This window comes from Microbacterium sp. (assembly GCF_031180975.1).
Lineage (GTDB): Bacteria > Actinomycetota > Actinomycetes > Actinomycetales > Microbacteriaceae > Microbacterium.
On record NZ_JAPSLI010000005.1, the window covers coordinates 1 to 57671 of the forward strand.

General features: G+C 68.3%; 48 protein-coding genes and 1 tRNA gene (1 of these 49 running past the window's edge). 37 read left to right on the forward strand and 12 right to left on the reverse strand.

Annotated features, from left to right (window positions below; translation table 11 throughout):
* Window positions 1-186: 186 nt before the first annotated feature.
* Window positions 187-260 (reverse strand) — tRNA-Met (locus RIF65_RS08165).
* Between the two features lie 59 nt (window positions 261-319).
* Between RIF65_RS08165 and RIF65_RS08170 the strand changes: the two genes are divergently transcribed.
* Window positions 320-1126 carry a carbon-nitrogen hydrolase family protein gene (locus RIF65_RS08170; protein ID WP_309065033.1) on the forward strand — a complete coding sequence of 269 codons (807 nt, stop codon included), beginning with the start codon at window positions 320-322 and terminating at the stop codon, window positions 1124-1126.
* Between the two features lie 145 nt (window positions 1127-1271).
* On the opposite strand, the gene RIF65_RS08175 is transcribed toward RIF65_RS08170, so the two are convergent.
* Window positions 1272-2471, reverse strand: a complete 1200-nt coding sequence (locus RIF65_RS08175) for an aminotransferase class I/II-fold pyridoxal phosphate-dependent enzyme (RefSeq protein ID WP_309065034.1) — start codon at window positions 2469-2471, stop codon at window positions 1272-1274.
* Between the two features lie 97 nt (window positions 2472-2568).
* Between RIF65_RS08175 and RIF65_RS08180 the strand changes: the two genes are divergently transcribed.
* The 3 genes from RIF65_RS08180 to RIF65_RS08190 are packed head-to-tail and all read left to right on the forward strand — an operon-like array spanning window position 2569 to window position 6829.
* Entirely contained in the window at window positions 2569-4107 is a 1539-nt protein-coding gene (locus tag RIF65_RS08180) for a S1C family serine protease (RefSeq protein WP_309065035.1), read from the forward strand.
* Window positions 4108-4148: 41 nt separating this feature from the next.
* Window positions 4149-5399 (forward strand): CDP-glycerol glycerophosphotransferase family protein, encoded by a 1251-nt coding sequence (locus tag RIF65_RS08185; protein WP_309065036.1) that lies wholly within the window; start codon window positions 4149-4151, stop codon window positions 5397-5399.
* Window positions 5396-6829 carry a CDP-glycerol glycerophosphotransferase family protein gene (locus tag RIF65_RS08190; RefSeq protein ID WP_309065037.1) on the forward strand — a complete coding sequence of 478 codons (1434 nt, stop codon included), beginning with the start codon at window positions 5396-5398 and terminating at the stop codon, window positions 6827-6829. Before RIF65_RS08185 ends, RIF65_RS08190 begins: the two co-directional genes overlap by 4 nt.
* A gap of 27 nt (window positions 6830-6856) precedes the next feature.
* Here the strand turns inward: RIF65_RS08190 and RIF65_RS08195 are convergent, their stop codons facing one another.
* The gene (locus tag RIF65_RS08195) at window positions 6857-7879 is read right to left on the reverse strand and encodes a glycosyltransferase (protein WP_309065288.1); all 1023 of its coding nucleotides are present in this window, start codon (window positions 7877-7879) and stop codon (window positions 6857-6859) included.
* 120 nt (window positions 7880-7999) lie between these two features.
* On the opposite strand from RIF65_RS08195, the gene RIF65_RS08200 reads away from it, so the two are divergent.
* From RIF65_RS08200 to RIF65_RS08255, 12 genes are all read left to right on the forward strand, one after another.
* Window positions 8000-9235 (forward strand): CDP-glycerol glycerophosphotransferase family protein, encoded by a 1236-nt coding sequence (locus RIF65_RS08200; RefSeq protein WP_309065038.1) that lies wholly within the window; start codon window positions 8000-8002, stop codon window positions 9233-9235.
* Between the two features lie 16 nt (window positions 9236-9251).
* Complete coding sequence (locus RIF65_RS08205) at window positions 9252-10523, forward strand: CDP-glycerol glycerophosphotransferase family protein (RefSeq protein ID WP_309065039.1); 1272 nt, start codon at window positions 9252-9254, stop codon at window positions 10521-10523.
* A complete protein-coding gene (locus RIF65_RS08210) occupies window positions 10524-11309 on the forward strand; it encodes a biotin--[acetyl-CoA-carboxylase] ligase (protein ID WP_309065040.1) in 786 nt (261 codons plus the stop codon).
* 74 nt (window positions 11310-11383) lie between these two features.
* Window positions 11384-11938 (forward strand): PH domain-containing protein, encoded by a 555-nt coding sequence (locus RIF65_RS08215; protein ID WP_375142140.1) that lies wholly within the window; start codon window positions 11384-11386, stop codon window positions 11936-11938.
* A gap of 56 nt (window positions 11939-11994) precedes the next feature.
* Entirely contained in the window at window positions 11995-13143 is a 1149-nt protein-coding gene (locus RIF65_RS08220) for a 5-(carboxyamino)imidazole ribonucleotide synthase (protein ID WP_309065041.1), read from the forward strand.
* Between the two features lie 172 nt (window positions 13144-13315).
* The gene (gene purE / locus RIF65_RS08225; RefSeq protein WP_309065290.1) at window positions 13316-13783 is read left to right on the forward strand and encodes a 5-(carboxyamino)imidazole ribonucleotide mutase; all 468 of its coding nucleotides are present in this window, start codon (window positions 13316-13318) and stop codon (window positions 13781-13783) included.
* Complete coding sequence (locus tag RIF65_RS08230) at window positions 13780-15231, forward strand: LCP family protein (RefSeq protein WP_309065042.1); 1452 nt, start codon at window positions 13780-13782, stop codon at window positions 15229-15231. Before purE ends, RIF65_RS08230 begins: the two co-directional genes overlap by 4 nt.
* Window positions 15232-15301: 70 nt before the next feature.
* Window positions 15302-16375 carry a glycosyltransferase gene (locus RIF65_RS08235; RefSeq protein ID WP_309065043.1) on the forward strand — a complete coding sequence of 358 codons (1074 nt, stop codon included), beginning with the start codon at window positions 15302-15304 and terminating at the stop codon, window positions 16373-16375.
* Window positions 16376-16522: 147 nt separating this feature from the next.
* Window positions 16523-18589, forward strand: a complete 2067-nt coding sequence (locus RIF65_RS08240; protein WP_309065044.1) for a cell wall-binding repeat-containing protein — start codon at window positions 16523-16525, stop codon at window positions 18587-18589.
* A gap of 77 nt (window positions 18590-18666) precedes the next feature.
* Window positions 18667-19605, forward strand: a complete 939-nt coding sequence (locus RIF65_RS08245) for an ABC transporter permease (protein WP_309065045.1) — start codon at window positions 18667-18669, stop codon at window positions 19603-19605.
* Entirely contained in the window at window positions 19602-20339 is a 738-nt protein-coding gene (locus RIF65_RS08250) for an ABC transporter ATP-binding protein (RefSeq protein ID WP_309065046.1), read from the forward strand. Before RIF65_RS08245 ends, RIF65_RS08250 begins: the two co-directional genes overlap by 4 nt.
* A complete protein-coding gene (locus RIF65_RS08255) occupies window positions 20336-22255 on the forward strand; it encodes a DUF6541 family protein (protein ID WP_309065047.1) in 1920 nt (639 codons plus the stop codon). Before RIF65_RS08250 ends, RIF65_RS08255 begins: the two co-directional genes overlap by 4 nt.
* Before the next feature lie 6 nt (window positions 22256-22261).
* Here RIF65_RS08255 and RIF65_RS08260 read toward each other — a convergent pair whose 3' ends face one another.
* Both RIF65_RS08260 and RIF65_RS08265 read right to left on the reverse strand, forming a co-directional pair.
* Window positions 22262-22612 (reverse strand): DUF2304 domain-containing protein, encoded by a 351-nt coding sequence (locus RIF65_RS08260; RefSeq protein WP_309065048.1) that lies wholly within the window; start codon window positions 22610-22612, stop codon window positions 22262-22264.
* Between the two features lie 2 nt (window positions 22613-22614).
* Window positions 22615-23313, reverse strand: coding sequence for a glycosyltransferase family 2 protein (locus RIF65_RS08265; RefSeq protein ID WP_309065049.1), 699 nt, complete (start codon window positions 23311-23313; stop codon window positions 22615-22617).
* A 102-nt stretch (window positions 23314-23415) separates the two neighbouring features.
* On the opposite strand from RIF65_RS08265, the gene RIF65_RS08270 reads away from it, so the two are divergent.
* From RIF65_RS08270 to wecB, 13 genes are all read left to right on the forward strand, one after another.
* The gene (locus tag RIF65_RS08270; RefSeq protein WP_309082521.1) at window positions 23416-24546 is read left to right on the forward strand and encodes a glycosyltransferase; all 1131 of its coding nucleotides are present in this window, start codon (window positions 23416-23418) and stop codon (window positions 24544-24546) included.
* Between the two features lie 47 nt (window positions 24547-24593).
* Window positions 24594-25205: an acyltransferase gene (locus RIF65_RS08275; protein WP_309065050.1), complete on the forward strand. Its 612-nt coding sequence runs from the start codon at window positions 24594-24596 to the stop codon at window positions 25203-25205.
* On the forward strand, window positions 25202-26299 hold the full coding sequence (locus RIF65_RS08280) for a DegT/DnrJ/EryC1/StrS family aminotransferase (RefSeq protein WP_309065051.1): 1098 nt from the start codon (window positions 25202-25204) through the stop codon (window positions 26297-26299). Before RIF65_RS08275 ends, RIF65_RS08280 begins: the two co-directional genes overlap by 4 nt.
* On the forward strand, window positions 26296-27291 hold the full coding sequence (locus tag RIF65_RS08285; RefSeq protein ID WP_309065292.1) for a Gfo/Idh/MocA family oxidoreductase: 996 nt from the start codon (window positions 26296-26298) through the stop codon (window positions 27289-27291). The genes RIF65_RS08280 and RIF65_RS08285 overlap by 4 nt, the downstream gene beginning before the upstream one ends.
* Window positions 27292-27356: 65 nt before the next feature.
* Window positions 27357-28478, forward strand: a complete 1122-nt coding sequence (locus RIF65_RS08290) for a glycosyltransferase (RefSeq protein WP_309065052.1) — start codon at window positions 27357-27359, stop codon at window positions 28476-28478.
* 67 nt (window positions 28479-28545) lie between these two features.
* Window positions 28546-30330: an ABC transporter ATP-binding protein gene (locus RIF65_RS08295; protein WP_309065053.1), complete on the forward strand. Its 1785-nt coding sequence runs from the start codon at window positions 28546-28548 to the stop codon at window positions 30328-30330.
* A complete protein-coding gene (locus RIF65_RS08300) occupies window positions 30327-31415 on the forward strand; it encodes a glycosyltransferase (RefSeq protein WP_309065054.1) in 1089 nt (362 codons plus the stop codon). The genes RIF65_RS08295 and RIF65_RS08300 overlap by 4 nt, the downstream gene beginning before the upstream one ends.
* Window positions 31412-32548 carry a glycosyltransferase gene (locus tag RIF65_RS08305; RefSeq protein ID WP_309065055.1) on the forward strand — a complete coding sequence of 379 codons (1137 nt, stop codon included), beginning with the start codon at window positions 31412-31414 and terminating at the stop codon, window positions 32546-32548. The genes RIF65_RS08300 and RIF65_RS08305 overlap by 4 nt, the downstream gene beginning before the upstream one ends.
* Window positions 32548-33684 carry a glycosyltransferase gene (locus RIF65_RS08310; RefSeq protein ID WP_309065056.1) on the forward strand — a complete coding sequence of 379 codons (1137 nt, stop codon included), beginning with the start codon at window positions 32548-32550 and terminating at the stop codon, window positions 33682-33684. The genes RIF65_RS08305 and RIF65_RS08310 overlap by 1 nt, the downstream gene beginning before the upstream one ends.
* Window positions 33681-34826 carry a glycosyltransferase family 1 protein gene (locus RIF65_RS08315; protein WP_309065057.1) on the forward strand — a complete coding sequence of 382 codons (1146 nt, stop codon included), beginning with the start codon at window positions 33681-33683 and terminating at the stop codon, window positions 34824-34826. Before RIF65_RS08310 ends, RIF65_RS08315 begins: the two co-directional genes overlap by 4 nt.
* Window positions 34827-34837: 11 nt before the next feature.
* Window positions 34838-36046: a glycosyltransferase gene (locus tag RIF65_RS08320; protein ID WP_309065058.1), complete on the forward strand. Its 1209-nt coding sequence runs from the start codon at window positions 34838-34840 to the stop codon at window positions 36044-36046.
* A gap of 59 nt (window positions 36047-36105) precedes the next feature.
* Entirely contained in the window at window positions 36106-38247 is a 2142-nt protein-coding gene (locus tag RIF65_RS08325; protein WP_309065059.1) for a glycosyltransferase, read from the forward strand.
* A 37-nt stretch (window positions 38248-38284) separates the two neighbouring features.
* The gene (gene wecB / locus RIF65_RS08330; RefSeq protein WP_309065060.1) at window positions 38285-39352 is read left to right on the forward strand and encodes a non-hydrolyzing UDP-N-acetylglucosamine 2-epimerase; all 1068 of its coding nucleotides are present in this window, start codon (window positions 38285-38287) and stop codon (window positions 39350-39352) included.
* A gap of 24 nt (window positions 39353-39376) precedes the next feature.
* Here wecB and RIF65_RS08335 read toward each other — a convergent pair whose 3' ends face one another.
* Window positions 39377-41338, reverse strand: a complete 1962-nt coding sequence (locus tag RIF65_RS08335; protein WP_309065061.1) for a cell wall-binding repeat-containing protein — start codon at window positions 41336-41338, stop codon at window positions 39377-39379.
* Window positions 41339-41466: 128 nt separating this feature from the next.
* Here RIF65_RS08335 and RIF65_RS08340 point away from each other — a divergent pair, with 128 nt between their 5' ends.
* Genes RIF65_RS08340 through RIF65_RS08355 form a run of 4 tightly spaced genes read left to right on the forward strand, consistent with a single transcriptional unit; the run spans window position 41467 to window position 45647 of the window.
* On the forward strand, window positions 41467-42762 hold the full coding sequence (locus RIF65_RS08340; RefSeq protein ID WP_309065062.1) for a nucleotide sugar dehydrogenase: 1296 nt from the start codon (window positions 41467-41469) through the stop codon (window positions 42760-42762).
* 14 nt (window positions 42763-42776) lie between these two features.
* Window positions 42777-43796, forward strand: coding sequence for a glycosyltransferase family 2 protein (locus RIF65_RS08345; protein ID WP_309065063.1), 1020 nt, complete (start codon window positions 42777-42779; stop codon window positions 43794-43796).
* Window positions 43789-44208 carry a GtrA family protein gene (locus RIF65_RS08350; RefSeq protein WP_309065064.1) on the forward strand — a complete coding sequence of 140 codons (420 nt, stop codon included), beginning with the start codon at window positions 43789-43791 and terminating at the stop codon, window positions 44206-44208. Before RIF65_RS08345 ends, RIF65_RS08350 begins: the two co-directional genes overlap by 8 nt.
* Window positions 44205-45647: a hypothetical protein gene (locus RIF65_RS08355; protein WP_309065065.1), complete on the forward strand. Its 1443-nt coding sequence runs from the start codon at window positions 44205-44207 to the stop codon at window positions 45645-45647. The genes RIF65_RS08350 and RIF65_RS08355 overlap by 4 nt, the downstream gene beginning before the upstream one ends.
* A gap of 78 nt (window positions 45648-45725) precedes the next feature.
* Here RIF65_RS08355 and RIF65_RS08360 read toward each other — a convergent pair whose 3' ends face one another.
* Complete coding sequence (locus tag RIF65_RS08360; RefSeq protein WP_309065066.1) at window positions 45726-47168, reverse strand: cell wall-binding repeat-containing protein; 1443 nt, start codon at window positions 47166-47168, stop codon at window positions 45726-45728.
* A 99-nt stretch (window positions 47169-47267) separates the two neighbouring features.
* A complete protein-coding gene (locus RIF65_RS08365; protein WP_309065067.1) occupies window positions 47268-49292 on the reverse strand; it encodes a cell wall-binding repeat-containing protein in 2025 nt (674 codons plus the stop codon).
* 147 nt (window positions 49293-49439) lie between these two features.
* On the opposite strand from RIF65_RS08365, the gene glf reads away from it, so the two are divergent.
* The 3 genes from glf to RIF65_RS08380 are packed head-to-tail and all read left to right on the forward strand — an operon-like array spanning window position 49440 to window position 52125.
* Window positions 49440-50588 (forward strand): UDP-galactopyranose mutase, encoded by a 1149-nt coding sequence (gene glf / locus RIF65_RS08370; protein WP_309065068.1) that lies wholly within the window; start codon window positions 49440-49442, stop codon window positions 50586-50588.
* Between the two features lie 8 nt (window positions 50589-50596).
* Window positions 50597-51388: an ABC transporter permease gene (locus RIF65_RS08375; RefSeq protein ID WP_309065069.1), complete on the forward strand. Its 792-nt coding sequence runs from the start codon at window positions 50597-50599 to the stop codon at window positions 51386-51388.
* The gene (locus RIF65_RS08380) at window positions 51388-52125 is read left to right on the forward strand and encodes an ABC transporter ATP-binding protein (RefSeq protein ID WP_309065070.1); all 738 of its coding nucleotides are present in this window, start codon (window positions 51388-51390) and stop codon (window positions 52123-52125) included. The genes RIF65_RS08375 and RIF65_RS08380 overlap by 1 nt, the downstream gene beginning before the upstream one ends.
* 17 nt (window positions 52126-52142) lie before the next feature.
* Here RIF65_RS08380 and RIF65_RS08385 read toward each other — a convergent pair whose 3' ends face one another.
* The 3 genes from RIF65_RS08385 to RIF65_RS08395 are packed head-to-tail and all read right to left on the reverse strand — an operon-like array spanning window position 52143 to window position 55617.
* On the reverse strand, window positions 52143-52751 hold the full coding sequence (locus RIF65_RS08385) for a hypothetical protein (protein WP_309065071.1): 609 nt from the start codon (window positions 52749-52751) through the stop codon (window positions 52143-52145).
* Window positions 52748-53710 (reverse strand): glycosyltransferase, encoded by a 963-nt coding sequence (locus tag RIF65_RS08390; protein WP_309065072.1) that lies wholly within the window; start codon window positions 53708-53710, stop codon window positions 52748-52750. Before RIF65_RS08390 ends, RIF65_RS08385 begins: the two co-directional genes overlap by 4 nt.
* The gene (locus RIF65_RS08395; RefSeq protein WP_309065073.1) at window positions 53707-55617 is read right to left on the reverse strand and encodes a glycosyltransferase; all 1911 of its coding nucleotides are present in this window, start codon (window positions 55615-55617) and stop codon (window positions 53707-53709) included. The genes RIF65_RS08390 and RIF65_RS08395 overlap by 4 nt, the downstream gene beginning before the upstream one ends.
* A 74-nt stretch (window positions 55618-55691) precedes the next feature.
* Here RIF65_RS08395 and galE point away from each other — a divergent pair, with 74 nt between their 5' ends.
* Entirely contained in the window at window positions 55692-56684 is a 993-nt protein-coding gene (galE, locus tag RIF65_RS08400) for a UDP-glucose 4-epimerase GalE (protein WP_309065074.1), read from the forward strand.
* Between the two features lie 3 nt (window positions 56685-56687).
* Here the strand turns inward: galE and RIF65_RS08405 are convergent, their stop codons facing one another.
* Window positions 56688-57671, reverse strand: partial view of an O-antigen ligase family protein gene (locus tag RIF65_RS08405; protein ID WP_309065075.1) — the 3' portion only. 321 nt of this gene lie beyond the right edge of the window; only the last 984 of its 1305 coding nucleotides appear in the window; its start codon lies off the right edge, out of view — the gene reads right to left on this strand; it ends in the stop codon at window positions 56688-56690.

The following is a 57671-nucleotide window of genomic DNA, read 5'->3' on the forward strand; positions in this document are numbered from 1 at the left end:
AAGAGCGCGTCGGGCCCGCACTCTACGACACCGGACTCGACGCCGGCGAGGGCCTCTGGCTCAGAACCGGGTGGGCAGGACGATCATGACACGCCCGACCCGTCCACACTTTCTTGCCGATAACCCCCGGCCGGGCGCGGAAACGAATCAGGCCCGATCCTTGCGGACCGGGCCTGATTCTCTTTGTTGCGGGGACAGGATTTGAACCTGCGACCTCCGGGTTATGAGCCCGGCGAGCTACCGAACTGCTCCACCCCGCGGCACGTCTAATAGCCTAACACGGCTCCTGCACAACGTCGAATCGGGGCAGGATGGAGCCATGACCTCCTCGTCTCCGCTCGTCGCCGTCTGCCAGTTCGCGCCCGGCTCCTCCCGCGAGGACAACCGGCGGCGGGTGGCGACGCTGGTGACGGATGCCGCACGGCGCGGCGCCGTCGTGGTGGTGCTGCCCGAGTACTCCAGCTACTTCGTCGACCCGATGGACGCCACCCTCGCCGAGAACGCCGAGACGCTGGACGGCGAGTTCGTGCAGGCGTTGAGCGCCGTCGCGGCGCGCAACGGGGTGACCGTCGTCGCCGGACTGGTGGAGAGCGCGGCGGACGGGCGCGTCTGCAACACGCTCGTCGCCGTGTCGGCGCAGGGCGTGCGCGCCGTGTACCGCAAGCAGCACCTGTACGACGCGTTCGGGCAGCGCGAATCCGACTGGATCGCCCCCGGCGAGCTCGGCCAGGCGTCCGTGTTCGAGACGGCCGGCATCCGGTTCGGCCTGATGACCTGCTACGACCTGCGCTTCCCCGAGGTGGCGCGCACACTCATCGACGCCGGCGCCGACGCCCTGGTGATCCCCGCCGAGTGGGTGCGCGGCCCGCTGAAGGAGCACCACTGGACCACGCTTCTCACCGCGCGGGCGATCGAGAACACCGCGTACGTGATCGCCGCTGACCACCCGGCGCCGATCGGCGTGGGGCTGTCGCAGGTGATCGACCCGCAAGGCGTGGTCGTCGCCGGCGTCAGCTCCGGAGAGGGCATTGCCACGGCATCCCTCGACCCGGCGCTGATCGCCCGGGTCCGCGAAGCCAACCCCGCGCTCCGCCTGCGCCGATACACCGTCGTCCCGGCATCCTGACCGGCGGCCCTGGCTGGTCGCGCTGGGCGTGGATGTGGCGCAGGTGGTCGCATCCGGGCGCGGGAAGCGACCATCTGCGACCCATCGAGAGAGGCGTGGCGACCAGGTGCGCCACATCCCGCGCCCCGAGGCGCGGACACGGCGCTCAGCCCAGCGCGGCGAGGCGGCGCGCGGCCTCCTCGAGCACCTCCACCCGCTTGCAGGCGGCGAACCGCACCAGTCCGGCGTAGCGGTCGCGGTTCTCCGCCGCGACGAACGCCGAGATCGGGATCGCGACGACGCCGGCCCTGCCGGGCAGCTCCCGGCAGAAGGATGCCGCATCGGCGCCGCCCAGGGCGGTCGCATCCGCCACGGTGAAGTAGCCGCCCTGCGGCGGGTGCACCGTGAACCCCGCCTGGCGCAGCGCTGCACCGAGCAGCTCATGCTTGGCGCGCAGCGCCGTGGCGGCATCCGCGAAGAACGCATCAGGCAGGCGCAGGCCCACAGCGATCGCCGGCTGGAACGCCGAACCGTTCACGTACGTCAGGAACTGCTTCACGGTGAGCACGGCGGTGATCAGGTCAGCCGGGCCGTGCACCCAGCCGACCTTCCAACCGGTCGTCGAGAACGTCTTGCCGGCCGACGAGATCGTCAGGGTGCGCTCGGCGGCGCCGGGCAGCGTCGCGATCGGCACATGCGGGGCGTCGAACGACAGATGCTCGTACACCTCGTCGGTGACGATCACGGCGTCGTGCCGCTCCGCCAGCCGCACCACCCCGGTGCGCACCTCCGGTCCGAACACGGCACCTGTCGGGTTGTGCGGATCGTTCACCAGGATGATCCGGGTGCGGTCGTTCACGGCAGCCGCGAGCGCGTCGAGGTCGGGCTGGAAGTCCGCCCGCTGCAGCGGGACGGTCCGCAGCCGGGCGCCCGCGAGGGCGACGACCGCGGCGTACGAGTCGTAGTACGGCTCGAAGACCACCACCTCGTCGTCGGGGGAGTCGATGAGTGCCAGCAGCGTCGCGGTCAGGGCCTCGGTCGCTCCGGCCGTCACCAGCACCTCGCGTTCGGGGTCGACCGTCAGCCCGTAGAAGCGCTGCTGGTGCTCGCTGATCGCCAGCAGCAGGTCGGGCACGCCGCGGCCCGGCGGGTACTGGTTCGCGCCGTTCGCGATCGCCGCGCGGGCGGCCTCGAGCACCTCCGCTGGGCCGTCCTCGTCGGGGAAGCCCTGGCCGAGGTTGATCGCCCCCGTCCTGACCGCCGCGGCCGACATCTCTGCGAAGATGGTCGGCGCCACCTCACCATCGGCGGAGAGCAGGCCTGCACCCGCAGCCGTGCGCCGCCACGCACCCGGTACGACATCCATGCAGAACAGGCTAAGACCATAGCGGCCTCGCAACTTCGCCATACGAAACGCACAGACTCACCCGGCACGCTGATAGGGCGTTGTGAAGGAGCAGATGATGAACGAGAACAGCACCCCCGGCGAGGTCCCCTCCTCCGACAGGCCGCACCCGGATGCCGCTCAGCCGGCGTCCCCGCAGGAGGGCCAGGTGCCCGGCGGGCACGCCCTTCCCGGCGCGTTCGGCTCGCACACGCCGGCCTGGCCGGCGCCCGGCCAGCCCGGGCCGCCGCGCCCTGACGCGGCACGGCCGCAGCACGCGCCGCAGCCAGGCCAGGAGCACGCCGGAGCCGCGTTCGGCGCGTACGGCACCGTGCCTCAGCCACCGCACCGCCCCACCGAACCGACGGTTCCCCTCGACCCGGCGCTGCTAGCGGCTCCGACCGCCACCGAGGCCGAGCCGCGCAAGACCGGACGCCCGGTGAAGGTGGCGGCACTGCTGCTCGCCGCCGCCCTCGTGGGCGGCGTGTCCGGCTTCGGCGGCAGCGCCATAGGCAACGCCGTGTTCGCCGGGCCCGTGGCATCCGACGGCTCCGGCCCCCAGACCGTGACCGTCAACAACCCCGGCTCCGTGAACGAGACGACCGCGATCGCCACCGAGGTGCTCCCGTCGGTCGTCACGCTCGAGGTCGCCGGCGCCGAGGAGTCCGGCAGCGGATCCGGAGTCATCCTGAGCGAAGACGGCTACGTGCTCACCAACACCCACGTGGTCACGCTCGGGGGCGCAGCCTCCGACCCGGCGATCCGGGTCACCACGTCGGACGGCCGCATCTACCAGGCGACGATCGTCGGCACCGACCCGGTGTACGACCTGGCTGTCATCAAGCTGCGCGGCGCCGAGGACCTCACGCCCATCGAGTTCGCCGACTCCTCCAAGCTCAACGTCGGCTCCACCGCGGTCGCCGTCGGCGCCCCGCTCGGGCTGGCGAACTCGGTCACCACCGGCATCGTCAGTGCGCTGAACCGCAGCATCCAGATCGCGTCCTCCGCCGCACCCGACAGCCCGGCCGACCAGCCGGAGGGCGAGGACCCGCAGGAGGGCGGCCCGTTCCAGTTCGACATCCCCGGCATGGGCAGCCAGCAGGCGCGGCAGTCGATCTCGATCTCGGTCATCCAGACCGACGCCGCCATCAACCCGGGCAACTCCGGTGGGGCGCTGGTCGACAGCGAGGGGAAGCTGATCGGCATCAACGTGGCCATCGCGACCGCCGGCGGCACGTCGTCCGGGGAGTCCGGCTCCATCGGCCTCGGTTTCGCGATCCCGTCGAACATCGCCAAGCGCATCGCCGACGAGCTCATCGAGGACGGCACCGCCACGCACGGTCTGCTGGGCGCTTCGGTGCGTGACGCGGGCGCGGTGGAGGACGCCGAGGTCGCCGGTGCGTACATCGCCGAGGTGACGGCCGGCGGCGCCGCCGCCGACGCCAGCCTGCGGCAGGGCGACATCATCACCGAGTTCGAGGGCCTGCCGATCACCGGCGCCAGCGACCTCACCGCCCAGGTGCGCGCACTCGCGGCGGGCAGCGACGCGAAGGTCACCTACGTGCGCGACGGCAAGGAGTACGAGGTCGAGGTCACTCTCGGAGAGTTGAAGCTCTGACCCGATCCGGACAGGACGCCACCCCGCGATAGGCTCGCGGGGTGGCGTCCTTCTCCTTCGGCACCGGCAACGCGGCGAAGCTTCTCCGGCTGCCGGTCTACGCCGTCGGACGCCTCGGCACCCGGCTGGTGCCCCGCGGCGACACCTGGGTGTTCGGTTCCGCAGCCGGCGTCGGTGATGGCGCGTTGGCACTCTGGCGGCACGTCACCAGCCAGGGGCATCGCGCGCTCTGGCTGGCCGGATCAGCCCGTGAGGAGGCGGATGCCGCCGCGCTCGGCATCCGCACCGTGCGCAGGGGCGGGGTGCGCGGCTGGTGGGCGACCGCCCGAGCCGGCGTCGTCGTCGTGACGCACGGCTTCGGCGACGTGAACCGCTACGCGGTCGGCGGCGCGTTCGTCGTGCAGTTGTGGCACGGCATCCCGTTGAAGCGGATCGGCCTCGATTCGCCGGCGACCGTGCAGGTGCCGGACGTCCCCGGCGCTGCGGTGCTGCGCCGGCTGGTCGCCGTGCTGTACCGCCGTGCCGCGCAGGCGATCCGGGTCCTGCCCGCGGCGTCGCACCGGTCCCGCGGTCGGCTGGAGTCCGCGTTCGGCCTGTCGGGCGACCGGGTGGTGGTCACCGGAGAGCCGCGAGTCGACGTGCTGTCCGCCGGCACCGCCGCGCTGCGCCGCGAGACGGCATCCGTTCTGCTGCTGCGCACCGGACCGCTGCTGCCCGGCCAGCGCGCGCTGCTGTACGCGCCGACCTGGCGTGACGGCGGAGCCGACCCGGCCGTCCCGACCGCCGAGGAGTGGGTGCGGATCGTGCAGCTGCTCGAGAGGCACGACGCGGTGCTGTTCATCCGCTCGCATCCGCTGGGCGAGGGAGCGTACGCGCCGCCGTGGTCGAGTGGGCGGGTGCGGATGCTGGGAGCCGGCGTGCTGTCCGACGTGACCCCCGCTCTGCCCCGCATCGACGTGCTCATCACCGACTACTCGTCGATGGCGTACGACGTGGGGCTGCTCGGCATGCCCGTGGTCTACCTCGCGCCCGACGTCGACGACTACGCACGGGTGCGCGGCTTCTACGGCACGTACCGGGAGGTCGCCGGCGACGACTTCGCCCGCGACTGGACGGCCGCGCTCGCGCAGCTGGATGCCGTGCTGGGCGATCCGGCCGAGCACGCCGCCCGCTCCGAGCGGTCCGCCGCGCTCAGCGCACACATGCACGCGTACCGCGACGGCGAGAACACCCGGCGCGTGTACCAGGCGATCCGCGCGCGGGGGATTCCCGCGCCGAAGGGAGCACGATGACCACTGCCCGCGTGGATGAGCTGACGGAGACGCTCGTGATCGCCGGGAGCGGGGCGCGTCCGGCATCCGCTGTGCTCGAGGGCCGGCGGGCGCGAGTCGCAGCGCGCGTGACGGGCGGTGGGAAGACGTGGAAGGCGACGTTCCCGTTGCGCGTGTCACGGTGGGGCGGCGCCGCGCTGCCGCTGCCCGCCGGCACGTACGAGCTGCGGGTGGACGGCGCGGAGATCGACCCGCTCCACCTGGACCCCGTGCTGCTGCCCATCCTGCGGATCGCGGCGAGCGGGACGTCGGTGCTGGTGTCGCCGCCGATCGACCCGCTGTACGAGACGGCTGAAGGGCAGTCCACCCTCGAGGAGCGGTACGTGTCGCAGATCGGGGGCGGCGAGAACGCGGTGTTCTTCGAGAGCTTCTACGGCCAGAACGCCGGCTGCAACCCGCGGGCGATCGACCGGGTGCTCGCCGAGCGTGCCCCCGGCGTGACGCGGTACTGGAGCGTGGCCGACCTCTCCGTCGAGGTGCCGCAGGGTGCCATCGCCGTGGTGGAGGGGTCGCCGGAATGGTGGCGGGCCCGCGCCGACGCCCGCCTGCTCGTCGTCAATGACTGGCTGCGACGCCGGTTCGTGCGCAAGCCGGGTCAGCGCGTGCTGCAGACCTGGCACGGCACCCCGCTGAAGCGGCTCGCCCTGCACCGCCCTGGGTTCGACCCGCGCCGCATGGCGGCGGTGATCAAGGAATCCCGCCGGTGGGACGTGCTGCTCGCCCAGAACGTGTACGCAGAGCGCGTGCTGCGCAAGGCGTACGCGTTCTTCGGCAAACCGATCTGGGTCGAGGGCTACCCGCGCAACGACCTGCTCGTCTCCGGCGACGCGGTCGCCGTCCGCGCCGCGCTCGGCATCGGCGCCGACGAGCGCGTGCTGCTCTACGCGCCCACCTGGCGCGACGACCGCGCCGAGATGGTGGACTTCGTCGACCCGCAGGAGCTGGCCGCGCGGACCGGGTCGGTCGTGCTCGTGCGCGGACACTCCCGCACCCTGAAGCCCGGCCGGGACTCCGCCGGCGCGCGGGTCATCGACGTCACCGGCTACCCGGAGACGGCCCGGCTGCTGCTCATCGCCGACGCCCTCATCACCGACTACTCGTCGATCATGTTCGACTTCAGCGTCACGGGCCGGCCGATGTTCTTCCTGGTGCCCGACCTCGAGCATTTCCGCGGCAAGCTGCGCGGCTTCTATTTCGACCTCGCGCAGCGCGCCCCCGGACCGCTGGTGCGCAGCCAGGAGGAGCTGGTGCAGGCGCTCGCCGCGGCGGACACCGGCAGGTACGCCGAGCGGTACGACGCCTGGCGTGCGCAGTTCAACCGCCGAGACGACGGTCACGCTGCGGAGCGGGTCGTGGCGCGCATCCTCGACCAGGGGTGGCTGACTGCCTGAGCCGGGCGCGCGTTGCGTCGACGACCGTTACGGCAGAGGTGTGTTCCGGTCGCCGAGTCGCGAGGCGTCCACGGTGTCCCGCGCGCCGCGGAACACGCCGGCGAGGAAACCCACCCCCCAGGCGATGTGCATGGTGGGCAGCACCGCCATGGTCCACAGGCGTTCCCTCAGCCCACGCCGGCCGGGCGCGAGCGACACGGCGACCACGAGCAGGGCGTACGCGATCAGCGGCAGGTAGATCAGCGAGGCGACCACGGCGGCCAATCCGCGCAGCACGCCGGTCAGCTGGAGGATGCCGATGAGCGCGGCGAGTCCGAGCAGGATCACCAGCGCCGGGGGAGCGAAGTACCGCAGCCCGTTGCGGCGGCCGTAGCGGCGGACCAGCTCGCCGCGCCAGGCGCCGGTGGCCCGGAACTGTCGGGCCAGCCGCCACCAGCTCTCCCGCGGCCAGTAGGTCACCGACAGCTCGGGGTCGAACCACACCAGGTGCCCGGCCTGCCGGATCCGCAGGTTCAGCTCCCAGTCCTCGCCGCGGCGGATGCTCTCGTCGAAGTAGCCGACCTGCTCGAGCACGTCGCGGCGCATAACGCCCAGGTAGGCGGACTCGGCCTCGCCCTCGCGACTGCCGCCGTGATACGCGCCGCCGCCCAGGCCGACGGGGGAGTTGTACAGGCGTGCGACCGCGCGCTGGAACGGGGTGCGCCCGTCGGCGCGCATCACCCCGCCGACGTTGGCGGCGCCGGTGCGCCGCAGGGTCTGCAGCGCCCGCAGCGCGTAGCCGGGGGCGAGCTCGGAGTGCGCGTCGACGCGGATGACCGTGGGGAACCGGCTGGCCCTGATCGCGGCGTTCAGACCGACCGGGATGTGCGCGGCCGGGTTGTCCACGAGCCGGATCCGGTCGTCCTCCGCGGCGAGGCGCTGCGCGAGGGCGGTGGTGCCGTCGGTGGACGGGCCGAGGGCGAGGACCAGCTCGGTGGGCCCGTCGACCTGCTGCTCGAGCACGGAGCGGACCGCGTGCTCGAGGTAGGCCCGCTCGTTCAGCACCGGCATCACGAAGGACACGCCCTCCGCCGGCCTCGTGTCGTTGTCGTGCACGTGTCGATCATGTCATGCGGCCCCTGCGAGCTCCGTGCGACGGAGGCTTCCAGGTTGGCTGGTTACGGTGGCCGGATGGACCTGACGACCGATGCGAAGAAGGCGTACCGGCTGCTGCGCAGGGCCTTCACCGCCCGCACCGCCCATCAGCGCGTCACGGCTCTGCTGGCCCAGCAGCCCCCGCACCCCGCGGCGCACTACCGGATCGCGGTGTACTTCGCCGACACCGCCGTGAACGTGTACCAGATGCGGCAGTGGTATCGGCCGCTGCAGCAGCTCGCGGAGCGATGGCCGGTGGTGGTGATCTCGCGCTCGCCCGTGGGAGCGGCGGCGCTCCTCGAGGACGGTGCTCTGCCGGTCGCCTTCACTCCGCAGATCGAGGATCTCGAGCGGTTCATCGCCGAGCAGGACATCCGGATCGTGCTGTACGTGAACCAGAACACCCGCAACTTCCAGATGCTCCGCTACGGCCGGCGGTGGCACGTGTTCATCAGCCACGGCGAGTCCGACAAGATCTACATGGCCAGCAACCAGTACAAGGCGTACGACTACGCCCTCATCGCCGGGCAGGCCGCGGCGGATCGCCTGCGTGAGGCGCTCTGGGACTACGACGTGGATGCCAGAACGCTGCGGATCGGCCGGCCGCAGGCCGACCACTTCTCCGGCACCCCGCCCTACACCGCCGACGATCGCACCGTGGTGCTGTACGCGCCGACGTGGGAGGGCGACCGGCCGTCGATGAGCTACGGCTCGGTGGTCAGTCACGGGGTGACGCTCGTCGGGCGGCTGGTCGCCACCGGCCGTCACCGGGTGATCTATCGGCCGCACCCACGCACCGGTGTCATGGAGCACCGCTACGCCGCCGCGAGCCGGCGGATCGTGGCGATGCTGAAGGCCGCGAACCAGGCCGACCCGTCCGCCCAGCACGTGTTCGACGAGGGGCCGGAGGTCGGCTGGCAGCTGGCAGCCGCGGATGTCGCGGTCCTCGACGTGTCGGCGATGGTGTACGACCGACTGGCCACCGGCAAGCCGCTCATGGTCACCCGCCCGGTCAGTGCGGAGGCCGAGATCGATCGCAACGGCTACCTGTCGGCGTGCGAGTGGCTGACCGCGGAAGGCGCGCACGACATCGTCTCGGAGATCGATCGGGTGCGAGTGGACGAGGAGGCCGTGACGCGGCTGCGGACCTGGTCGGAGAGGTACTTCGGCGACACCTCGCCCGGTGCGGCGACGGCGCGCTTCCACGCCGCGATCGAGCGGCTGATGCAGCTGTGGGACGCGCAATACGCCCGCGAAACCAGCCCGACGTGAACGATATCCTGGTCTGATGGGTGTCGTTTCCGATGGGAAGAAGGCCGTCCGGCTGCTGCACCGCGCGCTGAAGTCGCGCGCCTCGGTGCAGCGGGTGAGGCGCCGGCTCGCCGAACGCGGTCCGCACCCGCACGAGCATTTCCAGATCGCCGTGTACTTCGCCGACGGCGCCGTGAACATGTACCAGATGCGGCAGTGGTACCGGCCGCTCGCGCGACTCGCCGAGCGGTGGCCTGTCGTGGTGCTGTCCCGCAGCGCGAGCGGAGCCGAGAAGCTGCTCGAGGAGGGCGCGCTGCCGGTCGCGTTCGTCCCCACCGTCCGCAACCTGGAGAAGTTCATCGCGAAGCAGGACATCCGCATCGTGCTGTACGTGAACCAGAACACCCGCAACTTCCAGATGTTCCGCTACGGCCGGTGCTGGCACGTGTTCATCAACCACGGCGAGTCCGACAAGATGTACATGACCACCAACCAGTACAAGGCGTACGACTACGCGCTGATCGCCGGGCAGGCCGCGCGTGAACGTCTGAGCCGCACGCTGTGGGACTACGACCTCGATCGCCGCGCCATCGAGATCGGCCGTCCGCAGGCCGATCACTACTCCGGCACGCTCCCGTACACGCCGAACGAGCGCATCGTCGTGCTGTACGCGCCCACTTGGGAGGGCGACCGTCCCTCGGCGCACTACGGCTCGATCGCCAGCCACGGTCAGACGCTGGTCTCGGCGCTGCTCGCCACCGGTCGCCACCGCGTGATCTACCGTCCGCACCCGCGCAGCGGCGTGGTCGACCCGGGCTACGGCGACGCCCACCGCCGGATCCTCGCGGCGATCGCCGCGGCGAACGCCGCCGACCCGAGCGCGCAGCACGTGTACGACGACGGTCCTGAACTCGGCTGGCAGCTCGCCGCCGCCGATGTCGCGATCGTCGACATCTCGGCCATGGTCTACGACCGGCTCGCGGCAGGTAAACCGCTGCTCATCACCCGCCCCGCCGATGAGCGGGCCTCGATCGACACGAACGGCTACCTCTCGGCGTGCGAATGGCTCACCGTGCAGGGCGCGCACGACATCGTCGCCGAGGTCGAGCGCGTCCGGGCCGACGAGCAGGCCGTCGCGCGCCTGAGGACGTGGGTGCAGCACTACTTCGGCGACACGACGCCCGGCGTCGCGACCGAGAAGTTCCACGCGGCGATCGAGCGACTCATGCGCACCTGGGACGAGTGGAACGCGCGGGAGCTTGAGGCGCTGGCCGCCCGCGGGTCGAACAGCGACGAGAACGCCGCCTGAATGGAGTTCACAGCCGCGGCATCCGTCGCCTCCCGCCTCGAGCGGGCGAGCAGCAGCCCCTCGACCAACGCGGAGCTGCGCGAGCGCGCCGCGGATGCCGTCGGCTGGCCGCACCTGTCGGTGCTGCTCACCGACGACCAGACGGCCGGTCGCGGCCGGCTGGACCGGCAGTGGGTGACCCCCGCCGGGTCGGCCCTGGCGGTCTCGGTGCTGCTGCGCGACCTGCCGGAGTCAGCGGACGCGCGGGGCTGGATCCCGCTGGCCGCGGGGGTGGCGATGGCCGACGCGATCGCGACGCAGCTGCCCGGCCGCCGGGTCGGGGTGAAATGGCCGAACGACGTGCTCGTGGAGGGGCGCAAGATCTGCGGCATCCTCGCGGAGGCGGCGGGTGACGCCGTGATCGTCGGTTCCGGTGTGAACACCGCCATGACCGCCGAGCAGCTGCCGGTCGAGACGGCCACGTCGTTCGCCGTGCACGGCGTGCAGGCCGACCTCGACCGTCTGCTGGCGGACTACCTCGGCCGGCTCGACGCCCTGATCGCGGGTCTGCGCCGGCACGGGGGAGCGATGGCGTCCGGGTTGCACCGCGACGCCACCGCCCGTTGCGTCACCCTCGGCGAGGAGGTCGTGGTCTGGCTGCCGGGCGGAGAGCGGATGCCGGGCACCGCGACGCGACTGGAGGCCGACGGCCGGCTCGTGGTCGCGCGCGGCGACGGCGGGGTGCGCACGGTCGCCGCGGGCGACGTCGTCCACGTGCGTCCGGCGGGCTCGGCGCAGTCGGTCTGAGGGCGCCGCGGCCACGGCATCCGCGCCCCGGCGCGCCTGACCGGCGTGTCGGAGGTGCTGGGCACAATAGGGGTGTGACCCAGCCCGTGACGCTCGGAGGACGGCCGATGATGCCGCCGCCGGGCGCGCCCGTCGAAGAGCTGCTCGTCGCGCGGTTCCGCGGGCACGCGCGCCGGCTGCTGTGGTCGGCGCTGGTGCTGATCGCGGTGTGCGGTGCCGTCGCGTACTTCTACGGCAACCTGCCCGCCCCGTACGAGGACTGGATGCTGCTGTGCGCGGCGGCCGTGGTCGTGCTCGGGCTGGTCGTGGTGCCGTTCCTGGTGTGGTTCTCGCGCACCTACACGATCACCACCCGTCGGGTGATCGTGCGCGACGGACTGGGCTCGCGCAACCGGCGTGAACTGTCGCACACCCGGGGCTATTCGATCTCGGTGCGCCGTGGCCTGATCCAGCGCATGTGGGGTGCCGGAACCATCACGCTGAGCAACGGGGTGGACGCCCCGCTGCGGCTCATCAACGTGCCGAATGTGAACCTGGTGCACGAGACGCTCGCCGACCAGATCGAGGTCAACCAGATCCTGGCGCATCGCGACGCGCACTCCACCGGCGAGCCGCTCACCAGCCGCTGAGCGGCCGCGGGCCGCCGTGACGGGCGGCACAGCGGCGACCGGCGTCATACGGAAGAATGGACCCGACGAAAGGGGCCCGGATGACCGTGCGCATCGGCGTGATCGGCGGAGGACAGCTGGCGAGGATGATGATCGCCCCCGCAGTGGAGCTCGGATTGGACCTGCGGGTCCTCGCCGAGGACGAGGGCATGGCCGCGCAGCTCGCCGCCACCGCGGTCGGCGATTACCGCGACCTGGACACCGTGCGGGCGTTCGCCGCCGATGTGGACGTGATCACGTTCGACCACGAGCATGTCCCGCAGGACGTGCTGCGCGCGCTCGTCGCCGACGGCGTGCAGGTGCACCCCGGACCCGACGCACTGCAGTACGCACAGGACAAGCTCGTCATGCGTGCGCGCCTCGCCGAGCTGGGCGTCCCGCAGCCGGAGTGGGCGGCGGTGTGCGACGCGGCCGAGCTCCAGGCGTTCATCGACGAGAACGGCGGCGCCGCCGTGGTGAAGACCCCGCGCGGCGGGTACGACGGCAAGGGGGTGCGCGTGGTGCGTGCCGGTTCGGAGGCCGAGGACTGGTTCTCGACGCTCAGCGACGGCGATGCGCTGCTGGCCGAGGAGCTGGTGTCGTTCACGCGCGAGCTCGCACAGCAGGTGGCACGCCGCCCGAGCGGCGACATCGTCGCCTACCCGCTGGTGGAGACCGTGCAGCGCGACGGCGTGTGCGCCGAGGTGATCGCACCCGCCCCCGGGACGACCGACCGGCACGTGCTGGTCGCTGAGCGGATCGGCCGACAGATCGCCGAGGGCCTGGGCGTCACCGGGATGCTGGCCGTGGAGCTGTTCGAGACCGACGACGAGCGCATCCTCGTCAACGAGCTCGCCATGCGCCCGCACAACAGCGGCCACTGGAGCCAGGAGGGTGCGGTCACCGGGCAGTTCGAGCAGCACCTGCGCGCCGTGGCCGACCTGCCGCTCGGCAGCACGCGGCCCAGGGCCCCGTGGTCGGTGATGGTGAACATTCTCGGGGGGCCCACCGAGGGGGCGCTCGAGGACCGCTTCACGCAGGCGCTGGCCGAGCACCCGGAGGCGAAGGTGCACACCTACGGCAAGGCACCGCGCCCCGGGCGCAAGGTGGGGCACGTGAACGTCACCGGCGACGACCTGGACGACGTCGTGTACACCGCCCGCGCGGCGGCGGACGAGTTCCTCTGAGTCGCGTATGGCGCTTGGGTCGCTGAGCCTGTCGAAGGGCCCGTATGGTTCTTGGGTCCCTGAGGTTGTCGAAGGGCCCGTGCCGTTGCGTGGATCTCCCAGGCGCGCCGCGTAGCCTGTCATGGTGACTGAGCCACTGCACTCTTCGAGCGCGCCCCTGGTCGGCGTCGTGATGGGTTCCGACTCCGACTGGCGAGTGATGAGCGACGCCTCCCAGGCGCTCACCGACTTCGGCATCCCGCACGAGGTCGAGGTGGTCTCCGCGCACCGCACCCCCGACAAGCTCATGAGCTACGGCCGCGAGGCGCGCGCCCGCGGCATCCGCGCCATCATCGCCGGCGCAGGGGGAGCGGCGCACCTCCCCGGCATGCTGGCGTCGGTCACCGCCCTCCCCGTGATCGGGGTGCCGGTCCCGCTGGCGTACCTGGACGGCATGGACTCGTTGCTGTCCATCGTGCAGATGCCCGCCGGCATCCCCGTCGCCACCGTGTCGATCGGCGGTGCGCGCAACGCCGGCATCCTCGCCGCCCGCATCCTCGGCGCCTCCGATGCAGCCCTCGCCGACCGCATCGAGGAGTACGCCCGGTCTCTCCAGGCGCAGGTGGAGGAGAAGAACGAGCGGCTGAAGGGCGCGCTGTGACCCTTGCGGCTCCGCGCATCCCCGAGCGGGGTGCCCGTCCGCTGATCGAGACCCGTCCGCTGCGCAACCCGGACACGGCCGATCCCGCCTTCATGGGGCGACGCGCCTGGTGGCTGGTGGTGCTGAACGTGCTCGTACCCGGGTCCGCGCAGGTGCTGGCCGGCAATCGCCGGCTGGGGCGGTTCGGGCTGGGAGCGACGCTCGCCGGCTGGGCGCTCGTGCTGCTCGGCGCCGGGATCGCGCTCACCGCCCCGCGGGCGATGGTGTGGCTGACCACCGGCTCACTGTCGTGGTTCGTGCTCACGATCGTGCAGGTGCTGCTGATCGGGTACGCCGTGCTGTGGGTCGTGCTCACGATCGACGCGGTCCGACTGGCGCGGCTCGTCAAGGTGCCGAACCCGACGCGGTGGGCCGCGCCCATCGCCGCCCTCGTCGCGCTCGCGCTGGCCGCGAGCGGCGCGGTGTACGGATCGACGGTGGTGGCATCCGGTCGCGGCGCGCTCGGCTCGATCTTCGGCAGCTCCGGTCCGAGCCTTCCCCCCAGCGACGGGTACTACAACATCCTCCTGCTCGGCGCCGACAGTGGCGACGGGCGGGACTCCATGCGGTTCGACAGCATCTCGGTGGTGTCGGTGAACGCCGAAACCGGGGCGGTGACGATCACCGGCATCCCGCGCGAACTGCCCAACGCGCCGTTCAGCGAGGGCAGTCCGATGCGAGAGGAGTACCCGGACGGCTTCGAGGGGCACGACTCGCGCACCTGCGGCTGGAACGGCTGGATGAACCACATCCGCAACGCCGCCGAAGTGTGCCGGGAGGACGGCGGAAAGGGGCTGTATCCGGACGCGGCAGCGCACGGTTCGGCACCCGGGATCGAGGCGACCAAGGACGCGGCGGAGGGTGTGCTCGGGATCGAGATCCCGTACTACGTGTTCCTGGACATGAACGGCTTCGCACAGCTGGTCGACGCGCTCGGCGGCGTGCAGATCGAGGTGACCAAGCGACTGCCCAAGGGTGGTGGCCCGTCATATCCGGGGGAGCCCGCCAAGGACTGGGCGACCGGCTGGATCGAGCCGGGGGAGCAGCGCATGGATGGCGACACCGCGCAGTGGTACGCGCGGTCGCGCTACACCACCAACGACTGGGATCGCATGAAGCGGCAGCGCGAGCTGCAGGTGGCGATCCTTGAGCAGTTCACGCCCCAGAACGTGCTCACCCGCTTCAACCAGATCGCGCACGCCGGCACCGCCCTCGTCGAGACGGACCTGCCGCAGGACAAGCTGCCGGAGTTCTTCGACCTGATGACGAAGGCGAAGAAGCAGCCCGTCAACCGCATCGAGTTGACGCCGGAGTTCGGAGTGGACGAGCACGAGCCCGATTACGACGCCGTCCACGAGATGGTGCAGCAGACGTTGCATCCGCCGAGCCCCGAGCCGACCGAGGGCTGAGCGCGCGTCGGGCGCGAGCCGCGCGGTCGCGCCTCCGGGCGGTCGCGGTCGTCGCGGTTAGGCTTGCCTCATGAGTGTGCAGCTGCGGATCGTGCTCGATCAGGTCGCGCAGGTGGCCGATCGTGATCAGGCGAGCGCGGCGCTCTCGATGGCCGCCGGACTGGTCGCGACCGCCCCTCGCGGGTGCGCGGTCGCCGCGCTCGTTCCCGCCGGGGCCGAGTTCGCACTGCCCGGCGTGCAGGAGGTGCGCCAGCTGCCGCTGCAGCGCAGGGAGCTGGCCGCGTCGTGGCAGCTCGGCATCGTGCCCGGCGTCGGCGGGGGACTCATCCACGCGCCCACCCTGATGGCCCCCCTCGTGCGGCACGATCGCGTGCACGACAACGACCAGACCACGGTCACGCTGTGGGACCTCACGGCGTGGGAGGCGCCGGAACTGCTGCCGAAGCCGAGCGTCGTCTGGCAGAAGGGCATGCTGAAGCGGGCCGTGAAGCACGCGGATGCCGTGGTCGTGCCCGCGCACGCGATGGCGGCACGCCTGGCCGAGGTCGCCCCTCTCGGCGACCGGATCAGGGTCATCGCCGGTGCCCCGTTCGACGGCTTCGGCGCGGGGCAGGATGCCGCCGAGCGGCGTGCCGCCCTCCAGCTCCCGGCACGGTACGTGGTCGTCGCCGGGTGCGGCGGATCCTTCGAGGCCGGATTCCGGGCGGCGGCCAAGGTCGACGTCGATGTGGTCGTGCTGGACGCGGCGGACGGCGCGGAGCCGGCGCTCGCGGAGCTGGCCTCGGCGGCGGGCCTCGCCGAGCACCGTGCGCACATCCGCGGCGCGCTCGAGGATGCCGATCGCGCGGCCGTCCTGCAGGGCGCCGCGGCCCTGGTGGCGACGTCGGAGCTGTCCGCATGGCCATGGCGCACGGTCGAGGCGATGGCGCTCGGCGTGCCGATCGTCGCCGTCGACACCGGCGTTCACCGTGACGTCATCGCTGACGGTGGCGCGCTCGTCCCCGCCGAGGAGCTCGACGAAGCCCTGGAGGACGCGCTCGGAGCGGGGGAGCGCCGCCTGCGGGTGCTCGCGGCCGACCGGGCGAGGGCGTTCTCGTGGATGAGCTCCGCGGAGCGGGTCTGGTCGCTGCACGCCGAACTGTGAGCCGGGGCGCGTCGACGGCGGGCAGCGCTGACCGGCGGGCGCGGGGAGCGCTTCGAACACGCTGAGAAGTTGCCCGACACGCCGTGTCGAACACCCGAAACTCTCGACGCGGTGGCATCATTCCACAACTTCAGTCACACTGGTCACATGTCTTCACGTGGCCCCCGCCCCTCACACGTGCGCATCCTCGCCAGGACGGTGACCACGATTGTCGCCGCCGCCGCGCTCATCGTCGGCCTTGCGACGCCTGTCGCTGCGGCCGCCGCGCTGCCCGCCGCCACCCCCGGCGTCTCCGCCGGGGCGAGCGGTGGACCCGCGGCCACGGGCCTGGCAGGTGGGCCCGCGAAGACCACGCTGGTCGGATTCAAGCCGGGCAGCATCATCAGCGACGCGGTGTTCACCAACAAGACGACCATGACCGAGGCGCAGATCCAGGCGTTCTTCGAGTCGAAGGTGAAGACCTGCCGCACCGGCTACACCTGCCTGAAGGACTTCCGCATCACGTCGGTGAACCGGGTGGCCGACAAGTACTGCTCCGGATACACCGGCGCCGCCAACGAGTCGGCAGCGCGCATCATCTTCCGGGTGTCGCAGGCCTGCAACATCAACCCGCAGGTGCTGATCGTGATGCTGCAGAAGGAGCAGGGCCTGATCACCCACACGTGGCCGAGTCAGTGGCGCTACGATGCGGCCCTGGGGCAGGGATGCCCGGACGACGCGCCCTGCAATCCCGCCTACGTCGGGTTCTTCCACCAGATCTACGGTGCCGCGCGGCAGATGCAGATCTACATGGAGGGCCGCTACTTCACCTGGTACGCGCCTGGGAAGACCTGGAACATCCTGTATCACCCGAACCGTGCCTGCGGCAGCGCGCCGGTGTACGTGGCGAACAAGGCCACCGCGTCGCTCTACTACTACACCCCGTACCAGCCGAACGCCGCAGCGCTGGCCGCCGGCTACGGCACGGGCAACTCGTGCTCGAGCTACGGGAACCGGAACTTCTACAACTACTTCACGGACTGGTTCGGGCCGACCACGGTCTCGCAGTTCTCGGTCAGCAAGGTCGCGATCAGCGGCTACGTCCTTCCGGGCCAGGCCATCACCGCGAATGCTCTGTTCAGTCCGGTGCCGGACAGCGTGAGCTATCAGTGGTTCCGCAACGGGACGCCGATCGCTCAGCAGACCGGGCGCAGCTACAGCATTCTCGCCTCCGACGTCGGCGCAACACTCCATGTGGTCGTCACCGCGCGCAAGAACGGCCACCAGAACTCCAGCGCCCAGTCGACCCCGTACGTCACCCGAAGCGTGACCGTCGGGCGACTGGCAGGAGCGGATCGCGAGCAGACGGCCGTGCAGGTCTCCCGTGAGGCATGGCCCACGGGGACGCGCACCGTGTTCATGGCCACCGGACGGGATTTCGCTGACGCGCTGACCGCCGCGCCGGCGGCATCTCGCGCGGGGGGAGCGCTCCTGCTGACCGACCCCGATCGTCTGTCCGCAGCTGTCCGAGACGAGCTTCGTCGGCTCGCGCCGACGAGGGTGGTCCTGATGGGCGGCACGGGCGTTCTTACGCCGGCCGTCCAGACCCAGATCGCCGCCGCGGTTCCCCAGGCGCGGATCGAGCGCGCCGCCGGGGCGGATCGATACGCAACCTCCCGCGCCGTGGTGGAACAGGGCGGCGCATCGCCCGCGATTCTCGTGGCGACGGGGCGCGACTTCCCCGACGCGCTCAGCGCCGCGGCAGCCGGCAGCGCCAGCCGCACGCCGGTGATCTTGGTCAACGGCGAGGCGGCGACACTGGATGCGGCCACCGTCGCCACGATCAGGAAGACGGGCGCCACCAAGGCCACGATCGTCGGGGGTGACGGGGTGGTGTCCGCGGGTATCTCCGCGCAGCTCGCTTCCCTCGGGTTGTCCGTCGGCCGCCTCGCCGGGACAGATCGATACGCGACCAATATGGAGGTCAACCGGACGTACTACCCGACCTCTGCGCTCAAGGCTCTCATCGCGCCCGGGTCGGACTTCCCTGATGCGTTGTCCGCATCATCGCTGGCCGGCCGGTGGAACGTGCCGCTCCTGCTCTCCGAGCCGGACTGCCTGAAGACCGATGTCACCGACTTCTTCGTCAGCCGCGGCACGAAGACGATCACCCTCGTCGGCGGCCCGGCCGTGCTGTCCGAGGACGGAGCCGCCCAGCTGCGCCGATGCGGTTGACGCTTCGCACCCTTTCAGTCACCGCCCGATAGGATGTTCTGGCGCGACCGATCGCGTCTCTATGAGTGAGTGGGCCTGTGACTGACACCCGAGACCTTTTCGCCACCGTCCCGCGCTCCGCATTCGACGTCCCGGGCAAGAGCCACGGGCTGATCGACGTGGTGCGCTGGCGGTATCTGCTGCATCTGCTCGTCCGAACCGGCGTCACGACGCGCTACCGCAACTCGGTGCTGGGCTGGACGTGGTCCTATGTGCGGCCGGCGGCGCAGTTCCTCGTCTTCTGGATCGTCCTTGGCATCTTCATGGACCTCGACAAGGGCATCCCGAACTACGCGGTCTACCTCTTCTCGGGAATCGTGGTGATCAACCTCTTCTCGGAGGGGTTCAAGAACGCCACCACGTCGATCGTCGGCAACGCAGCGCTGGTGCGGAAGGTGTTCCTGCCCCGCCAGTTGTTCGCGGTCTCGGCGATCTTCGTCGCGTTCGTCCACTTCCTTCCGCAGGTCGCCCTGCTCCTGCTGGTGTGCCTGCTCATGGGTGCCGCCATGCACTTCACGGTGCTGTCGCTGCTGGCGCTGCTCGGCGGGATGCTCATCGTGATGCTGTTCTCACTCGGGCTCGGCCTCTTCTTCGGTGCGGTGAACGTGCGATTCCGGGATGCCGAGAACATCGTCGAGCTGATGCTGCTGCTGGCGACCTGGGCGTCGCCGGTGCTGTACGCCTGGACCATGGTGCAGGATGCCGTCATCGAGCGCCTGCACTGGCCGTCCTGGTTGGTGGAGCTGTACCTTCTGAACCCGATCACGCAGGGCGTCGAGCTGTTCCACTACGCCTTCTGGCGCCCGGCGACCGAGAGCATGATCGCGGTCGACGGGTACACCGGCACCGATCTCATCGGGTTGCCGCCGATGCTCGGCTGGAACACCCTCTGGACGCTGCTGATCTCGATCGCGACGCTGCTCGTGGGTCAGCTGGTGTTCCGCCGCCTCGAAGGAAGGTTCGCGCAAGACCTATGAGTTCCGAGACGGCGATCAGGCCGAGCATCATCATCGACGGCGTGCACAAGAAGTTCACGCTCAACCACGCGTTCTCGCTCAAGGACACGGTCGTCTCGTGGATCCGTGGTCGCAAGCTGACGAGCAGCTTCGAGGCGCTAAAGGGCATCGATCTCGTGATCGGGGAGGGCGAGTCGGTCGCCATCCTCGGCATGAACGGTTCGGGCAAGTCGACGCTCCTCAAGCTGGTCTCCGGGGTGATGGAACCCGATGGCGGGCAGGTGCTGACACGCGGGCGAGTGGCGGGGCTGATCGAGGTCGGTGCGGGCTTCCACCCCGAGCTTTCGGGCCGGGAGAACGTGTTCCTGAATGCGGCGATCCTCGGGATGAAGCGGCCGGAGATCGAAGCGCGATATGACGAGATCGTGGCCTTCAGCGAGATCGAGGAGTTCATCGACCAGGAGGTCAAGCACTACTCGTCCGGCATGTTCATGCGTCTCGCATTCTCCGTCGCGATCCACGTCGAACTCGACGTGCTGCTCGTCGACGAGATCCTGTCCGTGGGTGACGCGCCCTTCCGGGAGAAATGTCGGCTCAAGTTCGAGGAGCTGATCGCGGCAGGGAAGACCCTCGTCGTCGTCAGCCACGACATGGAGATGGTGCGTGAGCTCTGCACCCGAGGTGTGGTGATCAGCAAGGGCGAGGTCGTCTACGACGGCGAGATCGAGGGCGCCATCGCGTTGGTGGACGCGTGATCGAGGACTGGCTTTCGCTTCTCCTCGCCACGAGCGCAGGGCTCGTCCTGACGTTCGGGCCCGGTCTGCTCGCTCTTCGAGCGGTCGGCTATCGCGGCCTTGCGCTCTTGTCTTTCGCTCCGGTTGCGTCCGTCGCGATGATGGCTTTCGTCGCGATCGCACTGGACATCACCGGAGTGGCCTGGTCGCCCGTTTTCGTCTTGGCGGGGCTTGGGCTGCTGGTTCTGGCCGCGTTGGCGATCGGCAAGATGTTCGGCAGACCGGCGGGCATCCCTGCCCCGGCAGTGAACGGTTGGCTGCTCCCCGCCGCCATCGCGGTCGGTGTGGCACTCGGTGCGTGGCGACTCGCCGCCTATATCCAGGATCCGGCGGGAATCTCGCAGACCAACGACGCGGTGTTCCACATGAACGCGGTTCGTTACATTCTGGACAGCGGCGATGCATCATCGTTCCACGTGAGTTCGATGATTGGCGGAACCGGTTTTTACCCGGCGGCGTGGCATGCGGTGGTCTCCATGATCGTCGCATGCACGGGAGCCGGGATCCCCGTCGCGACCAACGCGTTCACGCTCGTCATCGGAGCAGTCATCTGGCCGATCGGCATCGCCTGGCTCACTCGCTGCGTCACAGGCTCGACCCGCGCGGCCGCATTGGGCGCCCTGCTGTCACCCACGTTGCAGTTGTTCCCGCTCCTGTTGTTCCAGTGGGGAGTGCTCTTCCCGAATGCTTTGTCCCTCGCGATGCTCCCCGCGGCAGTGGCGGCCATCGTGTCGCTGTCGCCGACCGAGCACATCGAGCGGTCTGCGAGTAGCTGGGTGAGGGTGGTGCTGGCGGCGTTGGTCGCAACCGGTGCACTGGCGCTGGCGCAGCCCGCGACGCTGCCGGTGTGGGGGCTGCTGATCGTGATCTGGTTGACCGGACGCTTGCTCTGGGACGACCAAAGGTTCCGTACGCGGCGACTCGTCTGGACGTTGGCCGCGTGGGTCGTGGTGGCAGGGGCCTGGTTCGGGCTCTCCCGCGGCACAGGCGGATCCCACTGGCCGCCATTCCGAGGCAAGCTCGAGGTGGTTGCTGACATCCTCTTGAACGGACAGATGCGAATCCCGTTCGCTTGGCTGGTCAGCGGACTCATGATCGTCGGCCTGATCAGTGCTGCCGCCGTTCCCCGGTTGAGATGGTTCGTGGTGGCATGGCTCGGTCTGTCGGCGCTCTACGCGCTCGCAGCCTCGGTCGGGATGCCTCAGGTCCGCGACGGCCTGCTCGGCCCTTGGTATGCGGATCCATACCGCCTCGCGGCATATGCTCCGGTCGCTGTCATCCCGCTCGCGGCGCTCGGTCTGGATCGTATCGTCATGGCGTTGGAGGCGCGCACTCGTGCGAGGCGCACCTTGTCGAATTGGCTCGTCGCGGCCGGGACCTCGATCGTGGTGCTGCTCATCGTCGTCCTTCGACCCGTGCCCATGCCGGCGTTTCTTGAGGGGACGTTCGATAAGGAATCGCGCTATCTCACAACCGGCGAGAGCTACCTGAGCACGCAGGAACGCGCGTTCCTCGAGAACCTGGACGATCATGTCCAGCCGGGTGAACGAGTGCTGACCAATCCCTCGACGGGGTCCGCGTTCGGTTACATGCTCAGCGGCGTTGACGTGTACCCGCGGACCTGGTCACCGCCCCGCACCAGCGAATGGGAGCTCGTGGCTGTCGAGCTGCGCGACGTCTCAGAGCGCCCCGAGGTGTGTCAGGCGCTTTCCACCCTCGGTGAGCCGGAGTACGTGCTCGACTTCGGCGAGGGCGAACGGGCGCCCGGCCGCTACCAGATGCCGGGAATGACGGATTTCGAGGGTCAGTCGGGCTTCGAACTCGTCGCCCGAGACGGTGATGTTTCGTTGTGGCGGATCACAGCGTGCTCGTACTGAACGCCGTCAACGCGCGCGGTCACCCTTTTCTTCCTGTGTCGCCTCCAAGAGGGCGATCTTGCGTGCGAGCAGCGTGAGCTGACGTTGCAGCACGACGTTGCGCCGATACTGCGTGTAGACGAAAGCGAGGAACATCACGATCAGGCCGTAGAGGACGAGGTCGGTTCCGCGGCCGACACCGACGAGCTGCGCCAGCCACGAAAGCCACTGCGGGAACAGCACCGACAGCACCGCGGCGACGACGAAAAGCGCCATGAGCAGGCGGCGAATCGCGAGGTGGCTGTCGGCACCGGTCCGCCTCATCATGAAGACGGCGAGCACCACGATCGCCGTGATGAGCAGAATCTGGATCCACATGGTCACCTCACCACCAGATCGACGAGGATGTTCACCGAATTGAGCACGCTCTGACCTTTGGCCTTCGAATAGTCGGTGTAGAGCAGCTCGACCGGATGCTCCTTCCACGGCAGCCCGGTGCGGCCGAGTTCAAGGACGATCTCCGTCGCGTGGGCCATGCGGTCCTGCTTGAGCTCGATCTGCTCCGCGGCGTCACGGCGGATCACGCGGAGGCCGTTGTGGGCGTCAGTCAGACGCAAGCTCGTCGTGAGGTTCGTGACCCAGACCGCGGTCTTGAGGATCACCTTCTTGATCCAGCCCGGATTCGTGCGATCGTCGAGGAACCGCGATCCGAAGACGACAGCAAGGTCCTCCGCGCGAGCGAGCTCCAGCATGTCCAGCGCGTCCTGGACGCGATGCTGCCCATCGGCGTCGAACGTCACGATGTATTCGCATTCCGGGTGGGTGAGGGCGAACGAGATCCCGGTCTGAAGCGCCGCCCCCTGCCCGAGGTTGACGGGATGCTGGACGAGCTGCGCGCCCGCCCGGGCGGCGATCGCGGCCGACCCATCGCGGGAACCGTCGTCGACACAGACCACGTGCTCGAAGTGCGGGCGAAGGCCGGCGATCACCTCGGCGATGACATCCGCTTCGTTGTACAGCGGGATCACGACCCACGCGCGGCGGTCGGGCGATCGTTGCGCTGGGACGCTCGATGACATGGTTCCATTGTGGCAGGTGTCCACACCAGGGATATGCGAGACAGGGGCGGTATGGCGGACAGACGACGCGTGATCGTGGCTACCAGGCTGTACACGCCGGAGGTGACTGCCGCGAGCTTCCGGATGGATGCTCTCGCGTCGGCGCTGGCAGACGACATGGACGTCACCGTTCTGACAACGCGCCCGCCGGCATCCGCCCGCCCGTTCGCCGAACCCGGAGCCGTTCGAGTGAAACGCATGCCGGTTCTACGCGATCGCTCCGGGGCCATCCGCGGCTATCTCCAGTACCTCTCTTTCGACGTTCCGTTGTTCCTCCGCCTTCTGGCCCACCGCGGCGACGTCATCGTCGCGGAAGCGCCACCGACGACGGGGCTCGTCAGCGCGCTCGCCGGAGCACTGACACGCGCACCTCTCGTCTATTACCCCGGCGACGTGTGGTCGGATGCTGTCGCATCGACCAACGCGCCCCGACTGATCGTTTCCGCGATGCGGAGGGTGGAACGGTTTGTCCTCCGCCGTGCCCGGTGTGCGCTTGCGGTCTCGCCAGAGGTGGGCGAGCGGCTCGGCGCTCTGGGCGGGCATCCCGAGCGGGTCGAAGAAGTGGGAAACGGGATCGACACCTCGCAGTTCCATCCTGGTGTCGCCTCGGTTCGCGTGGAGAAGCCCTATTTCGTCTACACCGGCACCATGTCGGAGTGGCAGCAACCGGATCTCTTCATCCGCGCTCTGGCGCGACTCGAGGAAGAGGACGTGCAGATCCGCTTCTTCGGACAGGGTTCGAGTGAGAAGAAGCTGCGTGAACTGGCAGAGGAGTTGGCGCCGGGGAGGGTGCATTTCGGCGGGCTGATCTCACCGTCGGAATCCGCGTCGTGGATCCGTGGAGCGGTGGGCGCACTGGTGAGCATCGTCCCCGGGATCGGATACGACTTCGCGCGTCCCACGAAGACGTACGCCGCCGCGGCGGTCGGCACGCCCGTTCTGTTCGCCGGGGCTCCCACCGGCGCCGAGGTGGTGCGCGCGGGCGGGCTCGGAGAGGCAACGGAATTCTCGGTCGATGAGGTGACCGCGGCCATGCACCGGCTTCTGGTGGACGCACGGGACGGCACCACCGAACGTGAACGTGCACGCCGTGCCGAATGGGCCCGTCGGGAAGTGTCCCTGCAGACCGTCGGATCGAGGGCCGCCGACCACGTGCGACGGGCCCTTCGAGGTTCCGGAGACGAGCACCCGTAGAATCGATTGCGACGTCGCCTCTTTCCCCGGCGTCGATGAGGAGCACAGTGACCCAGACGCCACACGTGCGGATCGTGGATTCCGCCGATGTCTCGCCCGAAGCATCCATCGGAGCCGGTTCGTCCATCTGGCATCTCGCGCAGGTGCGTGAGGGGGTGCGGATGGGGGAGAACTGCATCGTCGGCCGCGGGGCCTATATCGGCACCGGCGTGGAGATGGGTGACAACTGCAAGGTCCAGAACTACGCATTGGTGTACGAGCCCGCGAAGCTCGCTGACGGCGTGTTCATCGGCCCGGCCGTGGTGCTCACCAATGACACTTACCCGCGCGCCATCAACGCCGACGGGACGTTGAAGAGCGCACACGACTGGGAGCCGGTCGGAGTGACCATCGAGCGCGGCGCCGCCATCGGGGCGCGCGCCACCTGCGTCGCCCCGGTGACGATCGGCGCCTGGGCGACCGTCGCCGCTGGCGCCGTGGTCGTCAAGGACGTGCCTCCGTACGCGCTGGTCGCAGGCGTTCCTGCGCGACGCCTGGGCTGGGTCGGTGAGGCCGGCGTGCCGCTGACCGCCGGCGAGGACGACAACACCTGGGTGTGCCCGGCCACCGGTGCGCGCTACATCGAGACTGACGGAACACTGACCAAGGAGATCGTGTGAGCGAGTTCATTCCCCCGGCGAGGCCGATCATCGGAGATGAGGAGCGCGAGGCTGTGGACCGGGTGCTGCGCAGCGGCATGGTCGCGCAGGGCCCTGAGGTGGCTGCGTTCGAGGAGGAGTTCTCGGCGCATTTCGTGCCCGGGCGTGCGTCCGTGGCGGTGAACTCCGGCACGGCGGGTCTGCATCTGGGTCTGCTGGCTGCGGGTGTGGGTGCGGGGGATGAGGTCATCGTGCCGTCGTTCACGTTCGCCGCGACGGGCAACTCGGTGGCGTTGACGGGTGGGACGCCGGTGTTCGTGGACATCGAGCCGGAGACGTTCACGCTGGATCCGGAGGCGGTGGCCGCGGCGATCACGCCGAAGACGAAGGGCATCCTGCCGGTGCACCTGTACGGTCACCCGGCGCGGATGCGGGAGCTCGAGAAGCTGGCCGCCGATCGAGGTGTTGCACTGTACGAGGACGCCGCCCAGGCGCACGGCGCGTCGCTGGATGGGCGTCCGGTGGGGTCGTTCGGCGAGTTCGCGATGTTCAGCCTGTATCCGACGAAGAACATGACCAGTGGTGAGGGCGGCATGGTCACCACCGCTACGGAGGACATCGCCCGTCGGGTGAAGCTGCTGCGCAACCAGGGCATGGAGCGGCAGTATGAGAACGAGGTGGTCGGGTTCAACGCCCGCATGACCGACATCCACGCCGCGATCGGTCGCGTGCAGTTGACCAAGGTCGACGGGTGGACGAAGACGCGTCAGCAGAACGCGGCGTTCCTCGACCAGAACCTGCAGGGTGTTGTCGTCCCGCCGGTCGCCGAGGGTGCGGTGCACGTGTATCACCAGTACACGATCCGTGTGGTGGATGACCGGAACGGGTTCGTGAAGGCGCTCAAGGAGGAGCACAACGTCGGCTCGGGCGTGTACTACCCGATCCCGAACCACCGCCTGCCGTCGCTGGCCCCGTACGCGCCGGGTCTGGACCTGCCGGAGACGGAGCGCGCCGCCCGCGAGGTGGTGTCCCTTCCGGTGCACCCCTCGCTGACACAGGCGGACCTGGACCGCATCGTCACCGCGGTGAACGCGGTTGCGAAGGCGGGCGCCTGATGGTGCTGCGCGCGGGTCTGCTCGGTGTCGGCATGATGGGCCGGCACCACGCGCGGGTGCTGCGGGAGATCGACGGGGTCGAGCTGGTCGCGATCGCCGACCCGGGCGGGGATCCGCACGGGGTGGCTGGGGATCTGGAGATCCTGCCCGACATCGACGCGCTGATCGGTGTGGGGATCGATGTCGCGGTCGTCGCGGTGCCGACCCGGTTCCACGAGGATGCGGCGCTCAAGCTCGCCGCGGCCGGGGTGCACACCCTGGTGGAGAAGCCGATCGCGCACACCCTGGATGCGGGCCGACGCATGGTCGACGCGTTCGCCGCTGCCGGGCTGGTGGGTGCGGTGGGGCACATCGAACGGTTCAACCCGGCGTTGCAGGAGCTGCGGCGGCGGATCGAGGCGGGCGAGCTCGGTGCGGTGTATCAGGTCGTGACCCGCCGGCAGGGCCCGTTCCCGTCGCGGATCGCGGACGTCGGGGTCGCGAAGGACCTCGCCTCGCACGACGTGGACCTGACGGCGTGGGTGGTGCAGTCCCCGTATGAGCGGGTGTTCGCGCAGACCGCGTTCAAGTCCGGGCGTGAGCATGAGGACATGATCGTGATCACCGGGCGCACCGAGTCCGGGGTGATCGTGAACAACATCGTGAACTGGCTCTCGCCGATGAAGGAGCGCGTGACGGTCGTCACGGGGGAGAAGGGCGCGTTCGTCGCCGACACCGCCACCGGCGACCTGACCTTCTACGCCAACGGCACCATCCCCTTGGAGTGGGAATCGGTGTCCTCGTTCCGTGGCGTGTCCGAGGGGGATGTCACCCGGTACGCGTTCGCGAAACGCGAACCGCTGCGCGTGGAGCACGAAGCCTTCCGCGACGCCGTCCTCGGCCACACCACCGACGTCGTCACCATGGAACAGGGCCAACGCACCCTCGAAGTCGTCGAAGCAGCACTCCAATCCGCACGAAACGGGGAGTCCGTCGTCCTTCCCGCCTCGTGACCGACCGAGGGGGGCACACGGTCAGGGCCCTCATACGGCGCATAGCCGCAGGGCTGCCGGACCCTGTGGCCGAACGAGTCCTTCCCTGGAAACGAGCCGCGTTCAACACTGCGGGCGTAGCCACACCACAGGTCGCGCGCACGCGTCTCTTCATCGGTCCGGTGAACTCCGCAGGCCAGGGATTCGCGTGGGCTCGCGCCGCTGAGACACTAGGTGACGTCGCCGCGACCAGCTTCATGTACCGCGACCGGCGCGATGTTTTCGGCTATCCCGCTGATCAGGTAGTCGACACGGTCTACTTCCGCACCAACTCGCGGTGGCGGGCAGCCCAACGTCGCGCAGTGCGGCGACGGTACTCGCACGTGATCGTGGAGTCGGGCCGCCAATTGTTCGGCGTCGAGGAATCGACGGTCGACCAAGTGCGTGAACTCCGCGCCTACGGGGTCAATGTCGCGTTGCTCTGGCACGGGAGCGATATCCGGGTACCGAGCCGCCATGCGCGCCGCGAGCCTGATTCGCCGTTCGCGCGGGGTTTCGCGGACACTTCTCGGCTTGAAGAGATCGCGCTCCGCAACCAGGAGCTGATGCGGGAGCTGCAGTTACCGACATTCGTGTCGACTCCTGACCTGCTCATCGACGTGCCAGGCGCGACGTGGCTACCGGTAGTCGTCGACGCCGATAGCTGGTCAACGGCGGGCAGCGCTGCACCGATGCAGCGGCCGCGGCCGGTTGTCGTTCACGCGCCGAGCAATGCTGGGCTGAAGGGCAGCGATCGCATCACGACGGTGATGCGGAGACTTCACGATGATGGTCTTGTCGAGTACCGAGAAGCTCGCGGGATCCCGGCCTCAGAGATGAAGGCGTTCTATGGAGACGCAGACATCGTGCTGGACCAGTTCTCACTCGGAATCTACGGTGTGGCCGCCTGTGAGGCGATGGCCGCGGGACGTGTGGTGATAAGCCATGTGGCCGCCGAAGTGCGCGACGCCGTGCACAGACTCACAGGTGACGCTCTGCCGGTGCTGCAAGCTCGTGCCGATGAACTCGAAGCCGTGCTTCGTCGCGTCCTCTCCGAGCCGGCGGCGGCTCGGGCTGCAGCGGACGCTGGACGCTCGTTCGTACGGCAGCACCACAACGGTGCACGATCGGCCGAAGCGCTGCGTCCCTTTCTGAGTGCAGCGTCCTGAGCGAGTCCCACAGCGTCGCATGGGAGACTGACTGTGTGGCAAACGACGTGAAAGCGGAGAAGACTGCATGAAGCTGGTCGGCAGCACCTTCCGCGAGTTGATGACCTGGCTCCCGGCGGACGCGCGCTCCTACCTCGTCAAGTACGTGGCAGTGTCGTGTCTGCTCGCAGCGCTCGATATCGCGGCGATCATGCTCCTTGCGCTCAGCCTCGCGCCCATGATCGCGCGCGCTCCGATCAACCTCCCCGTTGTCGGCGCAATCGGCGCAGACGCGTACGTCTGGCTCATCGGCGCTGTCGCTTTTCTCATCCTGATCAAGTCCGCACTGGCACTCGCGCAGCAGTGGTTTGCGACGCGGCGGTTCGCGAGTTTCGAGCTGGAGATCGGACGACAGCTGTTCGACAGCTACATCAAGGCGCCCTGGACCTACCGACTGGGGAGGAACACTGCACAGATCGTGCGCATCGCCGATGTCGGCATCGCCAACACCATCAGCGGATTCCTTCTCCCGATCGTCCAACTGCCCTCGCTCGTCGTCGGTTTTGTCCTCATCCTCATGGTCCTGGTGATCGCTCAGCCGGTCACGGCGCTGATAACCGTCTTGTATCTCGGCGCCATCATGGCGCTGTTGTATTGGGTGGTCGCGAGTCGTTCTGTCCAGGCGGGACGCGTCTCCCGGGACTACTCATTCAAGGTCGCAGCGTTGATGACCGAGATGATGCAGGCGCTGAAGGAAATCACCCTGCGCAACAAGACCGGAGAGGTCGCCGCCGTCGTTCAGTACAACCGGACGTTCAGCACGCGGGCCAGAGCGAACATGAACTTCCTCGGCTCGCTTCCCTCGTTCGTGCTCAACTCTGCGCTCGTCGGTGGGTTCGTTCTCGTCGGCGGCCTCGGTTACTTCATCGGCGGGATGGAGCAGGCGCTCGCCTCTGTAGCGCTCTTCGCCGTAGCTGGTTTCCGACTCGTTCCTTCCCTCACTGGGTTTCAGTCCATCGTCACCACGACCTCTGCCAACGTGCCGCACGTGCAGGCGGTCATCTTCGACATCAAGTCGTCTCAGCTCTACATCTCTGTGGCCGAGAACCTCGGCAAAGATCCGATCGAAGGCACGCCGCGCGTTCTCGAATTGCAGGGGGTCTCCTTCGGCTACCCCGGGCACGAGGACACTCCTGCCGTGCACGACATCGACCTGCGGATCCCCATGGGGAGTTCCGTTGCACTGGTGGGATCATCCGGCGCCGGGAAGTCGACCCTCGTGGACATCCTCCTCGGACTGCTGGTCCCGCAGCAGGGCACGATCCGCCTGGACGGCCGAGACCTGACCGACGTACTCGCCGCCTGGCGCACCAGGGTCGGGTATGTGCCGCAGGATGTCTCGCTGTTCGACGGCACAGTTGCGCAGAACGTCGCCCTCGCGTGGGATGATCACGAGATCGACTTCGACCGTGTGCGTACCTCGCTCGAGCGGGCACAGCTCTGGGATGTCGTGGAGAAGCGCGACGGTCAGATGCGGGGACGGATCGGCGAGCGGGGTCTGTCGCTCTCCGGCGGTCAGCGCCAACGCCTGGGAATCGCGCGCGCTCTGTACAGCGATCCCCTGGTCTTGGTGCTGGACGAGGCAACCAGTGCGCTCGACACCAAGACAGAATCCAAGGTGACCGAGGCGATCCGCAGCCTCAAGGGGCAGGTCACCATCGTGTCCGTGGCACACCGGCTGTCGACGATCCGCGACAGCGACCTGGTGTGCTTCATGCAGGACGGCACGATCGCCGACCGGGGTACATTCGACGAACTCGTAGCCCGCGTTCCGAACTTCGCGGAGCAGGCGCAGCTCGCGGGGCTGGCGTGACCCGGCCGTTCGCCGAGATCGTCATCGCCTGTCATGACGAGGCGCGACCGCTCGAACGTGCCGTGGCGTCGCTGCTGCAGGACGCGGACATCAGGGATCGAGTTCGTGTCACCGTCGTGGCGCACGGCATCGATCCTGCGCCCCTGGCGGGGCGGCTCGCGAACATCGATGGCGATGTTCGCGTCGTCGGGTTCACGGACGGCATCCGCAGCGCAGCAGGGCCGTTCAATCACGGCCTCGAGCTGGTCGAAGGTGAGTACTGCGGTGTGATGGGCTCCGACGACTTCCTGGAACCTGGTGTGATGAGCCGGTGGATCGCCCATGTCGAACGTGAACGGCCGGACGCGGCGATCGCGCAGATACGTCTGCAGAGCCAGACCGTGATGCCGAACCCACTGGTCAGACTGGGCAGACGCCGGAAGCTCGACGCGGCGAAGGACAGACTCTTCTATCGCACGGCCCCGCTCGGTCTGCTCCGCACCGCGAGACTGAGGGAACTCGGCCTGCGCATGGTCGAAGGCGTGCGCGTCGGTGAGGACTTCGATTTCGGCATTCGCCTCTGGGCGCACGCCGGGCGCGTAGATTTTCTCGCTGGCATGGGCAGCTACGTGATCGGCGAGGATGCCGGCGAGCGCACCACCGGGGCCATGCTTACCATGGCCGAGCGGTTTGCCCCGATCGACCGCCTGTTCGACGACGGCGTGTTCTCGAGTCTCAACGCCGCGCATCGGCAGGCGCTGGTCGTGAAACTGATTCGCGTCAGCATCGTCGGAACCGCTCAGGCAGTCGCTGAGCAGGCGCCGTCCGACGACGACGTGCGGACCATCGCCGACCTTCTGCGTCGGTTGCTGGCGGAGGCGCCGCGCGCTCTTCGACCGTTCAATCGCCAGGACCGCCGCGTGCTCGACGGTCTGCTCGACGAACCGACATCGCGACGCATGGTCGCCGACGTACGCCGCTCACGGCAGTCCGGGCGGCTCGAACGCTGGCTGACACCGGACCTTGTGCACAGCTTTGCGCGTGAGTCCACGCTGAGACGCTACATGCTGTACTTCTGCCGCCGAGACCGAGGGAGTAACGCGTGACCGCCCGCCCGACGATGCTCATCCTGTCGTATTCGCCCATCGTCGGCGATGCGCGAGTTCTGAAGCAGGTGACGCGGTTCGTGAGGGACTTCGACGTCACGACACTCGGATACGGTGAGCGGCCCGAGGGCGTAGTAGAGCACATCTCCATGCCGCGTGAGATCCGCTATAACGATCTGGACGGCGGCCTGATTACGCGCAAGCGCTACCGCAAGGTGTACTGGAAGCTGTCTGCCGTGCGCTGGTCACGAGAGGCGCTGAAGCGACGCAAGTTCGACGTGATCATCGCGAACGATGTCGAGGCGGTCCCCGTGGCCGTGAAACTACGGCCTCGTCGGGGTGTGCTCGCAGACCTTCACGAGTACAGTCCGCGGCTCCATGACGACAACCCGGCATGGTTTGAGCGGATCACGCCCTGGTTCGAATGGGTGGTCCAGCGGTACGTGACCCGCGCTCAGGCTTGGACGACGGTCAGTCGTGGCATCGTCGACGAGTACGAGCGCAATTTCGGCTTTCGTGCCGAACTGGTGACGAACGCGGCGCCGTTCCACGATCTGCAGCCGAAGCCGACCGCGCGAACCATCCGGTTCGTTCACAGTGGCGCCTGCCTGCGCAATCGCCAGCTGGACGAGATGGTGACCGCCATCCAGTCCGCAGACGCGGACGTGACCCTTGATCTGTACCTGACCGCAAACGATCCGGGTTATCTGGAGGAACTGCGCCAACAGGCCGCGGCCGGCGGACGGGTCGTCGTCCATGATCCGGTCCCCTATGCAGCTCTGATCCCGCTGCTGAACGACTACGACATGGGCATTCATCTCCTGCCGCCCGTCAACTTCAACAACAAGTGGGCGCTTCCCAATAAGCTCTTCGACTTCCTGCAAGCACGGCTGGGCGTGCTCATCGGACCATCACCCGAGATGGCTTCCTACGTCACGGAGTACGGAACAGGTTCCGTCGCCGACGATTTCACAGCGGACGCCGCGCGTCGGGCCATCGAAGCGCTGACCTCCGAGATCGTCGACGGATTCAAGCGCAACGCCCACAAGTACGCGCAGGAGCTTGCCGGTGAGCGTCAGGTCGAGAAGTGGGAGCGCATTGTTCAGCGCATGATGGGGAAGAAGAGTCGATGATGCCCGCGCGTCGGACCATGCTGATCCTCTCGTTCTCCCCCATCGCGGGCGACGCGAGGGTGCTGAAGCAGATCGCCCGCTTCACCCACGACTTCGACGTCACGACCCTCGGGTACGGCACGGCACCTGATGGAGTCGTCGAGCACATCTCGATGCCGGCCCAGGTGAGGTACGACGATCTCGACGGCAGGCTCATAACCCTGCACCTCTATCGCGCGGCGTACTGGGCGATCTCGGCCGTCCGCTGGGCTCGCGCCGTCCTGGCGGGCCACGAGTTCGACGTCATCATCGCCAACGATGTGGAGACCGTGCCGGTCGCCCTGGGGCTGAAACCTCGTTACGGTGTCTTGGCCGATCTGCACGAGTACAGCCCGCGACTCCACGACGACAATGCCGCATGGGCGCGAAGGATATCTCCCTGGTTCGCGTGGGTGGTGCGCCGCTACGTGACCAGGGCCCGGGCGTGGACGACGGTCAGCGAGGGCATCATCAGAGAATACGAGCGGAACTTCGGGTTCCAGGCCGCCCTGGTCACCAACGCGGCGCCATACCACGAGCTGGTGCCGACGGCCAACAGTGGCCCCATCCGTCTTGTCCACAGCGGTGCCTGCCTTCGGAACCGGCACCTGGACGTCATGATCGAAGCAGTGCTGACAGCGGATGCCGACGTCACCCTCGACCTCTACCTCACGCCGAACGACCCGCCGTACCTGGAGGAGTTGCGCAATCAAGCGGAGCGCAGCGACCGGATCGTCGTGCACGAGCCGGTGCCGTACGCGAACCTGATACCACTGCTCAACCAGTACGATCTCGGCGTTCATCTGCTTCCGCCGGTCAACTTCAACAACACTTGGGCGCTCCCCAACAAGATCTTCGACTTCCTGCAAGCCCGCCTCGGCGTGCTGATCGGGCCGTCCCCCGAGATGGCCGCATACGTGACGCGGTACGGCTTCGGCACAGTTATCGACGGATTTACGACTGAGGACGCTCGTGCGGCGATCGAGGGAATCACCCGTGAGAATGTCGACAGTTTCAAGCAGCAGGCGCACGCACACGCCTACGAACTCGCCGGCGAGCGTCAGGCCGAGGTGTGGGAGCGGATCGTCGTCGGCATGACGACGGAGGCTCCCCGATGACACGGCCACGCCTGCTGCTGATCTCCTTCTCGACCATCGAGGCCGACGCCCGAGTGCTGAGGCAAGTACGCCGTCTCAGCAAGGACTTCGAGGTGCACACCGTCGGGTACGGAGCGGCACCGGCCGGCGCGGCCTCGCACATCCGCGTGCCCGACGAGTTCCCGATCTGGCGGTACGACCGGGCGAAGGTCGTGTTGCGCCGGTATCGCAGTGCCTACTGGGGAAACCTCGCGATCGCGTACGCCGCAGAGGCGCTGCGGGACACAGCATGGGACGCTGTCCTGGCAAACGATGTAGACGCCGTCGGTCTCGCCCTTGCGCTGGATTCCGCGCACGGCGTGCATGCGGACCTGCACGAGTACGCGCCGCGTCAGAAGGAGGACGTCATGCGATGGCGGCTCTTCGTGGCCCCCTTCATGCGGTGGATGTGCCGTCGCTTCGTGACGCGCGCCCGGTCCGTCACCACCGTGGGCCAGGGCATCGCCGACGAGTACCTTCGCGAGTACGGCATCCGTGCAGGGGTGGTCACGAACGCGGCACCGTTCGCCGACCTGGCGCCCGCGCCTGTCGGCGAACCGCTGCGCCTGGTGCACTCCGGTGCCGCGTTGCGAGACCGGAATATTCTCGCGATCCTGGATGCCGTCTCCGCCACTACCACCGACGTGCGGCTGGATCTCTACCTGACATCCAATGACCCCGCTTTCCTCGAGGAGGTCCGCGGGCGCGCGGCGGCATCCCCCAACATCGAACTACACCCACCCGTGCCCTATGCCGAGCTGTCGTCGGTGCTCAACGCGCACGACATCGGCATCCACGTCCTGCCGCCGGTGAACTTCAACAACAGGTGGGCGCTGCCGAACAAGTTCTTCGACTATGTCCAGGCCAGGCTGGCGGTGATCATCGGGCCGTCGCCGGAAATGGCGCGGGTGCTGAGCGAGCACGGGTTCGGCGTAACCGCCACGGGCTTCGAAGCCGAAGATCTGACCCGGGTGCTCGACGGTCTCACGGCTGAGCGCGTCGCAGGATGGAAGCGCGCCGCGCACACCGCCGCGGAGGATCTCTCCGGTGAGCACCAGGCAGAGCTGTGGGCGGAGGCGATCCACCGCATGCTCTCCGACCGGCGACAGGCGGAAGGGTCATGACCCGGTTGCTTTTGTTCACCAACGACTATCCGTATCGCACGGGCGATGCGGTGTTCGTAGAGAAGGAGATCGGCGCCCTCGCAGAGGTCTTCGACGACGTCGTCGTGTTCTGCCACGCGCGCGACACCTCGCCGGGGGTGACGGCCATGCCGGCCGGAGTCCGTCTTGGCGGGAACCTGTTCGAGCCGTCGCCAGAGGACGCGCCGCGCCGGTTGCTCGAGTGGTCGTCTGCCGGACTCTTCCTCGCCGCGACCTGGCAGGAACTGATCTCGGGTCGGCTGCTGCGGCACCCGCGGCTGTTTCTGATGGGGGCGAAGGTGGGCCTGACGCAGGCGCACCGCACGGCAGTGCGCGAAGCCATTTCGGGCGATGAGGATGTGGTGGCCTACGGCTTCTGGGCGATGGGCGGCGGGCTCGGTCTGCCCTGGCTCCGCGGGGTGCGAGCGAGGGTGGTGCGCGCACACGGCTACGACCTCTACGAGGAGCGCGCGGCGGAGGGCTATCTGCCGGTGCGCCCGTTCCTCTTCCGTCGCGCTGATCGGATACTCACCATCTCCGAGGACGGCGCTCGCTACCTCGGCAGCCGCCACAAACATGTACGCGGCCGCATCGCGGTGAGTCGGCTCGGCGTATTCGGGCCGGATCGCCCACCGCTGCACCCCCCTGGCGACCGGATCACGATTGTGTCGTGCTCGGCCGTCAGCGACATCAAGCGAGTAGGGCTGATCCTGGATGCCGTGCGCGCGCTCGCCGATGCTGGAGTTGATCGACCTGTGCACTGGCTCCATTTCGGCGACGGCCCGCTGATGAGGGAACTGCGCGAGTCGATCATGGACCTGCCCGAGAGCGTGACTGTCGAGTTGCGAGGGCAGGTCGCCAATGCTGAGGTGCTCGATTTCTATCGTCGCCAACGCGTGGACCTGTTCGTGAACGTCAGCACGACGGAAGGAGTGCCGGTGAGCATCATGGAAGCCATCGCGCACGGCATTCCAGTCGTTGCGACCGCGGTCGGTGGCACCCCCGAGATAGTGGGTAGGGAGCTCGGCACCGGCGACGTCGTCGCCTCCTACGCCACAGCGCCTGAGATCGCCTCGACAATGAGGTCGGTCATCGAGGCCCCCTCGGGGTCGTTCGCGCCGCGTGAGTTCTGGGAACGGGAGTACGACGCCCGGGTCACCGGCGCTCGAGCCGCCGAACTCGTGCGTACTGCCGGCCGCTGAGCACCGCGGGTATCCACCGACGTCGAAGTGCTCTGCGCCGCGGCTGATAGCGTCGGAGCGTGAAGGTGCTCGTGGTGACGACCTGGCTGCCGACCCGTGAACGGCCCGAGGTCGGCTCGTTCGTTCTGCGCGACATCGAGATGCTCGCACGCGATCACGAGGTCCATGTGCTGCACCTGTCCGCAGGAGGCACCACCCTCCCCATCGACGCCGAGACCGCATCACTGACCACCCTGTCCATGTCGCCAGCGAATCCGTTCAGCATCGCCAGGGCTGCACGGGCCATTTCTGAATACGCCGCCGGCGCCGACCTCGTGCATTCGATGGCAGCGTCGGCGTTGTTGCCCTTTCGAATGTTCCGTTCGGAGCGGCCGTGGGTGCACACGGAACACTGGTCCGCGCTGCTCGCCCCGTCCACGGTCGGCCCGATCGCACGCGCGGCGATACCCCTCACCGCGCGACTGCTCGACCGTCCCGATATCGTGATCGCTGTTGGGAACGGGCTGGCTTCCGCCATCAAGCAGCGACGCTCGGGCCCCACGGTCGTCATCCCCAACGCCGTCGACCGTTCGGATGACATACGGGAACGACCGCTCGGGCCGACGATTCGCCTCGTTGCCGTCGGAGGACTCATCGCGCGGAAGGGGCCGGACGTCGCGATCGGAACCATCGCCGAACTGCGCGCCAGGGGAGTGAACGCCACCCTGGACTGGGTCGGGGAAGGACCGTTGCGCGGAGAGCTCGTCTCACTCGCCGAGCGCCTCGGCGTTCGCGACCATGTGCGGCTTCGAGGCGCCTGTCCACCGCGCGACATCCCGGCGATCCTCGCCGAGGCGGACGTGTTCCTGTTGCCCACCACGATGGAGACCTTCGGCGTCGCCATAGCGGAGGCTCTCGTCGCCGGCCGGCCGGTCGTCGTCGGCGGCGCCGGGGAGCAGGCTTCGTTCGTGACCGAGCCCGACGGCGTGCTCGTGCATGAGCAGACCCCGGCGGCGTACGCGGACGGCGTGCAGCGAGTCCTCGCGATGAACGCCGGTCGCCCCGCCGCTGAGATCGCCGCCCGGGCAGCATCGACGTTCGACCCCGAAGCGCGTCGTGCCGCCTATTCCGACGTGTACCATCGCGCGGCGGCGTTGAGCGCCGGACATCGCAGTGAGCGGGACGTGGACGTGATCGTAGCCGTTCACGATGCCCGCAGACGGGTCGACAGGGCAGTGCACTCCGCCCTCACGTCCACATCCGTCTCGCGTGTGATCGTCGTCTGCCATGATGTCGATCCGCAACGGATCGATGAGTCCCTCGCAGTTGACGACCCACGGGTCGAGCTGGTCGGGTTCCACGACGGCATCCGCAGCCCCGCAGGGCCGTTCAACCACGGTCTCGACATCGCGACAGGGCGGTTCGTGGCGATTCTCGGCTCCGATGACGAACTGACACCGGGTGCTCTGGACGCTTGGCGCCGAACCGCCGAGCGTGACGCGGCGGACGTTGTCCTGGCACCTCTTCGTCACGCATCCGGCGCTCGAGTTCCCACTCCACCGACATGGCGACGCCGTCGGCTGCACGGTGGTCGTGACAGGCTCGCGTACCGCACAGCGCCTCTCGGCATCGTGGCGCGGGAGCGGTTGGGGGGTCTCCGGCTGACCGAGAGGTTGGCAACCGGCGAAGATCTGGCGTTCACCGCACGGCTCTGGTTCGGCGACTTCCGTCTGAGTAGACACGCCGGGGCAGACGACTATGTGATCCACGACGGCGAGGGCAGGGTCACTTTCACCACCCGGCCGCTGAATGAGGAACTGAGGGCGGTGGAGCTGCTCATCCGCGATGCCTGGGTAAGGGTGCTGTCGGAGGCGGACCGCACGGCGATCGCGACCAAACTATGGCGGGTCAACGTCTTCGGCGCCGTTCACTACCGGGCCGGCGCGTGGACGGACTCGGACCGCGCCTGGCTGGCGGGTCTTGTCACCGAGTTGCATGATTTCGCGCCGTCGGCGACCGGCCGGCTGTCTCGTGCTGATGCGGCACTCGTGGCTGCACTCCGGGACCGCTCTTTGCCCGATGCCGAAGTCGATCGTCGTTCCCGGCGACGTCGGCGGTTCGCCTCGACTGCCGCATTGATCCCCGATCGTGCCGCGCTGCTGCTCGCAAGGGATGCACCGTTGCGGTTCAGCGCAGCGACGTGGTGGGCGGGTCGCCGCTGATCCCCGACCGCCTGGTGTGTGAATAGACTGGCTTCTCGTGAAGATCGTCAGCGTCGTAGGCGCACGCCCGCAGTTCGTGAAACTCGCTCCCATCCACAAGGCTGCGGTCGGAGCGGGCATCGATCATGTGATCGTCCACACGGGCCAGCACTACGATCCCATGCTCTCGGACGTCTTCTTCGAGGACCTCGGCATCGGCACCCCTCACGTGCACCTCGGTGTGGGGAGCGGGTCGCATGGTGTTCAGACGGGGGCGATGCTCGCGGCCTTGGACGGCGTCTTCGACGAGCACCAGCCCGACTGGGTGCTCGTCTACGGTGACACCAACTCCACGGTGGCAGCAGCGCTCAGCGCCGTGAAGATGCACATCCCCGTGGCTCACCTCGAAGCTGGGCTGCGCAGCTTCAACCGGCGGATGCCGGAGGAGCACAACCGGGTGATGACTGATCACGCCGCCGATCTGCTGCTCGCGCCGACGCAGGTGGCGGTAGACCACCTGGCTGCGGAAGGGCTCGCAGAGCGCACCGTGCTCGTCGGTGATGTGATGACCGACGTGCTCTTCGAAGTGCGTGACCAGGTCGGTTCCGCCCCATCGGTACTGCTTGAGGAGCTCGGCCTTTCCCGGGGCGGGTACTACTTGGCGACGATCCACCGGGCTGAGAATACTGACGACCCTGCCCGGCTCGCGGATATCGCTGTTGCACTGGCCGAGCTCGACCGACCGGTTGTGCTTCTCGCGCATCCCCGTGTCGTCGCCAAGGCAGCCGCGCACGGCATTCAGCTGAGTCAGGGATCCCTTATCGCGCACGCTCCGCTGGCATACCCCGATCTCATCAGCGCTGCACTCTCCAGCGCCGGCGTGGTCACCGACTCGGGTGGCCTTCAGAAGGAGGCTTTCCTGCTACGGGTGCCGTGCACCACGGTGCGAACAGAGACGGAATGGGTCGAGACTGTCGAGCTCGGATGGAACGTGCTCGCGAACAATGCCGCGGAGATCACTGCTGCTGTCTCCCGCCCCGCGCCTGCGCAGACTGACGCTGCTCCGTATGGGGACGGCCACGCCGCCGAGCGCGTCGTTCAGGTACTCTCCGCCCGGCAGCGCTGAGCGGAGTCGACCTCGCGACCTGCCTTACTGAGGCGGGTCGACCACCTGTTCGTCCGGAGCCGGCGAGGTGGCCCCCGGGGAAGCCATGAATGTGCGCGACTCGGTGGGGGTCCAGTCCTGCCGGAGGATCGTCGCCCAGTCTGTGAACCTGCGATCGCCGGTCAGCCGAGCCAGGGTGTCCAGCTGCCAAGAGTGGATCACGTGATACGTCGGATTCTGCCAGACCCGCTGTCGGCAGTCGTCCTGCCAGCAGTAGTACGAGACGCCGCCGGGCACGCGAATTTTCGGCATGACCTCGAGAACCGTCGTCGCTGCGCCGTCAAGATAAGCGATCGCCTCGGGATCGCCGGTGAGACGCCAGTAGTCGTACACCCCGAACAGGGCGAACAGGTGACCGTTCAGCACCCTGAGCGGGGGGAGATCGCCGGCGTACTCCTCGAACACGAGCAGTCCCTGATCGGTCATCGTCGCCCACGGCTCAGACGAACTGCGCGGCTGTTTCAGACTGAGCCAAGTGTGACCCGCGCCGGCCTTCCAGCGCTCGTCACCGGTCTCCTCATACAGTCGCACGAACAACGAGAGGGCCTCGCCCTGGGCCATCGCGGACCACCATGGTGCGTGCAGGGTCTTTCCCGTGTAGGTCCAGTCGAACAGGTACGGAAAGTACCAGGCAGAGTCCCGTTCGGTGTGTATCTGCTCAAGCCGCTCCGCATGGCGGATGGCTCGCTCCAACCAGATCTGGTCGCCGGTCGATTGATACTCAAGGAGCGCTGAAATGCCGTATTGGGCGTATGCGACCGGATGGTCCACGCGGCTCCCGTTCGGACCCATGTTGAGGATGCGCAGTCCGGTCGAATCGAGATTCTGAGCCGCGTCGTGCACGTTCACCGGGGCATGGTCGGAGTATGGGGCGTCGACCGTGCTGGAGAAGTCGAGCCCGGACGTCTTCCACGGAGCGTTCACCGGAACCGGATCTCCGCACCCGACGTTGTTCATGGCGGGAGCGCTCACGACCGCGGTGCCCCCTGTGGCGATCCGCGGAAGGTCGGCATATTCGGCGATCACCCGCTGCGGGATCGTGGGCACACAACCAGCGCGGGTGAGGTAAAGCGCGCCATCGGACTGAGCGGCCAGCGCCGCCGCGGCTAACGCGTCGGGAAAGTTCTCCCCGCTGGCGAGGAATATCCGTGCGGGACGACCGGTGCTCGATGCGTGCATGAGATCAACGGCAGTTTCATAACGCGAAGCGCCGCCATGTCGGCGAACGTCGTAGCCGCGCGTGCGGAGTTGTTGTTCGATCTGAATGCTGATGGATCCGTGGCCGCCGGCGAGGAGGATCTGGCGCGCTCCCAGCCGGTCTATAGCAGTCGACGTCGCACCGTCGAGCGCCAGCAGCTTCCCATCGATCAGCAGGGTAGGTGCACGCAGACGCCCCGCTGCTGCCCCGGCGACGAGCCCGTCAGCGTAGCCTCGTCCCGTAGCCAGGACGACGGCGGAGGATTCAGCGAAGAAGCGGGCGGCGAGCCTGCGCGACGTGTCGTACCGGTCGACGCCCGCGAGCCGTTCGGTCGCCGGAACAAGCGCCTTGAGCCTACTGACTACGCTCTCCGAGACGACCGAGGGGCCGCCGAGGACGAAAACGCGTTCGGGCTTGAGGCGGCGGATCTCCATTGCGACCACAGCCGGGAGCGCGTCGCGCGGTGTGAGGAGCACGGGACCCCCGACGACAGCCGCCGAGGAGGTGGCGGAGAGTGCATCCGGGTAATCCGCCCCGCCTGCGACGAACACCGCAGCCGGAGCTGGGTCGAACTGCTGTGAGACCGCGACGGCGGTCTCATAACGGTCGGAGCCCCATAGGCGCTCGACGGTGGGGGCCGCCGACGCGACTCTGGACGACGCTACCGCGGGCGAGGCGACAGCCATGCCGAATACGAGGATCAGAGGGGTGACCGCGCCGGTCGCGCGGCGGAAGAAGCTTCGCCTCATCGGGAACTCCAGGCTTGTCGTGACGAGCCCGGCGCCCCTCACATCCGCCAGAGTAGCGTGAGAGAGGTCTGAACCACGCCGGCCGAGTCCGGGCGCTGAGGACGAATGAGCGCGGATAGACTCGTCTCATGCGTATTGCCGTCGTGGCCCTTGGAAAGATCGGGCTTCCCCTTGCCGTTCAGTTCGCTTCTTCGGGCCATGAGGTCATCGGTGTTGACGTGAACGAGAAGGCGGTGGACACGATCAATGCGGGTCGTGAGCCGTTCCCGGGTGAGGCGCATCTGCAGGAGCGTCTGGAAGAACTGGTTCCGGCGGGTCGCTTGCGGGCGACGACGGATTACGCGGACGCGATTCCGGGTGCGGATGCGGTGGTGCTGGTCGCTCCGGTGTTCGTGAACGATGAGACGTGGGAGCCGGATTTCCAGTACATGGATGCGGCGACGCGGTCGCTGGCGGAGCATCTGACTCCGGGGACTTTGGTGTCGTATGAGACGACGTTGCCGGTGGGCACGACCCGGACCCGGTGGAAGCCGATGCTGGAGGAGGGTTCCGGTCTGGTCGAGGGCAGGGACTTCTTCCTGGCGTATTCGCCGGAGCGGGTGCTGACCGGGCGGGTGTTCGAGGATCTGCGGAAGTATCCGAAGCTGATCGGTGCGCTCTCGGAGGAGGGCAACCGTCGTGCGCGGGAGTTCTACGAAGCCGTGCTGCAGTTCGACGAGCGACCGGACCTGCCCCGCCCGAACGGGGTGTGGGATCTGGGGTCGACCGAGGCGTCGGAGATGGCGAAGCTCGCCGAGACGACGTATCGGGATGTGAACATCGGGTTGGCGAACCAGTTCGGGTTGTTCGCCGCGTCGCACGGCATCGACGTGTACAAGGTGATCGAGGCGTGCAACTCGCAGCCGTACAGTCACATCCACCGTCCGGGGATCGCGGTGGGCGGGCACTGCATCCCGGTGTATCCGCGGCTGTACCTGTCGACCGATCCGGATGCGGACATCGTTCGGGTGGCGCGGCAGTTGAACGCGTCGATGCCGGAGCGTCTGGTGCAGCAGGCCGAGGGGATCCTGGGCGACCTGACCGGGAGGCGGGCGGTGGTGCTGGGTGCCGCGTACCGCGGGGGTGTGAAGGAGACGGCGTTCTCCGGGGTGTTCCCCACGGTTGCGGCGCTGAAAGCGCGTGGCGCGGAGGTCGTCGTGCACGACCCGCTGTACACCGATGAGGAGCTGGGCCGGCTCGGGTTCGAACCCTACGCGGTCGGTGACGCGGCGGAGCTGGCGATCCTGCAGACCGACCACGCCGACTACAAGACCCTCACCCCGGCCGACATCCCCGGCGTGAAGCTCCTCGTCGACGGCCGCAACGCCACCGACCCCACCCTCTGGACCGGCACCCCCCGCATCGTCGTCGGCACCGCCAACTGACGACGCGCGCCACGGTGAGCCGACTCGTGCAGGAACCGCCACTGAAGTCGATCTCGATCCTCGTGCCGATGTTCAACGAGGAAGCGGTGCTGCCGCTGTTCTATGAGGCCGTGGACGCGGTTCTGACGCAGTTGCCCGGGTATCGCTTCGAGTACCTGTTCGTGGACGACGGGAGCACCGATGGCTCCGCTGACTTCGTGCGCAGTCTGGCGCAGCGGGACCCCCGGGTCTCGCTGGTGGTACTCAGCCGCAATTTCGGCAAGGAGAGGGCGATGCTCGCCGGCCTGGATGTCGCCGACACAGACGCGACGATCGTCATCGACGCGGATCTGCAGGATCCTCCCTCACTGATCCCGAAGATGATCGAACTCTGGGAAGAGGGCTGGCAGGACGTCTACGCACAACGTCGTTCCCGCGCCGGGGAGAGCTGGCTGAAGCGGTCGACATCCCGCTGGTACTACCGTGTGCTGCAGTCGGTGAGCAGGGTGAGCATTCAAGCCGACACCGGCGATTTCCGACTGCTCGACCGCGACTGCGTCATGGCACTGCGGCGCTATCGCGAGTCCGAGCGGAACATGAAAGCGCTCTTCTCGCTCGTGGGATTCCGCAAGATCGCGCTCCCGTTCGACAGGGACCCTCGCGCTGCCGGGGGGACGAAGTTCAACTATTGGAAGCTCGGCAACCTCGCGGTCGACGGAATCACCTCGTTCACCACGCTTCCACTGCGCCTGTCGTCGATCATCGGGGTGATCGTCTCACTGGCTGCGTTCGTGTACCTCGTGATCATCGTCGCCAGGGCGCTTATCCCGGGTGGCGAGTCGGTGGCCGGATACCCGTCGCTCATGGCGGTCATCCTGTTCCTCGGCGGCGTGCAACTCCTCTCGCTCGGCGTGATAGGGGAGTACATCGCCCGGATCTTCAGCGAGACGAAGGCCCGCCCCGTGTATCTCACCAGTGAGGTGCGGCTCGGCACGCCCGGTCACGCACCGGGTCGCGGCGACGACGTCCCCGGCGCTGCAGGTCACGATGGGTGACAGTCGACCGGTTCGGTTCATCGTGGTCGGCGTGCTCAACACGGCGATCGATTTCGGGATCCTGCTCCTGCTGACATCTCTCGGAATGGGGATGTTCCTCGCGAACGTGATCTCGACGAGCACCGCGTTCGGCTTCAGCTTCGTCGCCAACCGGTCGTTCACATTCCGGTCCAGCGGGGACGCCAGAGTGCAGATCGTAAAGTTCGCGGCGGTCACGCTCGTGGGGCTGTGGCTGCTGCAGCCGCTGGTCATCTGGGGGACGATGCTCCTGGTGAGCGGGGTCGCGTCCCAGTCGCTGGCACTGCTCCTCGGCAAAGCATGCGCGACGGTCGTCTCGATGCTGTGGAACTACATCCTGTACGCACGGTACGTCTTCGTGCCCGTTGCAGATTCGCGGGAGGTGCGCGAGTGAGACGCTCGATCACTCACCTCCTGGATTGGGGCCTCTCCGCTGCGATCGCGCTGCTCTTCCTCGTCCTGATGTCGTCGGCGACGAGCTTCGTGAACACCGTCTACGGCGGAGACGCCGCGATCTTCCGGGTGGTCGGCAGCGCCCTGCGCAACGGGCAGGAATTGTACGTCGACGTGTGGGACCACAAAGGACCGATGCTGTTCTTCATCGAGTGGCTCGGCCAGGTCATCCGAGAAGGCAGGGCGGGCATCTTCGCGATCCAGGCGACCGCGTTGACGGCATCCCTCGCTCTCGTCATGTCGCTGGCACGGCGGTTCGTCCCGGGGGTGGCCACGGCCGCCATCCTGGCCCTCATGCTCGCTGTTCTCTCCTTCACTTTCGAAGGAGGCAACCTCTCCGAGGAGTTCTCGCTGCCCTTCATCGTGTTCGTCCTGTACGGGGCACTCCGAGCCCTTGCGGATGAGGAGGATCTCCGAGGGAGACGTGAGCTCGCGCTGTTTGCCGGTATGGGCGCCGCCTTCGCGTTCACGTTCTTCATCCGCGCGAACAACGCCATGCCCATCGCGGGCATCTTCGCCGGCCTGCTAATCCAGATGCTTCTGCGTCGCGTGCCGGTGGTGAAGCGCTTCCTGGCAGCTGTGATCGGATTCCTCGTGGTGACCGGCCTGATCGTCGGGTGGTTCGCCCTGCGAGGCACGCTGGACGACATGATGAACGCGACGTTCTGGTTCAACATGCGGTACATCGGCGATGCGTCTATCCGACCGAAGGCCGCCGCGTATATCGGAACCATCGTCTTCGCGACCGCGCTCACCGCTGCCGGCGTGATCGGACAGGTGATGCGCTTCGGCCCGCGACGACCGGCGTGGGCTGTGGGGGCCGGACTCGGCGCGGCCTCACTCTACGCAGTGCTCTCGCCGACCACGTCGTACGCGCACTACCTGACGCTGATCGTCCCGATGATCGCGCTGGGTGGCCTCATGCTGCTGCAGGTGCTCACCTCGCGACTCCGGAACCTCCTTGCGGTCGGTCTGCTGGTGGCCTCGTCGGCGGCGATGGGGTACCAGGTTCCCAACGCGATCCGCTACGCCGCAGCGGTCCACGCCGCCGAAGCGGCCTACGAGAACCAGCTGGAGGATGTTCTGGCGTCCGTCCCGGAGGATCAGCGAGGAGAAGTCTTCCCCTGGTCGCTTCCTGCGACGTACTACCTGATGACGGACACTCTGCCGACGTACAAGTACTTCATCACCCAGCCGTGGTGGGGCAGCGTGGATCCGCGGGTCACCGCCGACACCGTGGCACACATCGCCGACACCCGGCCGAGTTGGGTGCTTGTTCCCGCGAGCGGCCCGTCGGACGAAGACCTGCAGCGGCTGCTGGATGCCGACTACGTCAGCGCGCGCGCCAACGACCGGTTCGAGCTCTTCCATCTGAAGTGATGCGTCCCGACCGATCGGTTCGGACAGAAAACAAAGAGGAGGGTGCGCGTCTCGCGCACCCTCCTCTGAAGGACGAACTCAGTCGAGCACTTCCGCGATCTGCGCAACCACGGTATCGCTCACCGCGGCCGGCCCACCGAGCACGATGACGCGAACGGGGTCGAGGCGCTCGATCTCTGCGAGCACGGCCGCGGATGCCGATCCCTGCGCGCTGAGGAGGACGGGTCCACCGCGGTACCCTGCGGCCGCCGCACCGGCGAGAGCATCTGCGAAGCCGGCACCGCTGGCGACGTAGATGACGGGCACCCGCGGCGTGGTGAAGGTCGCCTTGGAGATCTCGACGGCGGTCTGGTAGCGATCCGGCCCGGCGAGGCGCTGAACGGTGGGGTTGGTGCCGGCGGCAGTCTTGGCCTGGTTGGCGACCGTGGCGCTCACGGATCCTGTGCCGCCGAGGACCACGATGCGGGACGGGGCGTGATACGCGAGCGCGTCCGCCGTCTCCGCGGGAAGAGCGTCTCGGGACGTGAGCAGCACGGGCGACTCATTGAACCCGGCGGCCGCAGCGCCTGCCAGGGCGTCCGGATAGGTCGTGCCGCTGGCCAGGAAGACCGTGTCCGCGGATTCCCACAGGTCGGAGATCTGCGCGGCGGTGTCGTAACGGTTGAGGCCGTCGATGCGGAACCCCCCGACGGCCGCGGCGGGCGTGACAGCGTCGAGAACCATGTCGCTCACGGCGCCGGTACCCCCGGGAACCACCACGTACTCCGGCTCGAGGGCGAACAGTTCGTCCCGGACCACACCGGGAAGGGCAGCGGGGTGGGTGAGCAGCACGGGCCCCACGAAGGCGCCGCCGGCGGCTGCCGCGGCGAGGGCGTCGGGGAAGTTCAGGCCGTTCGCGACCAGCCCGACGCCGACGCCAGTGAACGGGAAGGCGTCCTCCGAGACGCGGACCGACGTCTCGAAGCGATCCCGACCGTACAGACGGTCGACCGAGGAGTGCGTCGTCGTGAAGGACACGGGCTGCGAGAACTCGCCGGTGCCCACAGCGTTGATCGCAGCGAGGCGGAACGCGTAGCCAGTGTCGGGGAGGAGGTCGAAGAACGTCGCGCTCACGATCGGTGCGTCCGTGACGACTTCGTCCAGGAGGTTGCCGTCGAGCAGCAGCTGCAGGTGATACTTCGTGATCGGCGACCCGCCGTCGCTCGGCGCGCTCCACTCGAAATCGGCCATCGTGGAAGCGACCGCAGCGACGTTCACCGCCGTCACCTGTGCGGGCGGGGTGGCAGCAGCCTGCGGCGCGACCGACGAGCGGGCGGATCCGCCGACGGGTGCGCTGGCGGGGCCCGGAACGATCCGCGGCTTCAGCTGATCAGCCGACTGCGCCGTCGCAGCCTGGTCGTCGAGCGTCGGATGGGTGGCGTCATCCGACGTGCTCGCCTGAGCGGCGAGCGGGATCGACAACGCGGTGACGAGCGCGGCGGTCATCGCCACGCAGGCACGCCGGAATGGGCGCACGGACATAGACATACTCGTTTCTGTGAGCGGCTCGCAGCAGCGGGAGACTCCCGCGCCAAACACGCCGTTGTTCGGATCCTATAGGCGAGCTGAGCGGACGCGAGCTCAAAAGGCGCGCCACCGCAGTCGGCTGTCCCCGGGCGCAGTCTTGCATTGCATCTTGACGCCGGTGACGGTGTACCCGATCCAGCCGGCGTACTCCTTCGCGCAGAAAGCACCAGGTGTCACGTAGCCCGGATAGCGCGGAGGCGCAGGGGGAGGCGGAGGCGGGGAGGAAACAGTCGACGTCACGCCCGAGGTGACAGTCGCCGTCGCGTATCCGGTCAGCGACCCGACCACTCTCACCGAGATCCGCTTACCGACCATGGCACTGGTGACGGACAGGGTGGAGCCGGTCGCACCGCTCAGCGAAATGCCGCTCGCGAGCCACTGGTAGCGGAACGCCGTTCCGGGGGTCCAGTTGCCCGGATACGCCGTCAGCGTCGAGCCGACGACGGGTGACCCACCGATCGTCGGGCGCGAAGCCGTCAGGCAGCCGAGGTTCGCCGCCGCGTTCGCGCCCACGACCGCAGTGCTGCCGAGAGCGACCGTCGAGGGCGCAGCCAGGTTCTGCATCGAGACGTGCGCAGCCTCGGGAACGCACGCCGCTGTGCTGATGTACACCGGGCTCTTCAGACGCCCAGCCAGCGCGGCTCCCGCAAGCGCGTCGGGGAAGTTCTGCCCCGTGGCCAGGAATGCGGTACTCGTCGCGCCGGGCGCGAAGTACGCGTCATTGATCATCGCCGCGGTGTCGTAGCGGGATCCCCCGCCGAGCCGATCCACGGCGTAACGACTCGCGAGCTGATTCTCGATGCCGGTGGACACGGCGCCCGCGCTTCCGACGATCGTGACCGATTGCACGCCGAGTCCTGCCAGCAGCGCTTCGGTGCTGGAGGCGAGCGATGACTGCAGTCCATCCACGAGGACGACCGGGGCGCCGATCGAACCGGCGGCACCCGTCGCGGCAAGCGCGTCCGGGAACGCGCGACCGGTGGCGATGAATGCGTGAGACGCGGTCGGGAAGACCGTCGCGACCAGGTTGTTCGCGGTGTCGTACCGGGACAGCCCTCCGAGTCGTTCGATGGGGGCGATTCCGGACAGTGCGCTCTCCACGGAGGCGCCGACGGCGCCGGCATCCCCGGCGATGTAGACCTTCTGCGGCTGAAGCCGGACGATCTCGTCGCGCACCGTGGCAGGCAGGGAGTTCGGCGGTGTGAGCAGCAGAGGACCACCGAGGTAGGCGGCGGCCGCGGCGGCCGACAGCGCGTCGGGGAAGTTCACACCGGTCGCGACGAAGACGGCGGGCACGCCGGGGGAGTAGCGACGCGACACTTCGAGCGCGGTGGCGTAACGGTCAGGGCCGGCCAGCCGAGTGACGCCGGCCGGGAAGGCGGCCACCTCGCCACCTGCCGGCTCAGAGGGGACGGGGGTCGTGGCCTGCACCTCCGGAAGCTCCACCGTCGTCGCTCCGCAGTCTCCGGAGAGGGAGCTCCGCAAGGCCGCGAGCTCTGACTCGTCGACCGCGAGCGACCAGCGGTACTTCACCAGCGTCCAGCCGACGACGTACTCGCAGGCGTACGAACTGTTGGTCGGCATCCACTGTGCGGGGTCTTTGTCAGCCTTCGACTGGTTCGCGGTCCCGGAGGCGGCGGTCAGCGCGTACTCGACGCCCAGGTCGTTCGCGAACGCGCGGCGCTGGTCGTCCGTCCAGGCCCACGCTCCTGACCGCCACGCCTCCGCGAGTGCGACGACGTGGTCGATCTGAATCCGCGCGGGATCCGTGGTTGCGAAGCCGTCGTACGGCGACACCCACGTGCCGCCGGACAGTTCGCAGCCCGCCGCTACGGCGACCTCGGTCGTGCTCTCCGCGATCAGAACCTCAAAGCGGCTGTTGCAACCATCGGCGTCCGCGTCGATCCAATGCTCGAACCTGTCGCGATCGTACGGGTGCGCCGTGTCCACGGCCGCAACCCGCAGCAGGCCGGGAAGATCCGCCGCGGTTACGGTCGAAGCGGATGCGGGTTGTGCGACGACGAGCGTCGACAAGAGGAGAGCGGCGGCGGATGCCGGCGCGAGGGCGCGTCTGAGCATGGCGAAATCGCATCTTCGTATCGGGTACCGCGGCACGGACAGCGCCGCCTGCGCTCACAGTAGCGGAAAAGGTTACCCGCGTAGCAACACCCCGGTCCGGGGCGCGTGCCGCCAAGTCTCCCAGCCGCGCGCCGATACGATTGCAGTATGGATCTTCTCGTCGTCGGGTCGGGCTTCTTCGGCCTCACCATCGCCGAGCGCGCCGCGGATGCCGGCCGCAAGGTGACCGTCATCGACCGCCGTCCGCACATCGGTGGCAACGCGTACAGTGAGGCCGAGCCAGAGACGGGGATCGAGGTGCACCGCTACGGCGCGCACCTCTTCCACACCTCGAACCCGACGGTGTGGGAGTACGTCAATCGCTTCACCACGTTCACGAACTACGTGCACCGCGTCTACACGACCCACAACGGCGTCGTGTACCCGCTGCCGGTCAACCTCGGCACCATCAACCAGTTCTTCCAGGCCGCCTACACCCCCGACCAGGCTCGCGCGCTGGTGAAGGCGCAGGCGGGGGAGTTCGACGTGAAGACCGCCCGCAACTTCGAGGAGAAGGGCATCGCCCTGGTGGGTCGCCCGCTGTTCGAGGCGTTCTTCCGCGATTACACCGCCAAGCAGTGGCAGACCGATCCGTCCAAGCTGTCCGGCGACATCGTCAGCCGCCTACCGGTGCGCTACACCTACGACAACCGGTACTTCAACGACACGTGGGAGGGTCTGCCCACCGACGGCTACACGGCGTGGCTGGAGCGCATGGCCGATCACCCGAACATCGAGGTCAAGCTGGGGGTCGACTTCTTCGACGAGTCGCAGCCGCTGAACAAGCGGGCCACGGTCGGGCAACTCCCGATCGTGTACACCGGCCCCGTGGACCGCTACTTCGACTACGCCGAAGGTGCGCTCAGCTGGCGCACGCTCGACTTCGAGCAGGAGGTGCTGAACGTGGGCGACTTCCAGGGCACCAGCGTGATGAACTATCCCGACGCCGACGTGCCGTACACCCGCATCCACGAGTTCAAGCACTTCCACCCCGAGCGCAAGGACGTCTACCCGACCGACAAGACGGTCATCATGCGCGAGTACTCCCGGTTCGCCACGCGCGAGGACGAGCCGTACTACCCGGTGAACACCGACGAGGACCGCGCCGGCCTGCTCGCGTACCGAGAACTGGCCAAGGGTGAGAAGGACGTGCAGTTCGGCGGCCGCCTCGGCACCTACCAGTACCTGGACATGCACATGGCGATCGGCTCCGCGCTGTCGATGTGGCGCAACCAGTTCCTCGGCGAGAGCGACTGACCGACGCGATGACGACGACCACGGTGGGGGCGCCTGGCACCCCGCGTCGCTACCTGCACTCGCTGTGGATCCTCTCGGCGAGGGACCTGCGCGTGCGGTACGCGACGAGCTTCCTCGGCTACCTGTGGTCGGTGCTGGACCCGCTCGTGATGAGCGTGATCTACCTGTTCGTGTTCACCTTCTTCTTCAAGAGGGATGTCGGAGCCGACCCCTACATCGTGTTCCTGATCGCCGGATTGCTGCCGTGGGTGTGGTTCAACGCGTCCATCTCGGACTTCACCCGTGCCTTCCGCAGGGATGCCAAGCTGGTGCGTTCGACGTCGATCCCGCGCTCCATCTGGATCAACCGCATCGTGTTGAGCAAAGGCATGGAGTTCCTGTTCTCGCTTCCCGTGCTGGTGCTGTTCGTCGTCATCTTCCATGCGCCGGTCGGGTGGGGGGTGCTGTGGTTCCCGGTCGCCGTGCTGCTGCAGACCGCGCTGCTGGTGGGGCTGGGACTGCTGATCGCTCCGTTGTGCGTGCTGTTCAGTGACCTCGAGCGCACGACGGCGTTGATCCTGCGCGCCCTCTTCTACGCGTCGCCCGTCATCTACAACGTCGGCGATCTCCCCGAGCCGTTCCGGACCATCATCACGTTCAACCCGCTCTCCGGAATCTTCTCGCTGTATCGGGCGTCGTTCTTCCCCGACCTGCTCGACCCGTTCGCCGTCGCCGTCAGCGTGGTCATGAGCGTGCTGCTCCTCGGCCTCGGGCTGTGGGTGTTCCGTACTCTCGAGCGTCCCGTGCTGAAGGAGCTGTGATGACCGCCGCGATCGAGGTGCAGAATCTCGGCGTCCGTTTCCGCCGCAACCGCCGTGGTCGACGCAGCTTCAAGGACCTCTTCGCGGGGGCCAGCCGACGCTCGCGACCAGGGGAGTTCTGGGCGCTGCGCGACGTCTCGTTCACAGTGCAGTCCGGCGAGTCGATCGGCGTCGTGGGGCGCAACGGGCAGGGCAAGTCCACGCTGCTCCGGCTCGTGGCGGGGGTCCTGCTCCCCGACGAGGGCACGGTCGACGTGCACGGGGGAGTCGCGCCGTTGATCGAGTTGACCGGGGGATTCGTCGGCGACCTGACGGTGCGTGAGAACGTGCGGCTCACGGCGGGTCTGCACGGCATGTCGCGGGCGGAGGTCGCCCGCCGTTACGACGGCATCATCGCCTTCGCGGAGCTGGCAGGCTTCGAGGACACGCCCTACAAACACCTCTCCAACGGCATGAAGGTACGGCTGGCATTCGCCGTCGTCTCGCAGCTCGAGGAGCCGATCCTGCTCGTCGACGAGGTGCTCGCCGTCGGCGACAAGGCGTTCCGCGACAAGTGCTACAAGCGCATCGACGAACTGCTCGCCGAGGGACGGACGTTGTTCTTCGTCAGCCACAACGAGCGCGACCTGCGCCGCTTCTGCAGGCGGGGGCTGTACCTCGACAAGGGGCAGCTGGTGCTGGACGCGCCGATCGGAGAGGTTCTCGACCGGTACAACGCGGACTACGCGCCCCGCTGAACCGCCGTGGCGCGACGTCAGCCGATCAGCGCGTTCAGGTCGGCGAGAGCGGCTCCCGCGCGGTCGATGGCGGTCTGCGGGCCAGCGCCGCTCTCATACGCCGTGCGCAGCTGCTGCAACGCTTCCGCGTAGGCGTCCACGCCGCGGCTCCACTCATCGGCGAGGGAGCTCGGCGCCACGGCATCCGCCATGAGGCCCGCGTCACCAATCAACTCGTCGGCGAGTTGTACGCCGTCCTGACCGCGGCTGTCACTGGCGAAGGACAGGCCGGTCTCCGCGTCACGCAGGAGAGGCGCGACTTTGCCGCGGAAGGCGGGCAGATCAGGATCCGCCGGTGGCGGCGGTGTCGTCGGTGCCGCCGTCGGCAGCGATGTGGGCGTCACCGTCGGCGTCGCAGACGGCGATGGCGACGCGGTCTCGGTCGGGCTGGGATCGGGCGAGGCGGTGGCCGTGTCTGTGGGACGCGGGTCCGCGACCATGCCGGGACGCACGAACAGCCAGAACAGCCCGGCGGCGATGGCGACGGCGACCAGCGCGAGCAGCACGATGAGCCACACCTTGCGGGCGTTGCGCGGGCGCTCAGGGGGGAACGCCCACACGTACTCCGGCTGGGGTTCGTCGATCATGCTCCACCCTCCAGCGCCGGCATGGGCTGCCACGTGCGATCGCGACCGATGCGCCCGCCATCACGCAGGCCGCGGAACAGGTTGCTGGTGCCGCGCACCGTACGCTCGACGAAGAACAGCCGGATGAGTTCCTTGGCGAACGTCGCCGCGGTGCCGAGACCGAACAGCACGGGGTGGTAGACGCGGTGCGTGCGGTAGTAGTGCTTGATGAACGCCCGGTTGCGCATGATGTAGTACCGGTACGCGTTGCTCGACGCGTTCATGTGCCGGATCCCCATGTCCCACTGCCGGATCTCGCGGGTGCGGCGCAGGACGAACTCGTCGACGATCACCGCAGTGGTCTGGCGGGAGGCCAACCAGCCGTACATCTGGTCATCCCAGTAGATGAAGAAGCGGGGATCGGGCAGGCCGATGCGCTGCACGATCGACCGGTGGATGAACATGCCCTCGAAGCATCCGCTGTTCATCTCCTTGAAGCCGGACGCGTCGAACTTCGACGGGGCGAAGGGGATCGGGATGCCCATGCGCTCGGCGATCCGGTACTGCCAGTAGAACTCGCTGCCGTCGTAGTCGTACCGGCGACCCTGGATGCTCTTGAACCGCGGTGCCCACTTGCCCATCTTCGCCAGACCGTCGGGGAGCACCTCGACGTCGTCGTCCATCAGCCAGATCCACTCCGAGCCGAGGTCGTATGCGGTGCGCATGCCCTCGCTGAACCCGCCGGAGCCGCCGGTGTTCGTCTCCAGCCGTCGGTAGACGATCTCGGTGCCGATGCTGTCGCGGAAGCCGTCGACGACGGCGGTGGTGTCGTCGACCGACGCGTTGTCGATGACGATGACGCGCCCCGGCTTCGGATCCATCGCGCGGATGCTGGTCAGCAGCCCCGACAGCAGATGCGAGCGGTTGAACGTGACGATGACGATCGACGCGGATGCCGGATCGAAAGCGCGGGCGTTCATCCCTGCGCCTCGAAGATCTCGCGCCAGGAGCTCTCCGACACCAGCTCCGGAAGGGCGTTCCGGTACTGCCGCTGCAGCTCCGGCCAGCGTCTGCGGAGGCGGCGGTGCAGGCGCCAGGAGTCGACCAGCATGCGACGGTACTGCGCGCGGTCACGGGTGTAGATGTTCTTCCCGGAACCGTCCGCAGAGCTCACCAGCGCGCTGTCGAAGTAGGGGACCCGCCACCAGTGGGCGTCGCCCTTGCCGAACTCCACCTCGGGCTGCTCGACGTTGGCGGGATCGGGTTCGTGCAGCCAGTGTGCGACCAGCGTGCGCAGTGTGAACCAGCGCAGCCGGAGGCCGGTCGGGCTGTCGAACTCGTGCGTCTTCTGGCGCTTGTACACCTGACGTCCGCGCCGGGAGTGCAGCACGCGGCTGGGGTCGCGGTGCACGATCGTCTCGGGAAAGTCCGCGGCCATGGCACGCGCCGCGGGCATCGCGCTGGCGAGGTTCTGCCGCATGTGGGCGGGACCGGAGAGGACGTCGCGCAGTGCCTGCGCCCGCAGCGCCACCGGGTAGTACTGCATCATCATGAGGTGCTTGAGGTCGACGCGCAGACTGTGCCGCAGCAACCGGCCGCCATGCGGGACGCTCGAGTGCAGAAGTCCGGCGACGATCCGGTTGCGGGCGTGGAAGTAGGCCTGCCAATCGATCGTGTCGTCCTTGTTGATCCACGACACGTGCCAGAGCGCGACGCCGGGCAAGGATACGGTGGGGAACCCCGCCTCGCCCGCGCGCAGGCAGAACTCGGCGTCGTCCCATTTGATGAACGCGGGCAGGGCGAGGCCGACCTCTCGGATCGCGGCGAGCGGGATCAGGCACATCCACCAGCCGTTGTAGTCGGCGTCCATCCGCATGTGCAGCAGGGGCGACTGGCGCAGATTCGCCACGCCGAAGTCGTGCGGCATCTTCTCCTGGTAGAGATTCCGCCACATGAACGGGTGCTCGTCGACGACCTCGGCCCAGCCGTGCAGCTTGGGGCGGTCCAGCAGGTCGAACATATGACCGCCGACGAGGACGGGGCTCGTGGCGTACCGCGCGAACACGATGGAGCGCCGCAGTGACTCCGGCTCCAGGCGCACGTCATCGTCCAGCAGTTGAACGAACTCGCTCTCCGGGCGCCGCAGTGTCTCGGCCATGGCCCGAGCGAACCCGCCCGATCCGCCAAGGTTGGGTTGGCGGATGACCTGCAGCGTCTCGCCCAGGCGCGCCGCGGCGTCCGCGAAACCGTCCTGGTCGGAGACCAGCTGGGTGCCCTGGTCGACGAGGAAGATGCGGTCGACGTGCTCGAGCGCGTCGGGCGCATCCGCCAGCGCCTGCAGCGTCGACACGCAGTAGTCCGGCTTGTTGTAGGTGGTGATGCCCAACGATGCCTTGCCAGTGCGGGCCGGCTCCTGCTCGGTCGTCCACTCGGCGCCCTCGAGCGTGGCATTCTTCTCGTCGGCGACGACGTCGAACCAGATCCAGCCGCCGTCCGAATATTCGGTGAGGGAGAGATCGAACGACGTCGTCGACTCGCCGGTGACCTCGCGAGTGGCCACACGCTGTCGCACCCCCGCGCCGTTCGATCGATACACCAGCACAGTGGCAGGGCCGCTGGTGCGGACCGTGAGCCGGATCTCCCGCACGCTGGTCCAGTGCTGCCAGTACGACGCGGGGAATGCGTTGAAGTAGGTGCCGAGCGACACGCGACGGCCGGCGACGATGCGCGCGCGGTTGCGTCCGAGGATGTTCCCGAGGTGCGCGCGGCTGGAGACCCGGACAGGTTCCTCATCGATGAACGACCACGTCTCCGGATCCGCGTACAGCGGAAGCAGATCGGGGTCTCGGTCGAGCGGGAAGACGACGTTCTGCAGCACGTGGGTCACGGGGCGACAGCTTACCGGCACCGGCTTGCAAACCCCGGTGAGAGCATCACAGCGCACCTCGATACGATGACCGGGTGAAGGCTCTGATCACCGGCGGCGCCGGGTACATCGGTTCGACGGTCGCCAGTGCATGCCTCGACGCCGGCATCCAGGTCGTCATCCTCGACGACCTCTCCACGGGGCGAGCCGACTTCGGTGAGGGGCGCTCGCTGTATTGCGGCGACATCGCCGACGGTGAGCTCGTCGACCGGATCGTTACGGAGCATCCCGACATCGACGTCGTCATCCACTGCGCCGCGCGCATCGTCGTGCCGGAGTCGGTCGCCGACCCGCTGGGCTACTACGACGCGAACGTGGCCAAGACCATTGCGCTGCTGCAGCGGTTGCTGCTCCACGGGATCGACCGTGTCGTGTTCAGCTCATCCGCGTCGGTGTATCTCGGCGAGAGCGGAACCGGCGTCGATGAGGACGCGCCTCTTGCACCGGGCAGTCCCTATGCGACCACCAAGTGGATGGTGGAGCGCATCCTGGAGGACACCGCGTCTGCCGGGCGCATGCGTGCGATCTCCCTGCGCTACTTCAATCCGATCGGCGCCGACCCGCGGCTTCGAACCGGCCTGCAGAATCCGAAGCCCTCGCACGCGCTCGGCAGGATCATGTCGGCTCACGAAACCGGCACCGCATTCACTCTGACCGGCGTGGACTGGCCCACCCGGGACGGATCCGGGCTGCGCGACTACATCCACGTGTGGGATCTCGCCCGGGCGCACGTCGCCGCGGTGCAGCGGTTCGACGAGGTCGCCACGGCCGAGCAGCCCTACCGTGTGCTGAATCTGGGCACCGGCGAGGGAGTCACGGTGCGTGAACTCATCGCCGCGTTCGAGAAGGTCACCGGCGAGCCGCTCGCCGTCGTCGAGGCTGGACGGCGGCCAGGCGATCAGGCCGGCGCCTACGCCATCGTGGATCGCGCGCAGCGGACCCTCGACTGGCGCTCGGAGCGCAGCATCGAGGACGGAGTGCGGGACGCCCTCGCCTGGGCCGAGAAGCTGCGCACGCTGCCCTCCTGACCATCACCCGTCGCCCGAGCGCAGCGTGGTGATCGTGCCGGTCTGCGCGGCGTCGATGGTCTCCCGCCACGACCGGCTCTGACCGGCTCGGAGGGCGCACAGCACGAGCAGCACCCATACGGTCCCGGTGAGCGTGAAGCTCTCGAACATCGACTCCACCGCGAGTGTCACGAGCACCAGGGGCGTCCAGGCGTACACCACCGAGCGCCGCACGCTCGCGACGAGCCAGGAGCGCACCACCGCGACGCCGCCGAGCAGCAGAAACAGCGCCAGCCCCACCCAGCCGAGCTGCAGCAACGTGTCGAAGTAGGCGTTCAGCGCCGACTGGTGCCGGTCGTTCAGCAGGAAGTTCAGGTAGGTGAACGGGTACTCGCCCCGAGGCCACGGGCCGAACCAGCCCCAGCCGGTGACCGGACGCTGCGCCACGAAGTCGAGCAGCTGGTTCCACAGGTCCGCACGGGTGGAGAAGTCGGACCCGGCATCCAGCATCCGGATGATCTGGTGCCGCAGCGCGAACGCGAGAGCCAGCGCGATCGCCACCAGCGCCCCCACCATCCATTGCACCGACACTCGGCGCGCCGGCGCGGTGTGGCGGACCACGGTGAGGGCGCCGGTCGCCACGCCGACACCGGCGGCGAGCACCACCACCGACGGGGACGCGGACAGCAGGGCGAGGAATCCGCCCAGCGCCACGGAGAAGACGCCGACGCCGCGGCTGACCGACTGGGTGCGCCACTCGATCGCGAAGGTGACCAGACCGATGACGGCCACGAAGCCGAGCATGTTGCGGGTGCCGAAGATCCCCTGGATGGGGCCCCCGAGAGCGAGGTTCCCGCTGATGCCGAACGCGGTGAACGGAATGTCCAGAAGCACGCCCGACAGGAGTTCGAGCAGCAGCGAGACGCTGAGCAGCCAGCGCAGCGTGTCGCCGATCGCACGCACGGTCTGCAGGGTGTCGCGCACGTGACCGACAGTGATCGCGATCGC

What these genes read in the sequence shown, in the direction of transcription:
- RIF65_RS08250 (WP_309065046.1), top strand. Translation starts at nt 19,602, where the DNA reads ATGAGTTCCGAGACGGCGATCAGGCCGAGCATCATCATCGACGGCGTG.
- RIF65_RS08195 (WP_309065288.1), bottom strand. Translation starts at nt 7,879, where the DNA reads ATGCCGGTGCTGAACGAGCGGGCCTACCTCGAGCACGCGGTCCGCTCC.
- RIF65_RS08240 (WP_309065044.1), top strand. Translation starts at nt 16,523, where the DNA reads ATGTCTTCACGTGGCCCCCGCCCCTCACACGTGCGCATCCTCGCCAGG.
- RIF65_RS08380 (WP_309065070.1), top strand. Translation starts at nt 51,388, where the DNA reads ATGACCGCCGCGATCGAGGTGCAGAATCTCGGCGTCCGTTTCCGCCGC.
- RIF65_RS08295 (WP_309065053.1), top strand. Translation starts at nt 28,546, where the DNA reads ATGAAGCTGGTCGGCAGCACCTTCCGCGAGTTGATGACCTGGCTCCCG.
- RIF65_RS08260 (WP_309065048.1), bottom strand. Translation starts at nt 22,612, where the DNA reads ATGTGGATCCAGATTCTGCTCATCACGGCGATCGTGGTGCTCGCCGTC.
- RIF65_RS08220 (WP_309065041.1), top strand. Translation starts at nt 11,995, where the DNA reads ATGGACCCGACGAAAGGGGCCCGGATGACCGTGCGCATCGGCGTGATC.
- RIF65_RS08210 (WP_309065040.1), top strand. Translation starts at nt 10,524, where the DNA reads ATGGAGTTCACAGCCGCGGCATCCGTCGCCTCCCGCCTCGAGCGGGCG.
- RIF65_RS08265 (WP_309065049.1), bottom strand. Translation starts at nt 23,313, where the DNA reads ATGTCATCGAGCGTCCCAGCGCAACGATCGCCCGACCGCCGCGCGTGG.
- RIF65_RS08180 (WP_309065035.1), top strand. Translation starts at nt 2,569, where the DNA reads ATGAACGAGAACAGCACCCCCGGCGAGGTCCCCTCCTCCGACAGGCCG.
- RIF65_RS08365 (WP_309065067.1), bottom strand. Translation starts at nt 49,292, where the DNA reads ATGCTCAGACGCGCCCTCGCGCCGGCATCCGCCGCCGCTCTCCTCTTG.
- RIF65_RS08170 (WP_309065033.1), top strand. Translation starts at nt 320, where the DNA reads ATGACCTCCTCGTCTCCGCTCGTCGCCGTCTGCCAGTTCGCGCCCGGC.
- RIF65_RS08200 (WP_309065038.1), top strand. Translation starts at nt 8,000, where the DNA reads ATGGACCTGACGACCGATGCGAAGAAGGCGTACCGGCTGCTGCGCAGG.
- RIF65_RS08310 (WP_309065056.1), top strand. Translation starts at nt 32,548, where the DNA reads ATGCCCGCGCGTCGGACCATGCTGATCCTCTCGTTCTCCCCCATCGCG.
- RIF65_RS08390 (WP_309065072.1), bottom strand. Translation starts at nt 53,710, where the DNA reads ATGAACGCCCGCGCTTTCGATCCGGCATCCGCGTCGATCGTCATCGTC.
- RIF65_RS08235 (WP_309065043.1), top strand. Translation starts at nt 15,302, where the DNA reads ATGAGTGTGCAGCTGCGGATCGTGCTCGATCAGGTCGCGCAGGTGGCC.
- RIF65_RS08375 (WP_309065069.1), top strand. Translation starts at nt 50,597, where the DNA reads ATGACGACGACCACGGTGGGGGCGCCTGGCACCCCGCGTCGCTACCTG.
- RIF65_RS08340 (WP_309065062.1), top strand. Translation starts at nt 41,467, where the DNA reads ATGCGTATTGCCGTCGTGGCCCTTGGAAAGATCGGGCTTCCCCTTGCC.
- glf (WP_309065068.1), top strand. Translation starts at nt 49,440, where the DNA reads ATGGATCTTCTCGTCGTCGGGTCGGGCTTCTTCGGCCTCACCATCGCC.
- RIF65_RS08205 (WP_309065039.1), top strand. Translation starts at nt 9,252, where the DNA reads ATGGGTGTCGTTTCCGATGGGAAGAAGGCCGTCCGGCTGCTGCACCGC.
- RIF65_RS08360 (WP_309065066.1), bottom strand. Translation starts at nt 47,168, where the DNA reads ATGTCCGTGCGCCCATTCCGGCGTGCCTGCGTGGCGATGACCGCCGCG.
- RIF65_RS08385 (WP_309065071.1), bottom strand. Translation starts at nt 52,751, where the DNA reads ATGATCGACGAACCCCAGCCGGAGTACGTGTGGGCGTTCCCCCCTGAG.
- RIF65_RS08315 (WP_309065057.1), top strand. Translation starts at nt 33,681, where the DNA reads ATGACACGGCCACGCCTGCTGCTGATCTCCTTCTCGACCATCGAGGCC.
- RIF65_RS08175 (WP_309065034.1), bottom strand. Translation starts at nt 2,471, where the DNA reads ATGGATGTCGTACCGGGTGCGTGGCGGCGCACGGCTGCGGGTGCAGGC.
- RIF65_RS08335 (WP_309065061.1), bottom strand. Translation starts at nt 41,338, where the DNA reads ATGAGGCGAAGCTTCTTCCGCCGCGCGACCGGCGCGGTCACCCCTCTG.
- purE (WP_309065290.1), top strand. Translation starts at nt 13,316, where the DNA reads ATGGGTTCCGACTCCGACTGGCGAGTGATGAGCGACGCCTCCCAGGCG.
- RIF65_RS08350 (WP_309065064.1), top strand. Translation starts at nt 43,789, where the DNA reads ATGGGTGACAGTCGACCGGTTCGGTTCATCGTGGTCGGCGTGCTCAAC.
- RIF65_RS08190 (WP_309065037.1), top strand. Translation starts at nt 5,396, where the DNA reads ATGACCACTGCCCGCGTGGATGAGCTGACGGAGACGCTCGTGATCGCC.